The following is a 45,112-nucleotide window of genomic DNA, read 5'->3' as shown; positions in this document are numbered from 1 at the left end:
GTGCTGGAGCGAGCCGAGTCAAGGGTGGGCCGCAGGCCCATCGGCGGAGCCGACGCGACCGCAGGGAGCGCCCTTTACTCGGGTCGTGGAAGCACGACACTGGCCAAGAAGCGGGCGGCCCCACGGCCACCTGGAAGTCGGGGATGCCTGGGGCGACGCCAAGACCTGTGCCTCAGGAGCGGCGGCGTTTCGGGTCGCGGCGCGTGGTGACCACGGCCAGGCCGACAACGCCGTACGCCAGCCACCAGCCGCCGGTCCAGTAGTCGCTCGTCGCTTCTTCGTCCTGGGCCTTCTTCTGCTGGTCGTACGTCCGGGTGCCCGCCGACCTGCTGTCGGTGAAGTCGTACAGGTTGCAGTTCTGCCCCGGCTTCATGGGGCCGGAGCGTTCCGAGTCTCCGTACTCCACGATGATGCCGTCGCACTGCGGCGTGTCGTCGGCGGTCGCCGCCTCGCCGATGAGGTACACGCCGACGACGACCGGCACGACGAACAGGCCCACCAGGGGGCCCCGCATCACGCTCCCACCAACGGCAGCGGCGCGAACTCGTAACCCTCCCAGAGCCGTCGGGAGGTCTCCTCCGGGTACGGCGCGTCGGCCGGGGCGGGCCAGATCAGTTCGTAGACGTGGGCCCGGCCGCCGCCCGTGACATGGGCCTCGGCCAGGTGCAGGGACGGCATGGCGAACAGCCAGTCGGTCTGGACGCGTTCCCGGGCGCCCCCCACCGGGGGTTCGGCGAACGGGATGCCGCGGAAGACGGTCGGGCCGTCCTCGGCGCGGCCGCGCACCGCGCCGCGGGCGGTGCGCACCACGGGTTCCACTGACTCCACGGGTCCAGGGATCGTCATCTCACGGACCCTACGCCGCGGTGCGCACACCGCTCGGCCCAGAGCCTGCCCGCTCAGTTCAGGGTCTTCAGCGATGCCGCGTCGTACGGGGCGAGCGCGTCGAAGCGGCCGGTGAGGACCTTCTCGGCCCACTGCGGGTCGTGGAGCAGCGCGCGGCCGACGGCGACGAGGTCGAACTCGTCGCGCTCCAGGCGGTCCAGGAGGTTGTCGAGGCTGCCCACGGGCGCGCCCTCGCCCCGGGCGGCCGGGTTGAAGACGCCGTCGAGGCCGACCGAGCCGACGGTGATGGCGGGCCTGCCGGTGAGCTTCTTGGTCCAGCCAGCGAGGTTGAGGTCGGAGTCGTCGAACTCGGGGCGCCAGTAGCGGCGGGTGGAGGCGTGGAAGGCGTCGACGCCGGCCGAGGCGAGCGGGGCGAGGATGGCTTCCAGCTCCTCCGGGGTCTCGGCGAGGCGCACGTCGTAGGCCTCCTGCTTCCACTGGGAGTACCGGAAGATCACGGGGAAGTCGGGGGAGACCGTCTCGCGTACGGCGGCCACGATCTCGGCGGCGAACCGGGTGCGGGCCACGGGGTCGCCGCCGTAGGCGTCGGTGCGGCGGTTGGTGCCGGACCACAGGAACTGGTCGACGAGGTAGCCGTGGGCGCCGTGGATCTCCACGCCGTCGAAGCCGATGCGTTCGGCGGCCGCGGCGGCCTCGGCGAAGGCGCCGATGACGTCGTCCAGGTCGCGCTGGGTCATCGCTCGGCCGGTGGGCTCGTCCTCGCCGATGCGCAGGCCGGACGGGCCGACGGCGGGCGCGTCCGGGAAGGGGGCCTCGCCGGCCTTGCGGACCATGCCGACGTGCCAGAGCTGGGGCACGATCGTGCCGCCCGCCGCGTGCACCGCCTCGGCGACCTTCGCCCACCCGGCGAGCTGCTCCTCGCCGTGGAAGCGCGGGACGCGGTCGCTCTGCCCGGCGGAGGCGTGGCCCACGTAGGTGCCCTCGGTGACGATCAGTCCGACCCCGGCGGCGGCGCGGCGCGCGTAGTACGACACCACGTCCTCACCGGGGACGCCGCCCGGGGAGAACATCCTGGTCATCGGCGCCATCGCGATGCGGTTGGGCACGGTGAGGCCGTTGATGGTGGCCGGGCGGGCGAGGAGCTGGGCGGTGCGGGAGGCGGCCTCGTCGGTGGTGACGGTCACGTGGGGGCTCCTTGAGGTGGGTACCGGTCGGTATGTGCGCGCGCATACATCGCACCTCTGCGTGAACCACGTCGCCCGGCCGGACCATTCCGCCCCCTGCCGCCGATCCCGTATGACCCGGGCCACATCCAGGACGCGCGGAAACGCGGAAACGCGAAACGCGGAACGCGGAAACGCCCGAGGGCGGCACCCCCGTTTCGGGGAGTGCCGCCCTCGGTCCGTGCAGGACGGTCGATCAACCGGAACCGGTCGATCAGAAGTCCATGTCACCGCCCGGCATGCCGCCCGGAGCACCGCCGCCGGCGGCGGCCTTCTCCGGCTTGTCGGCGATGACGGCCTCGGTGGTGAGGAACAGCGCGGCGATGGAGGCGGCGTTCTGCAGAGCGGAACGGGTCACCTTCGCCGGGTCGATGATGCCTTCGGCGATCATGTCGACGTACTCACCGGACGCGGCGTTCAGGCCGTGGCCGACGGTCAGGTTGCGGACCTTCTCCACAACCACGCCGCCCTCGAGACCACCGTTGACGGCGATCTGCTTCAGCGGGGCCTCCAGGGCGAGCTTCACGGCGTTGGCGCCGGTCGCCTCGTCACCCGTCAGCTCCAGCTTCTCGAAGACCTGGGAGGCCTGGAGCAGGGCCACGCCACCACCGGCGACGATGCCCTCCTCGACGGCCGCCTTCGCGTTGCGAACGGCGTCCTCGATGCGGTGCTTGCGCTCCTTGAGCTCGACCTCGGTGGCGGCACCGGCCTTGATGACGGCCACGCCGCCGGCCAGCTTCGCCAGGCGCTCCTGGAGCTTCTCGCGGTCGTAGTCCGAGTCGCTGTTCTCGATCTCGGCGCGGATCTGGTTGACCCGGCCCTGGACCTGGTCGGCCGAGCCGGCGCCGTCCACGATCGTGGTCTCGTCCTTGGTGATGACGACCTTGCGGGCGCTGCCCAGGAGGTCCAGGGACGCGTTCTCCAGCTTGAGGCCGACCTCCTCGGAGATGACCTCGCCGCCCGTGAGGATGGCGATGTCGCCGAGCATGGCCTTGCGGCGGTCGCCGAAGCCCGGGGCCTTGACGGCGACGGACTTGAAGGTGCCGCGGATCTTGTTGACGACCAGGGTCGACAGGGCCTCGCCCTCGACGTCCTCGGCGATGATCAGCAGCGGCTTGCCCGACTGCATGACCTTCTCCAGGAGCGGCAGCAGGTCCTTGACGTTGCCGATCTTGGAGTTGGCGATCAGGATGTACGGGTCGTCGAGCGACGCCTCCATACGCTCCATGTCGGTGGCGAAGTACGCCGAGATGTAGCCCTTGTCGAAGCGCATACCCTCGGTGAGCTCGAGCTCCAGACCGAAGGTCTGGGACTCCTCGACGGTGATGACGCCTTCCTTGCCGACCTTGTCCATGGCCTCGGCGATGAGCTCGCCGATCTGGGTGTCGGCGGCGGAGATGGAGGCCGTGGAGGCGATCTGCTCCTTGGTCTCGACGTCCTTCGCCTGCTCGAGCAGGGCGGCGGAGACGGCCTCGGTGGCCTTCTCGATGCCGCGCTTGAGGGCCATGGGGTTGGCGCCGGCCGCGACGTTGCGCAGGCCTTCCTTGACCAGGGCCTGGGCGAGAACGGTCGCGGTGGTCGTACCGTCACCGGCGACGTCGTCCGTCTTCTTGGCGACTTCCTTGACCAGCTCGGCGCCGATCTTCTCGTACGGGTCCTCGAGCTCGATCTCCTTGGCGATGGAGACACCATCGTTGGTGATCGTGGGGGCGCCCCACTTCTTCTCGAGGACGACGTTGCGGCCCTTGGGGCCGAGCGTCACCTTGACGGCGTCCGCGAGCTGGTTCATGCCGCGCTCGAGGCCGCGCCGCGCCTCCTCGTCGAACGCGATGATCTTGGCCATGTGAAGTGGTCCCTCCAGGACTGGGGGTGATTCCTTCGGACCGCGCCCGCGCCCGCGACGGACGGCTCGCCTGCCGTGCGGTTCCTTCCCCACCCGGCCTGCGGGCCTCACCGACCCGGTCCTTCGTTGTCACTCTCACCTTCAGAGTGCTAACGCCAATGATTAGCACTCGGCATGGTCGAGTGCAAGCGCCTCTCGTGGATCGGCGCCTGGTTCCGGGCAGGTCTCGGGCAGACCTCGCGCAAGCCCCGGGCAGACCGAAGGGCCCGCACCGCCCCCTGGAGGGAGGTGCGGGCCCTTCGGAGAAGAACCGTTTACTTGCAGTGGCCGAACGTCTCAGGCGCTGAGGCGAACCATGTCGGCCTGCGGGCCCTTCTGACCCTGCGAGATCTCGAACTCGACCCGCTGGCCTTCTTCGAGGGTGCGGTAGCCGTCCATCTGAATCGCGCTGTAGTGGACGAAAACATCCGCACCACCGTCGACCGCGATGAAGCCGTACCCCTTCTCCGCGTTGAACCACTTGACGGTGCCCTGAGCCATGCCTAACTCCCCTATTACTGGCCCTTGCACAGATCCGCACTTCGCGAACCCGGGTCAGACCTCACCCCCCACGACTGGGGGCGTGCGCCGGAACGCGTCGACCGCCGCTGAATGTATCTGTCCAACTGCCGTCTGCAACAGGTCAATCGGACGAGAAATCTGGACGTACCCGGTCCGGAATGTGGCGAGAGTTCGCCTGAATTCAGGTCAAGTCGTGGCACGCAAAGGGAACAAAAGCCGCAGAATGCACCCACACTTTGGCTACTTCTTGTCGGGCGAGCGGCAGGAATCCAGGGTCCCCGACCTAGCGATCGGGAGCGCGTTCCCCAACTCTACCGCGCTCAACCACATGGAATTGCCCCCTCCGTTTCTCTTACGGAGAGGGCAATACGCGCTACGAGGTGTGTCGGCGGATGTCAGCCGCCGGCGACCGCCGGAATGATGGACACGCCGGCGCCGTCCGGAGTCGCGGTCTGAAGGCCCTGCTCGAAGCGGACGTCGTCGTCGTTGACGTAGACGTTGACGAAGCGGCGCAGCTTGCCCTGGTCGTCCAGGACGCGGGCGGCGATGCCGGTGTGGTTCTTCTCCAGGTCGGAGATGATCTCACCGAGATTGGCGCCGTCGGCGCTGACCTCGGCCTTGCCGCCGGTGTAGGTGCGCAGGATGGTCGGGATGCGAACGGTCACGCTCATGCGAGGCCAGCCTCTCGGAAGGAGTCCAGGTTCGGGCGGATGGTGGCGGTCAGGCCGGTGCCGGCCACCGCGTCGAGGGTCTTCAGGCCGTCGCCGGTGTTGAGGACGACGGTGGTCAGCGACGGGTCGAGGACACCGCTCTCGATCAGCTTCTTCGTCACGCCGACCGTCACACCGCCCGCCGTCTCCGCGAAGATGCCCTCGGTACGGGCGAGCAGCTTGATCGCATCCACGACCTGCTCGTCGGTCACGTCCTCGACGGCACCGCCGGTGCGGCGGGCGATGTCGAGGACGTAGGGGCCGTCGGCCGGGTTGCCGATGGCCAGCGACTTGGCGATGGTGTCCGGCTTCTGCGGGCGGACCACGTCGTGCCCGGCCTTGTACGCCGTGGAGACCGGCGAACAGCCCTCGGCCTGCGCACCGAAGATCTTGTACGGCCTGTCCTCGACGAGGCCGAGACCGATCAGCTCCTTCAGCCCCTTGTCGATCTTCGTGAGCTGGGAGCCGGAGGCGATCGGGACCACGATCTGGTCGGGCAGCCGCCAGCCGAGCTGCTCGCAGATCTCGTAGGCGAGGGTCTTGGAACCCTCGGCGTAGTAGGGGCGCAGGTTGACGTTGACGAAGCCCCAGCCCTCGCCGGCCGGGTCGCCGATCAGTTCGGAGCAGAAGCGGTTCACGTCGTCGTAGTTGCCCTCGATGCCGACCAGCTCACCGCCGTAGACGGCGGCCATGACGACCTTGCCCTGCTCCAGGTCGTGCGGGATGAACACGCAGGAGCGGAAGCCGGCGCGGGCGGCGGCGGCGCCGACGGCACCCGCGAGGTTGCCGGTGGAGGAGCAGGAGAGGGTGGTGAAGCCGAAGGCGCGGGCGGCCTCGATGGCCTGGGCGACGACGCGGTCCTTGAAGGAGTGCGTCGGATTGCCGGAGTCGTCCTTCACGAACAGCTTGCCGGACTCGACGCCCAGCTCGCGCCCCAGGTTGTCGGCCTTGACGAGCTTGGTCCAGCCGGGGTTGATGTTCGGCTTGTCGGCCACGTCGGCGGGGACGGGCAGCAGCGGGGCGTAGCGCCAGATGTTGGCGGGGCCCGCTTCGATCCGCGCCCGCAGTTCCTCGGTGTCGTGGGCCGAGAAGTCGTAGGCGATCTCGAGGGGGCCGAAACACTCCTCGCAGGCGAAGACCGGTCCGAGCGGTACCTTGTGGCCGCATTCCCGGCAGCTCAGCGCGGCGGCGGGGCCGAGGTCGACGGCGGAACCCGAGGCGTTCGCGGAGGTCGCGGTGTTCGAGGGGTTCGCGGAGTTCGTGGTGCTTTCGGCAGTCTGCACAGCCATGGAGGCGAGGCCCTTTCTCCTCATCTTCCCCACGACGCATCTCGCCGTGAGACGGACTTGGCACCTTCCCTAGTCGGGAGCCTCGCCACGTCTGCGTGACAAGAACCGACTGGAGGGTTGCCGGGGCTTCAACGGGCCGTATCCCTCTGCCCCTCTGGATGAGCGGTATGTGGTTGTTTTTCGGTGGTGCCCGCGGCGACCCCGGCATGCGGTGGTCCCACGCGTTGTTCAAGACTGTAACCGAAGGCCAGGGCGGTTGAGATAGTCGTCCGTACCGCGAGATGGATCACAAAGGAGCCCCGGGACGTGCTGGAAGAAGTCGAGCGCTGGCTGAGCGCACGCTCCTGGTCCGTGTCGGACCGGCCGATCCAGCAGCTCGTGTCCGCCAAGAACGCCACCGGGCAGTCGGTCAGCGTGGTGCTGCCCGCCCTGGACGAGGAGGCGACGGTCGGCGACATCGTCACGGTGATCCGGCGGGAGCTGATGCTCCGGACGCCGCTCGTCGACGAGATCGTGGTCGTGGACTCCGGTTCGGCGGACCGTACGGCGGAGGTGGCCGCGGCAGCGGGCGCGCGCGTCGTGCACCGCGACGCGATCCTGCCCCGTCTGCCGGCCGTGCCGGGCAAGGGCGAGGTGCTGTGGCGTTCGCTGCTGGTCACCGGCGGCGACATCGTCTGCTTCGTCGACGCCGACCTGCGCGAGTTCTCGGCCGACTTCGTCTCCGGGATCGTGGGCCCGCTGCTCACCGACCCGGACGTGCACCTCGTCAAGGCCATGTACGACCGTCCGCTCGGCGCGGCCCCCGGGCAGGGCGGCCGGGTCACGGAGCTGATGGCCCGCCCGCTGCTCAACATGCACTGGCCCCTGCTGGCCGGCTTCGTCCAGCCGCTGGGCGGCGAGTACGCGGCCCGGCGCTCCCTGCTGGAGCGGCTCCCCTTCCCCGTCGGCTACGGCGTCGAGCTGGGCATGCTGGTCGACGCCCTGCACCTGGTGGGCCTGGACGCGCTCGCGCAGGTCGACGTCGGGGTCCGCAGACACCGCCACCAGGACGGGCGGGCGCTCGGCCGGATGGCCGCGGCGATCTACCGCACCGCCCAGTTGCGGCTGGCCCGCGGCCACCTGGTCCGACCGGCCCTCACCCAGTTCGAGCGGGGCGTCGACGGCTTCGAGCCGCGCACCTACGCCGTGGACACCGAGGAACGGCCCCCGATGGCGGAGATCGCGGAGTACGCGGCCCGGAGGGTGGCTTGACCCCCGGGTCTCAGCCGGGGACGCCGTCCGACCAGCGCCACCGGCCGCCGGAGTCCGGCTCGCAGGTCAGGTACTCGCCGCCCCGGCCGTGGGTGTGCAGGCCCCGGTGCTTCTTGGCGCAGAACTGGCCGTCGGCGTAGCAGTTGCCGGCCGGGCTCATCAGCTCGCAGACGCCGGAGCCGCCGCCCGTGCCGCCTCCGCTCGTGCCGCCGGTGCCGTCGGCCCGGGTCTTCGAGGGCTCCGGGGTCGGCTCCGGCATGTGCAACAGGCGTCCGGCGCAGTCGCGGCCGTCGCGGGGGACGGTGAAGGTCACGGTGCCGGGGCCGCCGCTCTGCTCGCAGACCTTCTCGCCGCTGCCCCAGGAGGAGGCCCGCTGCCCGGTGCCCTGGAGGCGCACGGTGTAGCCGACGTGCGCCTTCTTGGCCGCTCCGACGGCCGCCCCAATGCTGTCGCCGGTGAGGTCCGGCAGGGTGACGGCGGTCGGGGTGGGCGTGGGCGTCGGGGTCTCGGTGCTGGGGGACGCCTCGGGGGTGGGACTGCTGCTCGGCGCGGCGGTGGCGGTCGGGGTCGTCGTCGTGGCCGCCGCCTTCGCGCTCGCGTCGCCGTCTCCGTCGCCGCAGCCCGCCAGGGCCAGCGCGCAGGCCGCGATCAGTGCCGCCGGGGCGACGAGTCCGCTCCCGCGCGGGTGTCGCGTGTGTATGCGTATGGGCATGGTTCGCCCGCCCCCCAAGAAGTTGAAATGTGCACCGCACATCCTCATCCCGTTCACAGTTCCCACACAAGACGCGTGACCGAATCGCAGCCGAGGTGACACCGGGGAACGTTTGAGGTTCGGGGGGCCGGGCTAGGTTGAGGCGTATGGCTTCAAGCTTCGGTGCTGCTCAGGTGCTGGTCGCCTCCAATCGGGGGCCGGTCTCGTACGAGGTGCGGGAGGACGGGTCGCTGCACGCCAAGCGGGGCGGTGGCGGGCTGGTCTCGGGGCTGTCGGCCATCGGGCCGGACGCGGGCGCGCTGTGGGTGTGCTCGGCGCTGGGCGACGGCGACCGCGAGGCGGTGCGGCGCGGGGTCGGCGAGGACGGCGTACGGATGCTGGACGTACCGGCCGACGTGCACGCGGACGCGTACAACGGGATCGCCAACTCGGTGCTGTGGTTCGTGCACCACATGCTCTACCAGACGCCCCTGGAGCCGGTCTTCGACGCGGAGTTCCGGCGGCAGTGGGCCTCCTACGAGGCGTACAACCGGGCCTTCGCCGAGGCGCTGGCCGAGGAGGCGGCCGAGGGCGCGGCCGCGATCGTGCAGGACTATCACCTGACGCTGGTGCCGGGCATGCTGCGCGAGCTGCGGCCCGACCTCAGGATCGGCCACTTCTCGCACACGCCGTGGGCCCCGGTCGACTACTTCCGGCTGCTGCCGGACGACATCGCCGAGCAGGTGCTGCGCGGCATGCTCGGCGCCGACCGGCTCGGGTTCCTCACCCGGCGCTGGGCCGACGCGTTCACCGCGTGCTGCGACGCGGTCGTGGGCGGGCTCGGGGGCACGGAGATCGGCGTGCACGGGCTCGGCGCCGACGCGGACTTCCTGCGGGCGCGGTCGCACGAGGCCGACGTGGAGGAGCGGATGGCTGTGCTGCGGGAGGAGATCGGCACGGCGCCGGACGGCGGGGCGCGCCGGACGATCGTGCGGGTGGACCGGACCGAGCTGTCCAAGAACATCGTGCGGGGGCTGCTGGCGTACCGGGAGCTGCTGGCGGGGCGGCCCGAGTGGCGCGAGCGGGTCGTGCACGTCGCGTTCGCGTACCCCTCGCGGCAGGACCTCGCCGTGTACCGGGACTACACCGCCGAGGTGGAGCGGGTGGCCCGGTCGGTCAACGACGAGTTCGGGACGGCGGGGTGGACGCCGGTCGTGCTGAATCTGAAGGACGACTTCGCACGGTCGCTGGCGGCGTACCGGCTGGCGGACGTGGCGCTCGTCAACCCCGTGCGGGACGGGATGAACCTCGTCGCGAAGGAGGCGCCGCTCGTCTCCGACGCGGGGTGCGTGCTGGTGCTGTCGCGGGAGGCGGGGGCGTACGAGGAGCTGGGCGAGGACGCGGTGGTGGTGAATCCGTACGACGTGTCGGGGACGGCGGACGCGTTGCACGAGGCGCTCGGCCTGCCGGCGGGGGAACGGGCCGAGCGGTCGAAGCGGCTGGCGGCCGCCGGCACGGCGTTGCCCCCGGCGCGGTGGTTCCTGGAGCAGTTGGAGGCGCTGCGGGGCTGACGGCGACGATTGCCGCTGCCGCTGTCGGGAGCTACTTGGCCTGGACCGGCGGGCAGTAGCCGGTCTGCTCGCCGATCGAGTTGATCTCGGCGTTCGGCCTCGGGTCACCGGCGTAGTTCACCTGATCCGTGCACTTCACCCCGTCGTTCTTCGGGGTACCGGACGGCGTGCCGCCCGACTGCGGCTCGGGGCAGGTGCCGGTCTGCTCGCCGATCGAGTTGATCTCGGCGTTCGGCCTCGGGTCACCGGCGTAGTTCACCTGGTCCGTGCACTTCACCCCGTCGGTCTTGTCCGACTTCGCCGCGTTCGCGGTGTCCTTCGGGGTGTCCGAGGACGTACCGCCGGTGGCGCTGGGGGACTGTGGAGTGCTCGGAGCGGTGGCGGCGGGGGCCGCGTCGTCGCTGGTGCCGGTGGCGGCGCCGCTGTCGTCACTGGCGCCGCAGGCGGTCAGCGCCAGGCCGAGGGCTACGGCGGCGAGGGCGAGCGACGGAGTCTTCCGAGCGAACATGACGCGTTCCTCCACGGTTATGGGACGACCATTGAGCAGGTTGAGCAGGCCTTACGGCACCCAAGAGCGTGCGGGCGGCAGGCCGGGTTGCCCCATCCGTGGTGTCCGGACATTCCTGTGACAGGCCGGGAAACTGTCCGAGACGTTGTCTCAGGCCAGTCGGCGCGCGAGGGCGGCCAGGAGGGCCACCATTCCGGCCGGGCCGTCCACCACCACGTCGGCGCGTTCGCTGAGGGCCGTGACCTCGTCGCTGCCGCTGCAGACCAGGAAACCGGGGGTGCCCTCCTCGCGGAGGGTGTCGACCGCGGCGAAGGCGGGGAGGTCCCCGAGGTCGTCGCCGGCGAAGAGGACGGACGCGGCGCCGAGGGAGTGGGCGTACGACCGCAGGGCGGCGCCCTTGTCCATGCCGGGTGGGCGCAGTTCCAGGACCATGCGGCCCGGCTCGACGACGAGGCCGTGCCGCGAGGCCAGGTCGGCGAGGGGGGCGCGCAGGGTTTCGAAGGCGGCCTGTGGGTCGGGGGCGCGGCGGGTGTGGACGGCGACCGCGTGGCCCTTCTCCTCGATCCACGTGCCCTGCTGAGCCCCGGACCGCTCCAGCAGTGCCGGCAGCTCGGCGCGGACGGCGGCGACGCCGGGGTGCGGGTCGGGAGTGGTGAGGGTGCCGGTGGCGGCGTCCCAGCGCTCGGCGCCGTAGTGGCCGAGGACGACGAGGTGGTCGAGGCCGGAGACGTCCGCGAAGCCTCCGTGGCGCACCGCGACCTCGGCGGGGCGGCCGGTGATGACCGCGATCGAGGCGACCTTCGGGGCCAGGGCCGCGAGCGCCGGTACGGCCTGCGGGTGGGCGCGGGCCCGGTCCGGGTCGGGCACGATCGGGGCCAGCGTGCCGTCGAAGTCGAGCGCGATCACCGCGCGGCCGGGGTCGGCGAGGAGGGCGTCGAGCCCTTCGAGTCCGGCCGCCGTGACGGGCGTCGGCAGGGGGTGTGGGGCGTCGTCTCGAGTGGAGTCCTGGTGGCTGCCCATACGGCGAACCTATCCCGCCCGGACCGGCCCCACGCGTCGCCCGCGAGCCCCGTCACGGCCGGGCCGGGGGGCCACGGGGCCGGGGCCCACGTCTCGGGCACACCGGGACCACTCTCCCCGGGGGCGGCGGCTCTTCCGGCCGCGTCACGGCGGACGGCCGACGCGGGGCTACCCGGTCCGGGGACGACGTCCGGGGCGGGCGGCTCTGCCGGGCGGGTGCCGGGGGTGTCCGGGGCGGTGCCTCGTCCGGGACGGGCGGCTCTGCCGGGTGCGGGTGCCGAGGTCGCCCGGCACAGTGTCCTGTCCGGGGCGAGCGATTCTGCCGCGTGCGAGTGCCGGGGCGGGCGGCTCTGCCGCGTGCGGGTGCCGGGGACGCCCGGCACGGTGTCCCGTCCGGGGCAGGCGACTCTGCCCGGTGCGGTGTCTTGTCCGAGCGGGCGTTCCGCCGGGTACAGGTGCCGAGGTCGACCAGCACGGTGTCCTGTCCGGGGCGAGCGATTCTGCCGCGTGCGAGTGCCGGGGCGGGCGGCTCTGCCGCGTGCGGGTGCCGGGGACGCCCGGCACGGTGTCCCGTCCGGGGCAGGCGACTCTGCCCGGTGCGGTGTCTTGTCCGAGCGGGCGCTCTGCCGGGTACAGGTGCCGAGGTCGACCAGCACGGTGTCCTGTCCGGGGCGAGCGACTCTGCCGCGTGCGAGTACCGGGGACGCCCGGCACGGTGTCTCGTCCGGGGCAGGCGGCTCTCCCGGGTACAGGTGCCGGGGCACCCGGCGCGGTGTCCTGTCCGGGGCGGGCGACCCTGCCGGGCGGGTGCCGAGGGTGTCCGGGGCGGGGTGGGCGGTCTCAGCGTTCTGCGCGGCGTGACTCGCGTATGCGGCGTAGGCGGTTGACCGTCACCGGGTCGGACGCTAGGGCGCGGGGGTCGTCCAGGAGGGCGTTGAGGAGCTGGTAGTAGCGGACGGGGGCCAGGCCCAGTTCCTCGCGGATGGCGCGCTCCTTGGCGCCGGGGCCGGAAAAGCCCCGGCGCTCCAGCGCGAGGATGCCGCGCTCCCGCTCGGCCAGCTCTCCCAGGTCCATGTACGGCACCGTAACGCCCGGCACCGACAGCGGCCGTCGCCCCGTCGCCCCGGCCGTACGGCTACTCGGCGCTGCCCGCCCGCATCGCCGTCACCTGGATCTGGCCGAGCACCTCCTCGGGGCTGCCGCCGGAGGCGACCGCCTGGCCGATGCGCTTCTTGACGTCCGCGCTGACCGCCCCCCAGGACGTCTTGCCGACCGGGTACAGCTCGGAGAGCAGCAGCTCGTCCAGGAACGGCTTGAGGTTCTTGTCCTCCTCGGCGGTGCTCATGACCTCGGACGCGGAGGTGGTCACCGGCAGCAGGTCGTACTCGCGGGAGAAGTCGAGGACGTTCTCGTCGCTGTAGACGAAGTCGAGGAAGTCGCCGACCTCCTCCTGGTGGCCGTTCTTCTTGAAGGCCGTCATCCAGTCGGAGACACCGAGGGTGCTCTTGCTCGCGCCGTCGATGCCGGGGGTGGTCACCATGCCGTACTTCACGCCCTTGTCGGACGCCATCTTCATCAGCGAGGGGTGGCCGTTGAGCATGCCGACGTCGCCGTTCGCGAAGGCGGCGAAGGCGTCGGCGCGGTCGAGTTTGCCGGGGGCGACCGGGCCGGTGAGGCCCTTGCCGACCAGTTCGTCGCGCAGCCAGGTGAAGGTGGTGACGTTCTGCGGGGAGTCGACGGAGTAGGTGCCGACGCCGTCCGTGTAGCCGCCCCCGCCGCTGAGCATCCACTGCATCGTCTCGGCCTGCGCCTCCTCGGGGCCGAGCGGCAGGGCGTAGGGGTACTTCACGCCCTTGTCCTTGAGCGCCTCGGCGGCCTCGGCGAGGTCGTCCCAGGACTTGGGCGGCGTGACGCCGGCCTCGCTGAAGAGGGTCTTGTTGTAGAAGAGCACGCGGGTGGAGGCGGCGAAGGGCAGGCCGTACTGCACCCCGTTGACCTGGCCGGCACCGGCGAGCTGCGAGACGAAGTCGGCCTGGACCGGGATGGAGAGCACGTCGTCGGCGCGGTAGAGCAGATTCTTGTCCGCGTAGTCGGAGTAGGCGCCGATCTGCGCCATGTCGGGCGCCTTGCCGGCCTCGACCATCTCGCGGACCTTGCGGTCGACGTCGCTCCAGGAGTAGACGGTGACGTCCACCTGCACGTCGGGGTGCTTGGCCTCGTAGGACTTGACCAGTTCGTCCCAGTAGTGTTGGGAGCTGTTGTCCTTGCTGTCGCCGTAGTCGGCGGCGACGAGCTTCAGGGTCACCTCGTCGGAGTCGTCGGTGAGGCCGCAGCCGCCGAGAACCGCCGTCATGCCCAGTGCGGACACCACCGCGATCGTTCCTGTCCTACGCCGCTGCACCCTGAATCCCCAACCCTGCGTTGTCCGTTTAACGGATTAAGGTCTACACCACGGCAGTGGACTAGACCTCTCCCGGGTAGACGGGCCACACTGTCCCCGTGAGACATGTCATCGCCCTCGATGTGGGCGGCACCGGGATGAAGGCCGCCCTGGCGGGGCCTGGGGGCGAACTGCTGCACCAGGCGCGCCGGGCCACCGGCCGCGAGCGCGGCCCCGAGGCGGTCGTCGAGGGCATCCTCGACTTCGCCGCCGAGCTGCGGGCCTACGGCGCCGACCGGTTCGGCGAGCCGGCCGGTGCCGCCGGTGTGGTCGTCCCCGGCATCGTCGACGACGAGCACGGCACCGCCGTGTACTCGGCCAACCTCGGCTGGCGCGACGTACCGCTGCGGGCGCTGCTCGGCGACCGGCTGGGCGGCATCCCGGTCGCCCTCGGCCACGACGTGCGCACCGGCGGGCTCGCCGAGGGCCGCATCGGCGCCGGGAAGGGCGCCGACCGGTTCCTGTTCGTGCCGCTGGGCACCGGGATCGCGGGCGCCATCGGCATCGACGGCCGGGTCGAGTCGGGCGCCCACGGCTTCGCGGGCGAGATCGGCCACGTCGTCGTACGCCCCGGCGGCATCCCCTGCCCGTGCGGGCAGCGCGGCTGCCTGGAGCGGTTCGCGTCCGCGTCGGCGGTCAGCCAGGCGTGGGCCGAGGCCTGCGGCGACCCGGACGCGGACGCCGCGGACTGCGCCAAGGCCGTCGAGTCGGGCGACGCCCGCGCGCTCGCGGTCTGGCAGGACGCCGTGGACGCGCTCGCCGACGGGCTGGTCACCGCGCTCACTCTGCTGGACCCGCGCGTCCTGATCATCGGTGGCGGCCTCGCCGAGGCGGGGGAAACCTTGTTCACACCACTTCGGGACGCCGTCCGGCGGCGCGTCACCTTCCAGAAGCTGCCGGAAATCGTCCCTGCGGCACTGGGGGACACCGCCGGCTGCCTGGGTGCCGGGCTGATGGCCTGGGACCTGCTCGGCACCGAACCGATCGGCACCGCAGCGATCGGGACCGCAGCGATCGGGACCGAAGCCGTCGGCTCCGAAGCCATCGGGACCGAAGCCATAGGGACCGAACCAACCGGCACCACCCCCACGACCGTGACTCCCCCGGAGGTAACCACCTGATGGCCCCAAGCAAGGTTCTCGCCGGTGCCCGGGTGGTACTGCCCACCGGGACCGTGGACGACGGCCGCGTGATCGTCGACGGCACGCGGATCGCGGACACGGCTCCCCCCGGGGCGGACGTCCTCGACGTGTCGGGCCATTGGGTGGTCCCCGGCTTCGTCGACATCCACAACCACGGCGGCGGCGGAGCCTCCTTCACCGGCGGCACGCCCGAGGACATCCTCAAGGGCGTCGAGACCCACCGCCGGCACGGCACGACCACGGTGGTCGCCTCCGCCGTCACCGGCGAGCTGGACTTCCTCGCCCGGCGCGCCGGGGTGCTCGCCGAGCTGGCCCAGCAGGGCGACGTCGCCGGCATCCACTTCGAGGGGCCGTTCATCTCCCCGTGCCGCAAGGGCGCGCACGACGAGCAGTTGCTGCGCGACCCCGACCCGGCCGAGGTGCGCAAGCTGGTCGACGCGGCGCACGGGCACGCGAAGATGGTGACGCTGGCCACCGAGCTGCCGGGCGGCCTGGACTCCGTACGGCTGCTCGCCGAGCACGGCGTGATCGCGGCGGTCGGGCACACCGACGCGACGTACGAGCAGACGCTCCAGGCCATCGACGCGGGCGCGACGGTCGCCACGCACCTCTTCAACGCGATGCCGCCGCTCGGCCACCGCTCCCCCGGTCCGATCGCGGCGCTCCTCGAGGACGAGCGGATCACCGTCGAGCTGATCAACGACGGCACGCATCTGCACCCGGCCTCGCTCCAGCTCGCCTTCCACCACGCGGGGGCCGCCCGGGTCGCCTTCATCACCGACGCGATGGACGCGGCCGGTTTCGGCGACGGCCGCTACCTGCTGGGCCCGATGGAGGTCGAGGTCGCGGACGGCGTGGCCCGGCTGGTGGAGGGCGGCTCGATCGCGGGCTCCACGCTCACCCTGGACCGCGCCTTCAAGCGGGCGGTGACGGTGGACGGGCTGCCCGTCGAGGACGTCGTCGCGGCGATCTCCGCCAACCCGGCCCGGCTGCTTGGCCTGGCCGACCGGGTCGGCTCCCTGGAGCCCGGCCGGGACGCCGACCTGGTGGTCCTGGACGACGCCTTCGACCTGGTGGGCGTGATGCGCCGGGGCGAATGGGTGGTCGATCCCCAACTGGGCTGATCCGTCTCGGGTCCATCCCCACTGTGGCCGACCGGGGGCTGGGCCCGCCGTCGGGCGTTTGGCATGATCGTGTCCACACGACAGCCGCAGGCGATCGGGGGAGGTCGGACCAGGTGATCCTCACCGTCACACTCAACACCGCGCTCGACATCACCTATCGCGTCCCGGCCCTCAGACCGCACGCCTCCCACCGGGTCACCGGAGTGACGGAGCGGCCCGGCGGCAAGGGGCTGAACGTGGCCCGGGTGCTGGCGGCCCTCGGGCACGAGGTGACCGTCACCGGCTTCGCGGGCGGCACCACCGGAAACGTCGTGCGCGAGGGACTGGCCGGCGTCCACGGGGTGACCGACGCGCTGGTGCCGGTCACGGGGGCGACGCGGCGCACCATCGCCGTCGTCGACGAGCGCACCGGCGACACCACCCAGCTCAACGAGCCGGGACCGGCCGTCGCCCCCGCCGAGTGGAACGCCTTCCAGGAGGCGTACGAGGGTCTGCTCGCCGGCGCCGCCGCGGTGGCCCTGTGCGGCAGCCTGCCGCCGGGCGTCCCGGTGGGTGCCTACGCCGGGCTGGTGCGCGCCGCGCGCGCCGCGGGCGTGCCGGTGCTGCTCGACACGAGCGGGGAGCCGCTGCGGCGGGGCCTGGCCGCCCGCCCGGACCTGATCAAGCCGAACGCCGACGAACTGGCCGAGCTGACCGGCTCGCACGAGCCGCTGCGGGCCACGCAGGCCGCCCGGCGCCGCGGTGCCCGCTCGGTGGTCGCCTCGCTGGGCTCGCAGGGGCTGCTCGCCGTGACCCCGGAGGGTCGCTGGCGCGCCGCGCCGCCCGCCCACGTCCACGGCAACCCGACCGGCGCGGGTGACTCGGCGGTCGCGGGGCTGCTCTCCGGCCTGGTGGAGCACCTGCCCTGGCCGGACCGGCTGGCCCGCGCGGTGGCACTGTCGGCGGCGACGGTGCTGGCACCGGTGGCGGGCGAGTTCGACCGGGCGGCGTACGAGGAGCTGCTCGGACGCGGCGTCGCGGTGACGGCGGAGGCGGGCGCAGCGTCGCGGTGACCGCGGAGGCGGGCGCGGCGTGAGCGCCGCCGGTCCTAGTCCTCGACCTTGCCCTTCTTCAGGGAGAACTGGTCCAGCAGGACGTTGCACTTGTCGCCGTCGGCGCAGGACAGCGAGATGGTGTTGGTGCCCTTGTTGAGCGTGGGCCAGGCAAAGGTCTCGGTCCAGCCCTTGGCGAAGTCGCCGTCCTTGGCCCCGGTGAAGTTGCCCAGGTTGAGCTTGCTGCCGAACTCCTTGCCGTTGACCGTCAGGGTCATCGACTGGTCCTCGCCGGCCGCGCTGTACCCGGCGAAGAGGGTGTAGAGGCCGTCCTCGGGGATGCCGTCGACGGTCCAGGTGACCGAGGCGCCGGGCTGGTTGAGGTTGGTCACGTAGACGCCGCCGTCGGACTCGGCGCCCTCGATGTCCGAGGCGAGGGACGCCGTACCGCCCAGCCGCATCGCCTTCGCGTCGATGGCCGGCAGCTCGACCTCCTCCTCGGCGCCGTCGCTGGCCGACGGGCTCGGCTCGGTGGTCTCCTCGGACTGGGTGGGGGTGGTGTCGCCCCCGGCCTCGTTGCCGCCCTTGTCGTCCTCGGAGCCGTTGCTCGTCATGGCCACGGCGATGCCGATGACCACGGCGGCGACGACCGCCACCGCGCCGATCAGCAGACCCCTGGTGTTGGGGCCGCGGCGTCCGCCGCCCCCGCCGTGCCCCGGCTGCTGCTGCGGGCCCCCGGGACCGCCGCCACCGCCGGGAAACGTCTCCGGCGCTGCGTAGTTCGCGTTCGGCTGGCCGTACGCCCCCTGCGGCTGCCCGTAGGCGCCCTGCTGCTGCGGGGCGGCCTGGCCGTAGGCGGCGGTCGGGGCCGCCTGGCCCTGCGGTGCCCCGTACTGCCGCGTGCCGACGGGACGCACCCGGTTGACGGAGTTCGGGTAGCCGTAGCCACCGGACGGCGGCTGGGCCCCGTTGGCCTGCCCGTCGGCGTAGAGGTAGCCGAAGGGGTCGTCGTCCTCGGGCGTGCTCGCGCCGTTGTTGCCGGGCGTCATCCCTAGGTCTCCTAACCAAATGCGGTGCGTGGTGCGGTACGGGTCGTGAGAGAGCGAGCCTACCCGCTCCCACTGACCCGAAAGGGTGACTCAGACCGCATCAGCGCCCTGACCTCGTGATCATCCGGCCCGGCGATGCTGTTTGGGACGAGATCGTTTCTCGACGTACATCCGTTCGTCAGCCGACTTCAGGACTTCGTCCGCCGTCATGCCGCAGTGGGCCCAGCCGATGCCGAAGCTGGCGCCCACCCGGACGGCCCGGCCCTCGGCCCGGATGGGCTGGATGATCTCGCCTCGCAGCCGTACGGCGAGGTCCTGGGCGTCGGCCCGGCCGAGCCCGTTGGCGAGGATCACGAACTCGTCGCCGCCGAGCCGGGCCACGGTGTCGCCGTCGCGCACCCCGCCGCTGAGCCGGCGGGCGACCTCGATGAGTACGGCGTCGCCCGCGTTGTGCCCGAACCGGTCGTTGATCGACTTGAAGCCGTCCAGGTCGCAGAAGAGGACCGCGAGCCCCTTGGTGCCGTCGTCACGGCCGTCCTCGGGGGCGATGGCGTGCACATGGTGATCGAAGGCGCCGTACGGCTCGACGGCGGCGCCGAAGTCGAAGGTGTGGCCGCCGGAGTCGAACACGGCGGGATGCCCGTAGGCGGCGTCCATGGCGTCGGCGACGGCCGCGTGCGCCGACTGGGGGCGCTGGCACAGCCGGGCGGCGAGGCGGGAGCGCAGCTCGGCGGAGTTCGGCAGGCCGGTGAGGGAGTCGTGGGAGGCGCGGTGGGCGAGCTGGACCTCGTGGCGCTTGCGCTCCTCTATGTCCTCGACGTGGGTGAGCAGGAAGCGCGGCCCGTCGGCGGCGTCGGCGACGACGCTGTTGCGCAGCGAGACCCAGACGTAGGTGCCGTCGCGGCGGCCCAGGCGCAGCTCGGCCCGGCCGCCCTCGGCGGAGGTGCGCAGCAGGGTGCCGATGTCCTCGGGGTGCACGAGGTCGGAGAAGGCGTAGCGGCGCATCGAAGAGGCGGGGCGGCCCAGCAGGCGGCACAGCGCGTCGTTGGTGCGCAGGATCCGGCCGTGCTGGTCGCCGCCCATCTCGGCGATGGCCATGCCGGAGGGGGCGTACTCGAAGGCCTGCCGGAAGCTCTCCTCGCTGGCCCGCAGCGCCTGCTGGTCGCGCTCCAGGCGGACCAGGGCGCGCTGCATGTTGGAGCGGAGCCGGGCGTTGCTGATCGCGATGGCGGCCTGGAACGCGTACATCTGCAAAGCCTCGCGGCCCCAGGCGCCGGGGCGGCGGCCGTTGCGCGGCCGGTCCACGGACAGGACGCCGACCAGCTCGCCGCTGTTGCCGCCGCCCTGCGGGCCGGGCGCGTACATCGGGGCGAAGAGCCGGTCCGAGGGGTGCCACTCGTCCTCGAAGCGGGGCGCGGGCCCGTCGGTGTACCACTGCGGGACGTCGTCGTCGTCGAGGATCCAGCCCTCGGTGTGGGGTATGAAGATCAGGTCGCCCCACTGCTCGCCCATGCTCAGGCGCCGGTCCCAGGAGTCGCGGGAGCCCGCCCGGCCGGTGATCAGCGCCTCGGCGGCCTGGTTGCCCGCGAAGGCGGCGACGACGAGATCGCCGTCGGGGCGGACCAGGTTGACGCACGCCAGCTCGTACCCGAGGGCCTGGACGACGCCGTCGGCCACGGTCTGCAGGGTGTCGGCCAGGCTGCGGGCGGTGTTCATGTCGGCCATGGCCTGGTGCAATTGCCGCAGGGACGCAAGGCGGACATAGGGCTCCGACTCGGTCTCCATGCTCGCCCTCCCCCCGAGACCTCGCAGTGAATCAAGGGTTCTCTTCGGCGCCTTTACCGCCGGCGCCATTGCAGGTTCCCCGCCACTGAATCACAGCGCGCTCCTCACTCGGTACACAGGGTCAACAATAACCGCCCCTTGTGACTCAAGTCACAGCTAAAGATGAACAATTGGACGGGGTTCCTGCGTTTTCCCTGTGCGTTTCCTGAACGCAAAGTTTGTAGGTATGCGCACGCCTCGTTCTGTGGGCCTAGGTCCCGGTTCCGCCCGAGGTCCGATGCCCGGCCGGCCGCCCGCAGATTAGCGTGGCGGGGTGCCGAATACTCCGTCCCTCACGCCCCTCACGTCCCCCGCGTCCCCTGCGTCCCCCGCATCTACCGCGTCGCAGTTCCCGTCGCCCGCCTCCGGGCATGCTGAGGGGGTGAGCAACGAGGAGTTCCGTGCTGCCATGTCCCGGCTGGCCTCGGGCGTGGTCCTGGTGACCGCCCAGGAGCCGTCGCTCGACCCCGACGACCCGCTGGCACCGCGCGGCGAGGACGTCGGAATGACGGCCACCGCCTTCATGTCGGTGTCCCTGGACCCGCCGCTGGTCCTGGTCAGCCTGCGCGAGGGCTCCCGCATGGACGACCTGCTCGACGAGCAGCCCCTGTGGGCGGTCTCCGTCCTCTCCGAGAGCCAGCGGCACATCGCGGGCCGCTTCTCGATGAAGGGCCGCGTCAGCGACCGGCTCCTGTTCGCGGACATCCCCTACGTGCGGGGCGAGACGACCGGTGCGCCCCTGGCCGGCGGGGCCCTGGCGACCCTGGAGTGCCGTACCGAGCAGCGGATTCCGGCCGGGGACCACACCCTGGTGATCGGCCGCGTGCTGACCGCCTCGCTGCCCAGCGCGGACGGGGGGCCGCTGGCGTACTTCAAGGGGCGGTACCGGCAACTGGGCTGAGCGGTAATCCGCTCGTCCGGCGTACGGGCGCCTGCATAGGGTGCGCCCATGACGACCGGCACCACGCTCCGCGTACAGGAGATCACCCCCGCGAACATCGAGGCCGCCCTCGCCATCCGGGTGCGCCCCGATCAGGAGTTCGCCGTCGACCCGGTGGTGAAGTCCCTCGCCGAGGCCTACGTCCACCCCGGAAAGGCCTGGCCACGGCTGATCCTCGACGGCGACCGTCCCGTCGGCTTCCTCATGGGCTTCTTCGGTGTCGACTGGTACGACGACGGCAGCGCACTGCGCTCCGGCCTGTGGCGCCTCAACATCGCCGCCGAGGAGCAGGGCCGGGGATACGGCCGCTTCGCCGTGGAGTCGGTGGCCGCCGAGGTCCGCCGCCGCGGCGGCAAGGAGTGCTTCGTCACCTGGCACCCCGGCGAGAACGGCCCCGAAAACTTCTACCTGGGCCTCGGCTTCCGTCCGAACGGCGAGAAGGCCGAGGAGGAGACGGTCGGCGTACTGGAACTGGAGCTGGGGACGGATACGGAAACGTCGACGGCGACGGACTGAAAACGCGTGGTCGACGCCCCCCGGGGAGGGGGGCGGGAGGGGCCCTGCCGGTCAGTCCCAGTCCCGCGCGGAGCGCCCCCGCTTGGTCTGCGAGCGCTGCTTCTTCTCCCGCAGCCGCCGTTCATTGATGCCGCGCGGTATGCGGGTCGGCCTGCGGGGCCTGGGCGGGGGCGCGGTGGCCTCCGCGAGGAGGGCGGCGAGACGTACGGCGGCGGTCTCGCGGTTGCGCCACTGGGAGCGGTGCTCGGAGGCGCGGACGGTGACGATCCCGTCGGCGAGGCGCCCGGCCAGCCGCTCGAGCGCCCGCCTCTTCCAGACCTCGGGCAGGGCCTCGGTCCGCGCCAGGTCGAAGCGCAGCTCCACCGCCGTGTCCGTGGTGTTGACGTGCTGTCCGCCGGGCCCCGAGGAGCGCGAGAAACGCCAGACCAGCTCGGCCTCGGGCAGGGAGACGGAGCCGCGGATGACATGGGGACCGGACATGCCTCCATGTTCCCGTCCCCGCATGGTCCGCGTCACCCGAATATCCTGATCCCGGCATCGGTAAAGAAAGTAAAGAGAGGCGGAACCTTGGGGACCCCTCTCGTCGTTCATGGTGATAGCTGTAGCTTTCTTGCCGTACGTAAACGAGGGAAGGGACTCCCAACAATGGCTGTAAGCCTGTCCAAGGGTGGCAACGTCTCGCTCACCAAGGAGGCTCCGGGCCTGACCGAAGTCACCGTGGGGCTCGGCTGGGACGTCCGTACCACCACCGGCACCGACTTCGACCTCGACGCCTCCGCGATCGCGGTCAACCCCGAGGGCAAGGTCTACTCCGAAGCCCACTTCATCTTCTTCAACAACAAGCAGACGCCGGACAACACGATCGTCCACACCGGTGACAACCGCTCCGGCGAGGGCGCGGGCGACGACGAGGCGATCAACGTCAACCTGGCCGGTCTGCCGGCCGACGTCGAGAAGATCGTCTTCCCGGTCTCGATCTACGACGCGGAGAACCGCTCGCAGAACTTCGGCCAGGTGCGCAACGCCTACATCCGCATCCTGAACCAGACCGGCGGCACCGAGATCGCCCGCTACGACCTGTCCGAGGACGCGGCCACCGAGACCGCCATGGTCTTCGGCGAGCTGTACCGCAACGGCGCCGAGTGGAAGTTCCGCGCCGTCGGCCAGGGCTACGCCTCGGGCCTCGTGGGCATCGCCCAGGACTTCGGCGTGAACGTCTGACGTTCTTCACCGGCCCGTAGCCCGTTCGCTGCGCACGAAGGCCTCCCGGTCGTCCGTCGGGAGGCCTTCGGCGTCCCCGGAGCAGACGCCAAAAGGTGCTCTGAACGGGCGTTTCACGTGAAACGCCCCATAGGATCACGAGGTGCGCACCCCCACCCCCCGTCTGCTCCTGGCCGCCGTCACCGTCACCGCCCTCGCGGCGTGCAGTGGCGGCGGCGCGGTCGACGGCACCCCCGGCGGATCGGGCGTGCGCGACCCGTACTTTCCCAAGGCGGGCAACGGCGGCTACGACGTCGGCCACTACGACCTGACCCTGGACTACGACCCCGGTGCGGACACTGACACCGACGCCGACGCCGGGGCCGGGGCCGGGGCCGGGCACCTCACCGGCACCGCGACGATCACCGCGCGCGCCACCCGGGACCTGTCCGCCTTCAACCTGGACCTCAAGGGCCTGGACGTCGAGAAGGTCGCGGTCGAGGGCCGGGACGCCCGCTTCAACCGGGCCGGACAGGAGCTGACCGTCCGCCCGGCCGACGAACTGGACGACGGCGAGACGTTCCGCGTCAGCGTGCGCTACTCCGGCGAGCCGGAGACGATCACCGACCCCGACGACTCCGAGGAGGGCTGGCTGCCCACCGCCGACGGCGCGGTGGGGCTCGGCGAGCCGACGGGCTCGATGGCCTGGTTCCCCGGCAGCCACCACCCTTCCGACAAAGCGACGTACGACCTCGCGGTGACCGTGCCGGAGGGCCTCGGCGCGGTCTCCAACGGCGAGTTGACGCAGCAGCGGACCCGTGACGGCCGTACGACGTTCACCTGGCACACCGCCGAGCCGATGTCGAGCCACGTCGTCACGGTCGCCGTCGGCGAGTGGGAGACCGACCGCTCCACCACGGACGACGGTCTGCCGGTGTACACGGCCGTCGACCCGCGGCAGGCCGACGCGAGCCGCGAGGTCCTGAAGCGGATTCCCGACATCATGGAATGGGCGGAGGGGAACTTCGGCCCCTACCCCTTCTCCTCCACCGGCGCGATCGTCGACCGCGCCGAGGACGCCGGCTACGCCCTGGAGACCCAGAACCGGCCCTACTTCCCCGGCGCCCCCGACACCGTCCTGCTCGTCCACGAACTCGCCCACCAGTGGTACGGAAACTCCGTCAGCCCGAAGACCTGGCAGGACATGTGGCTGAACGAGGGCTTCGCCACCTACGCGGAGTGGCTGTGGGCGGAGGACGAGGGCGGCGACACCGCCCAGGAGACGTTCGACGCCCTCTACGACGGGACGTACTACGCCGACGAGGCCGCGAACGAGTCGATCTGGGCCTTTCCGCCCGCGGACCCGCCCGACGCGGCGCACATCTCCGCGAGCCCCGTCTACCAGCGGGGCGCGATGGTCCTGCACAAGATCCGCGAGACGGTCGGCGACGACGCCTTCCGGGACCTGCTGCGGGGCTGGGCCGCCACCCACCGCCACGGCAACGCCGGCACCGAGGACTTCACCGCGTACGTGGAGAGGTCGGCGCCGGACGAGGACTTCACGGAGATCTGGGAGGACTGGCTGCACGGAGACGGCCGGCCCGAGTCCCGGTGAGGCACCGCCCCGCCGGGTGCCTCACCCCTCGTAGGCGTCGAGCAGCCGGGCCAGGTCCGGCGGCCAGAGCGGCTCGGGGGCCTCGGCGAGTTCGGCCCGGCTCCACCACCGCCAGGTGAGGATGCCGTCGGCGGCGTGCGCGGCGGCGAGGTGGGGGCCGGTGGGCTCACGGCGGGGGCCGTGGGCGACGTAGATGTGCTCGTACTGGCGGACGGGGCCGACGCTCAGGTGGGTGAAGTCGTGTTCCCAGGTGCAGAGCAGGGGACCCGGCTCCAGGTCGGTCCAGCCGGTCTCCTCTCGCACCTCACGCAGGGCGCCCTCGCGGGGGCTCTCGTCCGCCTCCAGTCCGCCGCCGGGCATCGCCCAGTGCACGCCGACCTCGACGTTGTCGTAGCGCAGGAGGAAGACCGCGCCCTCGGGGTCGAGCACGGCGACGCGGGCGGCGCGGCGCGGGGTGCGCGGCTTCCCGCTCTCCAACTCCCTGCGCAGCACCGTGCAGGGGCGGTCGGCTCGGAGGTCACGGCGTTGGTCGACGGCCGTGTAGCCGAGGGCGTTCCAGAAGGCGAGCGCGTCGGTGTTGCCGTCGAGGACGGCGAGCCGTACGGCGGTGCGGCCCTCTGCCCGGAAGCGCTCCTCGAGGAGGGCCGCGAGCCGCCTGCCGTGCCCCTGCCGCCGCAGGGCCGCGTCCACCATCAGCAGCCCGATCCAAGGGTCCGGGTCGGCCGGGTCGGGATGCCGGGCGAGGGTGACCGCGACCCCGGCCAGCCGGCCCGCGTCCCTGGCGAGCAGCACCTCGGCGCCCGGTCGAGCCAGTTCGTCGGCGAGCGAGGCCGCCACCTGCTCCGGGCGGATGTCCTGCGGGTCGGGGAAGTCTCCGCCGAGCGCGTGGAAGGCGTGGTGGGAGGTGTAGAGGGCGGTGAGTTCGGTGAGGAGGGGACCCGGGATGTCGTGGTCGGGGGTGAGTGGGAGCGGGGTGAGGATCACGGGGGCAACCTATCCGGCGGTCGGTCCCGCTGCCCGGGTCAGTCCAGGTCGGACAGGTCGAGTACGAAGCGGTGGTGGACGTCGCCCCGCTCCAGGCGGTCGAGGGCCTCGTTCACGTGGGCGGAGGGGAGGAGTTCGATGTCGGCGGTGATGTCGTGTTCGGCGCAGAAGGCCAGCATCTCCGCGGTCGTCCTGCTGCCGCCGCTGCCCGCGGAGCTGAGCTTCTTGCGGCCGATGAGCAGGGCGAGGGTCTCCACGGTGACCGGTCCGAGGTACCCGAGCTGGCTGAGCGTGCCGTCCATGGCGACCAGGCCGAGGTAGGGGCCGAGGTCGTGCGGGACGGAGATGGTGTCGATGACGATGTCGAACCGGTCGCGGGCGGCGGCCAGCTGCTCCGGGTCGGTGGAGACGACGAGTCCGTGGGCGCCCAGGCGGCGGGCGTCGTCGGCCTTGTCCGGCGACCGGCTGATCACCGAGGTGTCGGCGCCGAGCGCGACGGCGAACTTCACGGCGAGGTGGCCAAGGCCGCCGAGACCGGCCACGGCGACGCGGGTGCCGGGTCCGGCGCCGAGGGCGCGCAGGGGCTCCCAGACGGTGATCCCGGCGCACAGCAGCGGTGCCGCGGCCGCCGGGTCCAGACCGGCGGGGAGCGCGTACGCGAACCGCTCGCGGAGTACGTACTCGCGGGAGTAGGCCCCGAGGGTGGTCGATCCGTCGACGCGGTCGGTGCCGCCGTAGGTCAGGGTCGGGAAGGTGTGGCAGAAGTTCTCCTGGCCGGCCCGGCACATGGCGCACTCGCCGCAGGAGTCGACGATGTTGCCGACCGCGACCGGGTCGCCGACGCGGAAGCCGGTGACCTCGGCCCCGGTCCCGGTCACCACGCCCGTGAACTCGTGGCCCGGGACGAGCGGGTCCGGGCCGCCGTCGGTGTCGTGGGCGCGGATGGCGTGCAGGTCCGTGTGACAGACGCCGCAGTAGTCCACCCGGACGGCGAGGTCGTCGGGGCGCAGGTCGCGCCGTTTCAGCGGCGTCCGCCGCAGCGTCGTCGCCGCGGCCGCGGTGTCCGTGTGCTCTTCCGTGCGCTGCGCCTGCCAGCCCGCAGTGGTCCTCATGGCTCTCCCCGCTCTTTCAGACAGACTGTTCGGTCTATTCCTGTTCCGAGCGTAGCGCGGATGCCGTGAAAGGCAAACCAACTGTTCTGTTCGGTACCCTGCGGGCATGCCCGACCAGCCCCTGACCTCACGCGGAGCCGCCACACACCGGCGCATACTCGACGTCGCGACCCGGGAGTTCGCCGAACACGGGATCGCCGGGGCGCGGATCGAGCGGATCGTGGCCGCCGCGCGCACCAACAAGGCGCAGCTCTACGCCTACTTCGGCAACAAGGAGGGGCTGTTCGACGCGATCTTCTTCGCGTCGCTGGACCGCATCGTCAACGTCGTGCCAATTGACGCCGACGACCTCGCGGACTGGGCCGTGCGCCTCTACGACGAGTATCTGCGCCGCCCCGACCTCATCCGGCTGGCCACCTGGGCGCGACTGGAGCGGCGTCCGGCGGGGCACCTGGTCGACGACGCCGACCGCCGCGACGACGCAAAGCTGCGCGCCATCGCCGAGGCCCAGGCGGCGGGGCGGGTGCGGCCGGGGGATCCGTTCGACGTGCTGGCCGTCGTCATCGCCATGTCGATGGCCTGGTCACCGGTCAGCAACGTCTACGCGGCGACCGCCGACGAGCCCGCGCAGGTGCACGAGCGCCGTCGCGCCCTGCTCCGCGACGCGGTCCGCCGCGCCACCTCGCCCGGCTGACCGCGTCCGCGTCCGCGTCCCCGCCCGCGTCCGCGTGGCGCTCAGGCGGTTTCGGTGACGCGCTTGCGCTGGAGCGAGGTGAGCCGGGAGACGAAGAGCACGGCGAACACGGTGCTCGCGACGGCGACAACGTTGGCGGACTGGGCGTTGAGGAGGATCTCCTTGGCGCCCGCGACGGTCTTCGCCTCGTCCCAGCTCTTGTAGGAGCTCAGGTCCGTCGCGAGCTGGGCGAGCCAGAGCCACCACCAGGTGTGCACCAGCCACCGTCCGGCACCCGCCGGACGGCCGGTCGAGGCCGTCCAGATGTCGTTGGCGATCTGCTTCGGCATGAACAGGTTGACGACCGGGATGAACCAGGACCCGGCCGCCAGGCCGGGGCTGTAGCGGATGCCGCCCGGCGCGAAGGGCTCGGCGTTCTGCCGTATGCGGCGGAACCAGCACGCCCACAGGACCGCCAGCACGATGTTCATCAGCACCCCCAGGACCTCGACCACGAGAGCCAGGCTCCGCAGCGAATCGAAGTCGTCGATGCCGCTGGTGGGCGACGCACCGGGGCGGCCGTCGAGCTGGGTGTAGACCTCCATGAGGATGTTGAACTGGCCCAGTACCAGCACCGCGAACAGAACGAGGAAGACGTTCAGCGCCGTGGCGAGCGACTTCACCGGGCGCGCGGGCTCCGGGGCGTATGGCGAGGGGGTGGCGGGGCCCGGTCCAGGGGGCGGGGTGGAGTACGGCGACGGCTGGGCGACGCCCGGCCCCGCCGCGAACGGAGAGGCGCTCTGCCACGCAGGCGTCGACGGACTGTACGGGGCGGGCGGCGGGCCGAAGCCCGCGACGGGCGCCCCGACCGGAACCCGGTCCTCCGGGTCCTCGCTGTCCAGGAGCTGTACGGCGTGCCGGCCCAGCTCCGCCAGCACCTCGCCGGGCAGCCACGCGCCGCCCGGCGCGGCGTCCGCGTCTGCCGTCTCCTCGATCGACGTCAGCAGCTCGTCGGGGGCGGGTCGTTTCTCGGCATCCTTCACCAGGCAGGCCGCGACGACGCCCTGCCAGGAGTCCGGCACCCCGGTCAGATCCGCCTCCTCGGTCGCGATGCGGAAGAGCAGCGAGTGCATCCCGCCCTCGTCGGTACCGAAGGGCATCCGGCCCGTCGCGGCGTAGGCCAGCACCGCGCCGAGGCAGAAGACGTCACTCGCGTACGACACCTTCTCGCCGCGCACCTGCTCGGGGGACATGAAGCCGGGCGACCCCACGACGGCGCCGGCCTTGGTGAGCCCCTCGGCGGACTGCGTGGACGCGTCCAGGGCGCGGGCGATGCCGAAGTCGATGACGCGGGGGCCGTCGATCGTCACCAGGACGTTGGAGGGCTTGAGGTCGCGGTGCACGAGACCGGCGCCGTGGATGGTCTGCAGCGCCCGCACGAGACCCGCCGCCAGCACCCGCAGAGTGGCGGGGGGCAGCGGCCCGTACTGCCGATCGACGACCTCGGCGAGCGAGGGCCCGGCGACGTAGCCGGTGGCGACCCAGGGAGTCGACGCCGCGGTGTCGGCGTCCAGCACGGGCGCGGTCCACTCACCGCCGACCCGCTGCGCGGCCTTCACCTCCTGCGCGAAGCGCCGCCGGAAGTCCGGCATCCGGGCCAGTTCCTCCCGGACGGTCTTGACAGCCACCGTCCGGCCCCGGTCGGAGCGCGCCAGGTACACCCGGCCCATGCCGCCCTCACCGAGTCTGCCGAGCAACCGGTACCTGCCGATCCGTTCGGGATCGCCCGGCTCCAACCCGTTCATGCGTGTGCTCCCTCGTTCCTGGCGACCCCGTGCGCACGAGGATAGGGACCCGGGGTGTCCCGGGGAAAACGCAGTGCCTGAAAGGCAGTTGCTCCGTCTGCTTCGTCCGCCACCGTGACGCACGAGTGGTGGGCGAGTGGTGGGCGAGTGGTGGGCGAGTTGTGGACGAGTGGCGGACGACGGGCGATTCCACGGCCGTGACACCATCACCTGCGTGCTCGACATCGGCTACGCCCTCTCCACCCGCTTCCCGGACCCGCCGCAGACGGACTACCGCCGCGCGGACGTCCGCGCCCTGCGGCACGACCTGTTCTGCGGGGACGTGTACCTGGCCGACACCAAGACGGACCGAGAGCTGTCCACAGGCTGGGGATGGGTGCCGGTGCTCGACTTCGCCTGGGCACTGTGCGACATCGTGGAGCAGGTCGACCGGGACCCGGCGGGCTCCCGGGCCGCCCGGCCGCAGCGGGCCGAGCTGGACTTCACCGAGTCCACGGACCGCCTGCTCTTCGAGCGCCGCTTCGGCTGGGTCGACATCGAGGCGGAGTGGCTGCCGGCGGACGAACCCCCGCTGTCCTTCTCCCACACCGAACTGCGCCGAGAGGCCCGGGACTTCCTGCACGACCTGCTCGCCGACCTCACCGACCTGCACGACGACCTGGCGGACAACCCGGCGATCTGGTCCCTCCAGGCCCGCTTCCCTCGGGTGCCGTGAGCGTCCCGGCGACTCCGCCCAGCGTGATCAGCGGCCGCCCAGGGATCGCCTGGGACGGCCGCTCCGTTGAAGCGTCAGCGTGCCGAGGCGTACGCCACGAAGTCCGCCCACGCAGCAGTCGTGAGCGCCAGCCGAGGGCTCTCGACGATCTTGGAGTCGCGGACGTGGATGGTGCCAGGGGTGACGGCGCACTCAACGCAGGACTCGCCGTTGGTACCGCCGCTGTAGCTGCTCTTGAACCACGCCAGTTCGGAGGCATCCCCGGCGGAGGCCTTGCGCATCATGTCTCTCCCCGCAATCTCTCGATGAAGGCCAGCGACTCCCGAGGTGGGAGTGCCTGCGCCCGGATGGTTCCGTACTGCAACTCCAGAATGCGGAGTTGCTTCAGGTCAGCGACGGGCCGTCCGCTGAACAGGCCGTCGGCGCGCCCCACAGCCGTACCGTCCGGGAACTTCAGCAACTCGATCCTGCCGTCCAAGCCTGGGTGAGCTTCCGTGTTGGTCGGCATGACCTGAAGCGTGACGCTGCTCAATCGCCCCACCTTCAGCAAGTGTTCGAGCTGCTGTTGCCACCCCATTGTGCCCCCAACCCGTCGACGCAGTGGCGCCTCTTCCACCACGAAGTGGATGGACGGGGCGGGGTTGCGTTCGAACACCGACTGCCGGGCCAGTCGAGCGGCAACCATGCGGTCGACGTCGTCCGGTGAGTACGGCGGCTGGGCCGCCTCGATCAGGATCCGCACATGCTCCGACGTCTGCAACAAACCGGGGATGATGTTGCACTCGTACAGGCCGATCTCGACCGCCTTGCCCTCCAACTTCCCCAGCTCCCGCACCCTCTTCGGGTACCGGACCTTTTTCACGTCCTCCCAGGCCGCCGCGATGAGGCCACCCGCGTTGAGTACCTCGTCGGCCCTGTCCAGGTACTCCTGGCGGGGGATCCGCCTGCCGCCCTCGACCTTGTAGACGAGGTCCTCCCCGTAACCCACCGCCGCCCCGAACTCGCCGGCCCGCATGCCCGCGGCCTCGCGCCGCAGCTTCAACTGCCGCCCCACCGTGGTGATGACCGCGACGCCCCATTCGTCGTCCGGATCCACCTCCCACCCCGGCTCGTCCGCCTCACTCGCGGCCTCCACAGGCCGTACCGCCTCGCCGTCCACCGCTGTCATGCCGCACCCCTCCGTCGTCCCGTGTCGTACCGCGACGCCCTACCCGTGCCAACCAGCCCGACCGTCCGGACAACACCGGACAACTGACAGACAGTCACGCCACGCGTTCGTTCGATCCGTCACGACTCACGCTAGATCGCGACCGTGGGACCCGGTGACCCAAGGGAGCAATTCATATTTTTAAGGACCACTTGTACCCCCACCGCCCCACCACACCCCCGGAAACCGTGAACACTCCCCCAGCAAGTGCTCACGCCCCGCCCATATGAGCGCCACACGAACAGAATCGGCCGAAGTGTTGACCTCTACCAACCCTTACGGCACCGCAACCCACGTTCTGAGGTCGCGGTGCCGTCGGTGCCTTACCAAGAAATGAACTCGGGGAGAAAGAACCCCACCAAGCCCCGCCCCAGTACGGCGGGGACTGACCACCGACCTCCCGGAGGAGCCGCTAGGGCGTGGCGTACGGACGCGGCGGCGGAGCTGTGACCGCAGGCGCCCGGGGAGACCTACTCCGCCACCACCCGTACCCCCAGCTCCGCCGCCAGCACCGGTGCCAGGTCGAGGAGCTGGGCCGGGCTGATCACCGCACCCGAGAGGCGGTCCACGCCCCGGGCCAGTTCCAGCGGGGCGGCGCCGCGCAGGTCGACGTCGGTGAGGGTGGCGGCGCTGAGGTCCGCCTCCTTCAGGGCGCAGTCCACGAACTCGACCCGCTCCAGGCGGGCGCCCCCGAAGTCCGGCTCGACCAGGACGCAGCTCTCGAAGACGACGTCCTTGAGCCGGGACCGGCGCAGGTTGAGGTAGTCGATCTTGCCGCCGCGGATCAGGACCCGTTCCAGAACGGCGCCGTGCAGCTGGGTGCCGCCGAGCCTGGCGTCGAGCAGCTCGACGTCGCGCAGGGTCGCCCCCGCGAGGTTCGTGCCGACGCCCCGGACGCCGGTGAGGCGCGTGTCGAGCAGCCGGGCAGCGCGCAGCGACGTCTCGTCCAGTGCGCAGCCCGTCAGCGCGCAGTCCATGAAGCGGGCGCCCGCGCCGTCCTGGCCGGTGAGGTCCGCCTCCCGGAAGTCCAGCGCGTCGTAGTCCCCGTCCGGCTCCAGTCCGTCGTCGTCCTCGTACGGCGTGAGGTGCGGCAGCCGCAGCTCCGGGCGTCGTGCCGCCCGCACCTTCGCCGCACCCGCAGCCGCACCCGTGCCCCTGCCCGTACCCGTGCCGCCGCCGCCCGCCGCTCTCCTCGCCATGCCCCCATGCTGCACCCCGCCACTGACAACCTCGCCGACCTGCGCGAACCTCTCTACTTCCGGCCGGATGTCACACACGGCACCCCCTCGGTCGTCGTACGGGCAGACAGGCGCCGCGCAGGCGACCCCCGACCCGAGGGAGAACCCGAGCCATGCATCGCATCACCGTCATCGGCGGCGGCTTCGCCGGACTGACCGCGGCCATCACCGCCGCCGAGGCAGGCGCCAGGGTCACCGTCCACGAGTCCCATCACACGCTCGGCGGACGCGCCCGGACGGCCGAAGGCCCCTACCGGACCAACGACGGCCCGCACGCCCTCTACAACGGCGGCCCGCACTGGGCTTGGCTGCGGCAGCGGGACCTGATCGGCCCGCTCGCGCCCATCCCGCCGCTGGAAGCGGCCCGGCTGCGGCTGCGCCACAAGGGAGCGCTGCGCCGCACCCCGCCCTTCGCCATGCTGAAACTGCTGCGCCGGGGCGTCGGACCGGCGCCCGTCGACATCGACTTCCTGACCTGGGCGACCGGGATCGCCGGTGAGGAGGGGGCTCGGGCCGCCGCCCACTACTGCGCCGTCGCCCTGTTCCACCACGACCCGGAGTCGTTGTCCGCCGCCTTCGTGCAGGAGCGGCTGCGCCGGGCCGCCAAGCTGCCACCCGAGGCGCACTATCCGCGCGGCGGCTGGGCCGGGGTCGTGGACCGGATGGCCGCGCTGGCCTGGAATCTCGGGGTCCGGGTGGAGACGCTCTCCCGCGTCGACGCGCTGCCCACCGAGACGCCCGTCGTCGTCGCCACGTCCCTCGGCGCGGCGCGCCGTCTGCTGGACGACTCCTCGCTGACCTGGCCGAGCGGTCGCACCGCCCTCGTCGACCTGGCGGTGCGGACCCGGCGCGGTGACGCCTTCGCGGTCTCGGACCTGGACGCGCCCGGCTGGATCGAACGGTTCACCGCGCAGGACCGCACCCTGGCTCCGGCGGGCGAGCAGCTGATCCAGGGGCAGATCCCCCTCGCGCCCGACGAGTCGAAGGCCGACGGCACCGCCCGGGCCGAGGAGCTGCTCGACCTCGGCTTCCCCGGCTGGCGCGAGCGGCTGACCTGGCGGCGCGAGGCGGTGGCGAACGGCCGGACCGGCGCCGTCGACCTGCCCGGCACCACCTGGCGCGACCGGCCCGCCGTCGACCGCGGCGACGGTGTCTACCTCGCCGGTGACCAGGTCGCCGCACCCGGTCTGCTCTCCGAGGTCTCCTTCAACAGCGCCCTGACGGCGGTCTCGCTCGCTCTCGGCCGACGGGAACTTGACCTCAAGCATGCTTGAGGTCGTTGGGTGAAGGGGTACCGGGCGACCACACCCGTGGTCATGCCTTCGACTCTTCCCCTGGGGGACCGTCATGCACGCCATCCGTCTGCACGCCTTCGGCCCGGCCGAGAACCTCGTCCTGGACGAGGTGGAGGACCCGGCGCCCGGCCCGGGCCAGGTCCGGATCGCCGTCCGCGCGGCGGGCGTCCACCTCCTGGACACCGCCCTGCGCGAGGGCGTCCAGGGCCCGACGCCCGCCCTCCCCGACCTGCCCACGATCCCCGGCCGCGAGGTCGCCGGCGTCGTCGACGCCCTCGGGGAGGGCACGCCCGAGAGCCTGCTGGGCCGTCGCGTCGTCGCCCACCTCGGCTTCGCGCCCGGGGGCTACGCCGAACTCGCCGTCGCCGACCTCGCCCGCCTGCACGAGATCCCCGCCCGGCTGGACTTCGCCGAGGCCGTCGCCATGGTCGGCACGGGGCGTACGACGATGGGGATCGTGCAGTTCGCCGACCTCGGCCCCGGCTCCGTGGCCGTGATCCCGGCCGCGGCCGGCGGCATCGGCACGCTGCTGGTGCAGTACGCCAAGAACGCCGGAGCCAGGGTGGTCGGCCTCGCCGGCGGCCCGGAGAAGGTCGCCCGCGTCGCCGCGAACGGCGCCGACCTCGCCGTCGACTACACGGACCCCGAGTGGCCGGCGAAGGTCCGCGCCCACCTGGGCGGCGAGGCCGCCGACGTCGTCTTCGACGGCGTCGGCGGGGACGTGGCACGCGAGGCCGTCGCCCTGCTCGGGCCGGGCGGCCGGCACCTGGTCTTCGGCTGGTCGGCCAAGGGCCTGCACGACGGCACCCCCTACCTCGTCGAGGGGGTCTCCCAACGGGTGCTGGGCCCGGTGATGATGGAGCGGGCCGGCGGCGCCAACCCCGCGCGCGCCCTCGAACTGCGCGCCCTCGGGGAGGCCGCCGAGGGCCGGCTCGTCCCGGCCGTGCAACGCTTCCCGCTGGCCGGGGCCGCCGCCGCGCACCGCGCGCTGGAGAACCGGGAGACGACCGGAAAGGTGGTCCTGGAGCCCTGACCGCCGGCAGGCGGCGCCGGCGTGCGGGGCGGGATGCGATACGTCCCTATTCATGGTCTTCTGGCCAGATGAGTGGCTCCCGGACAGGTCGGACAGGTGGACCCGCCGCGCCCGCGGAGGCCGATCCCCGCCGCTGGTGGGGGCTGGTCGTGATCGCCCTCGCCCAGCTGATGGTCGTCCTCGACGCGACGATCGTGAACATCGCGCTGCCCTCCGCGCAGCGCGACCTGGACATCTCCGACGCCAACCGCCAGTGGGTGATCACCGCGTACACCCTCGCGTTCGGCGGTCTGCTGCTGCTCGGCGGCCGGGTCGCGGACCTGGCGGGACGCAAACGCACCTTCGTCATCGGGCTGATCGGCTTCGCCGCCGCCTCCGCGATCGGCGGCGCCGCCACCACGTCGGCGATGCTGTTCGGCGCCCGCGCCCTCCAGGGCGTCTTCGCCGCCGTCCTCGCACCGTCCGCGCTGTCGCTGCTGACGACCACCTTCACCGACCCGAAGGAACGCGGGAAGGCCTTCGGCATCTACGGCGCGCTGGCCGGCAGCGGGGCCGCGGTCGGTTTCATCGTCGGCGGCGTGCTCACCGAGTACCTGAACTGGCGCTGGTGCCTGTACGTCAACATCCCCATCGCGATCGTCGCCGTGGTCGGCGCGTTCGTCCTGCTGCACGACCGCCCCGGCCACACCGGTGCCCGCCTCGACGTGCCCGGCGTGATCCTCGGCTGCGGCGGTCTCGTCGCCCTCGTCTACGGCTTCAGCGAGGCGCAGCCCCGAGGCTGGACCGACCCGCTGGTGCTGGCCCTGTTCGTCCTGGCCGTGGTCCTCCTGGCCACCTTCGTGTGGTGGCAGACCCGCGCGCCGACGCCGCTGCTGCCGCTACACGTCATCCGGGAGCGCAACCGCGCCGGCTGCTTCCTGACGATGATGCTGGCGGTCATCGGCATGTTCGGGCTGTTCCTGTTCATGACCTACTACCTCCAGGTCATCCTGGGCTACTCCCCCGTGCGGACCGGTCTGGCGTTCCTGCCGCTGACCGCCGCGATCGTCATCGGCTCGACGCAGATCTCGGCCCGGCTGCTGCCGCACGTGGGCCCGCGCATGCTGATGGTGCCCGGCATGCTCCTCGCCTCCGGCGGCATGGTGCTCCTGACCCGGATGACCGTGCACTCGGACTACACCGCCGAGATCCTGCCCGCGCTGCTCCTGATGGGCCTCGGCATGGGCCTGACCTTCATGCCGGTGTTCTCCACAGCCACCGCCGGGGTCGCCCCCAAGGACTCCGGCGTGACCTCCGCGACGGTCAACACCTCGCAGCAGGTGGGCGGCTCGATCGGCACGGCGCTGCTCAACACCATCGCGACCAGCACCAGCGCCTCCTGGATCACCGCCCACCTCACCGACCCCTCCCAGCGGGAGCTGATCGTCCGGGAGGGCATCGTCCACGGCTACACGGTCGCCATCTGGGTGGCCGCCGGCATCATGCTGCTGGCGGCCCTGGTCGCGGGCCTGATGGTGACGGCCAAGGCCCCCAAGCACGGCACCCCGGCCGACCGCCCGGCGTCGGAACTGTCGCCCGAGGGGGCAGCGGCCCCGCCGCCCGCCGAGTCCCGAAACCCGCGTGACCACCGCAGCCCGGGCCGGTAGCGTCGGGCGGCGTGATCGACGTTCCGGACGCACTCGCCGCCGCGCAGGCGAAGTACAACGGGGAGGCGGGGCGCGTCTTCGTCGACGGGCTGCCCGCGCTGGCGGCCGGCTTCCTTCAGCGGTGGGAGCTGCGGCTCGACGGGCCGTCGATGCACGGGTGGGCGGCGCTGGTGCTGCCGGTCGTGCGCCGCGACGGCAGCGGGGCCGTGCTGAAGCTCCAGATCCTCGACCGGGAGACCGAGGGCGAGCCCCTCGCGCTGCGGGTGTGGGACGGGGACGGCGCGGTGCGGCTGCTCGATCACGACGCGGCCACCGGCACCATGCTCCTGGAGCGCCTGGACGCCGGCCGCATGCTCAGCGACGTGGCGGACTCCCGCGAGGCCGTCCTCGTCATCGCCCGGCTGCTGGCCCACCTCACCGCGACCCCTGCGCCGCCCGGCGTGCGCCGGCTCGGGGACATCGCGCGGGGCATGCTGGAGCGGACGCCCGCGACGCTGGAGCGCATCGCGGACCCGGCGGACCGGCGGCTGGTCGCGGACTGCGCCGCCGCCGTGCGCGAGGTCGCCGGCGAGCCGGGTGACCGGCTGCTGCACTGGGACCTGCACTACGACAACGTCCTCGCCTCCGACCGCGCCCCCTGGCTCGCCATCGACCCCAAGCCGCTGGCCGGTGACCCCGGGTTCGACCTGCTGCCCGCGCTCGACAACCGCTACGACCCGGCCGAGACGCGGTGGCGCTTCGACGCCATGACCGAGGTCCTCGGACTGGACCGGGAGCGGGCCCGCGCCTGGTCCCTCGGCCGCGTGCTGCAGAACTGCCTGTGGAACGCCGAGGACGGCGACCCGCTGGAGACCGGGCAGCTGGAGATCGGACGGCTGCTGCGCGCCCTGTGAGAAGGCGCGCCCTGTGAGCGGGCGTCGGGCAGTGAGCGGGCGTCGGGCAGTGAGAAGGCGTCGGGCAGTCGTCGCCGGACGTCAGCTCTGCGGGTTGGGGTGCGCGTCCCGGGGCCGGTCCCGGGGCCTGTCCTGGTCCCGGTCCCGCTCGCGTTCCCGGCGGCCACCGCCGTCCAGCGCGCCCGGCAGTTCCGTTCTGCGCCGAATCCGCAACTTGCGGTAGGTGCTGGTCAGGTGGGTCTCCACGGTGCGCCGGGCGAGGTGCAGCAGATCGGCGATCTCGGTGTTCGTGCGGCCGTCGGCGGCCAGTTCGGCGATCCGGCGCTCGCTGCCGGTCAGCGCCCCGGCGCCGGTCCGGGACGCCGCCGAGCCGCGCGCGCCGCCCTCGCGCAGGGCCTGCCCGGCCAGGGCGAGCCAGCGCAGGGCGCCCTTGCGTTCGGCGAGTTCGGCGGCCTCGCGCAGCCGGCCGCGGGCGCGTCCGCGTTCACCGGCGGCCAGCAGCTGGCGGCCCTGGGCGAGCAGCGCCGGTATCAGCTCCATGTCGGTGTCGGCGGGCGCGTCCCGCAGGGTCCGTACGGCCTCCTCGGCCAGCTCGAGACCGCGTCGCCCGCCGGTCGCGGTGCCCAGCACGCGCAGGGCGCGGCCCACGGTGCGCGGGGTGTTCCACACCCTGGCCAGCCGCAGTTCCTCCGTCGCCAGGGCCAGCGCCTCCGGACCGCCGCCCAGCGCCAGCCGGCACTCCGCGACCGCCGTCCGCCACGGGGTGACGACCGGGCTGACCACCTCGCGGGCCGCCTGGCGCCGCCCGCACTCCAGGAAGTCGTGGAGCGCTCCCGCCAGGTCGCCGGTGGCGGCACGCGACACGCCCCGCGCGTACAGGTAGCGGTTCAGCTCCCAGTTCTCCGGCACCTCGCGCAGGTCGAACCGGTCGGCGAAGCGCTGTGCCTCGTCGGTGCGGCCGGTGTGGACGAGGGCCATCAGGGCGTGGGCGTCCCGGTTGGAGGGGCCGGTGCCGGGACCGGGGACGGGGGAGAGCAGCAGGGCGTGGTCGCCGCGGGCGGCGGCGATGTCGGCGCGGGTGTTGAGCAGCGCGTGCTGCATCGGGTGCAGCAGGGAGGGGTGCTGTCCGGCCAGGCCGCGTTCCACGAGCCGGTCCGCCTCGTCGAGTTCGTCGGCCCACTGGGCGACCGCGGCGGCCGTGCCCAGCAGGAAGGGCTCGGCGAGCGGGTCGGTGGGCTGCGCGAGCAGCTTCCGTACCCGGGTCATGGCCTCCTCGGCGGAGACCAGCGCCGCCGTCGCCGCGTACCGCACGAGCAGGGCCTGTCCGGCGGTGCCCACCATGTCGGGGGAGTTCTCGCCGGTCTCGGCCAGCCACCGGTACACCTCCTGCCGGGTCGCCAGGTCCTGGTCGGACAGCAGCGCGGTGGCGGTCTGCACGGTGCGGGCCAGGCCCGGGTGGCCGGACAGCCGGCCCTCCGTGCGGCGCAGCACCTCCATCGCCGTACGGATCTCGCCGCGCCCGGCCAGGGCGGTGCCGAGGGCGACGGCCGTACGCACCCGGTTGCGGGGCTCGGCCGGCAGGTGCTGGGCCTCGGCCAGCCGCGCGATGGCCGCCGGGGTGTCGGCCGACGCGTACTCCAGGGAGCCCAGTTCGGTCAGCAGCCGCTGGCGGAGGTCGTCGGGCAGCGGCTCGTCCAGCGCCCGGCGCAGGTAGCCGACCGCGTCGGCGGGCCTGGCGTCGTGCACGGCCACCGTCACGGCGTCCCGCAGGACGCGCAGCGCCCAGGTCCGGCGGACGGCCGGGGTGTGCAGCAGATGCCGGGCGACCGCCTCGACCCGGTCGCCGCGGCGCAGCATCGCCTCCGCCGCCGCCCGGTGCACGGCGTCCCGGCGCGACCGGGGCCAGCCGCTCAGCACGGCGTCGCGCAGCAGCGGGTGGGCGTAGCGGGGGCGGCCGCCCGCGTCGGTGCGCAGCAGACCGAGCCGCGTCATGGCGGCGAGCCAGCCGGCGACCCGCGCGGGATCGGCCCCGGCCGCCTCGGCGAGCACGTCGACCGGGTCGGTGGCCCCGGAGGGAGGGAAGGGAGGGGAGGGGGAGGATGACGGAGGGGAGGGGGTACGCCACTGCGTCGTCCGGTCGGGCGCGTGCGCGGGCGGATCGGTACGGCCATGGGCGGCGGCGCCGTGCACGGGCTCCTGCGGGCCGTCGTACGGGAAGGGGTCCGGGTACGACGGGTACCGCGCCTCGTCGGCGAATCCGGCGAGGTGCGGGTATGCGGCGGGATCCGGGTATCCGGCGGGGTGCAGGGATTCGGCGGGGTGCGGGTAGGGGCCGTACTCGCCGTACTGGCCGTACTGCCCGTGCTCGCCGTGCTCGCCGTACTCCGGAGACTCCGCGCGGAAATCCGGCCCGCCCCCGTACGCCGGGAAGCCCGCCATGCGCGCGTACGGCGGCGGAGCCTGCGGGTCCCGCCCGCCGTCTCCGCGCTCCCCGACCCCGTCCCCGAACTCCCCCTCGTGCCCAGGATCGAAGGCCTCGCGCCCCGTGTCCGCGCTCCACACGTCCCGGCAGCCCGGGGCGATGTTCACCGGGCGGCGGGTCCGCGCCGCCGGTGTCTCGTGGGTCTGCCGGCGCGGGATCGGGATGCCGAACTGCGGTGTCCGAGGGTGCGGGAGGGCATGCCGAGGCTCGCCCCGGCGCGGCGGCGGGGCCGCGGGCCAGGCCTGCTCCAGGGCCGCGAGGCAGCGGGCGACGTCGGCCGTCGCGGGACCGACGCTGTTCAGCCACCAGGAGACGGCGGCCGGATAGGACCCGGGGTACAGCGCGGCGCAGGTCTCGGGCACCGGGGGGATGCCGTCGGGGTGCGGGGTGCCGCCGAGGTCGTCCAGCAGGGCGTGCAGCAGCAACGGGCTGCCCGCACCGGCCCGCACGCACTGGGCCGTCCACCGCGCACTCGCGCCGGGGAAGGCGGCGAGGACCAGCCCGGCCGCCGCCGTGTCGCTGAGCGGGGCCAGGGTGTGGGTGCGCACGAGGGAGGGCGACAGCGCCTGGGTGAGTCCGGCGGGCCGCGGGTCGATGTCGTACTGGCTGCGTTCGGTGGCGACCAGCAGGAGCGGTAATCGGTCGACGCGCCGGGCCGCCTCCACCAGCCAGCGGCGCGAGGAGTCGTCGGCGAGGTGCACGTCGTCGACGGCCACCAGCAGCGGGCCCTCGTCCGCGTACGAGCGCAGCAGCCGCCACAGCCGGGCCGCGCTGCCCCGGTCGTCGCCGCCGGGCGCCGTGTCCGTGAACTCCGGTACCGGACCCAGGAGCTGGAGGACCGTGGCGAAGGGCACCCCGGTGTCCTCGGGCGAGCAGCGTGCGCGCAGCACCCGCAGCCCGCGGTCCGCGGCGTGCCGGGCGGCGGTCTCCAGCACGGCGGTGCGTCCGGTGCCGCTGGCGCCGCGCAGCAGGACGAGGCGGCCGGTGCCGGCCCGTGCGCGCTCGATCTCGGCGGCGAGCAGCGCGTGGGCCTCGTCGCGTTCACGGAGCGGTCCGGTCATCGGTGCCTCCTGTGGTGGATGGTGCTCCCCCGGTGTGTGAGACGAACGAGTGCGCTGAAGGGTGGTGCGAAGTGGCGCGGGTCACGGTGACGCACGGCCGCGTGGACCGGCTCGCCGGTCTCGTGGTGTGCCTCGTGGTGCTCCACGATTGCGAAGTCCCAGCAGTCACATAAGTGTGGAACATGCACATCCGCTACCGGCCTGTGCTGGGCGGCGGGCTCGTGAACAGGGGGGAAACGGTTGCTCAACTCACCCCGGAACACCACCACGAACACCACCACATCCACCCGCGGCTCCGGCGGAGTCGCCGGCGTCGCCGACCGGCGTGTCCCGGTGGCGGTGACCGCTCCGGACCCGATCAGCCGCGAGGGCGCGGTCAGCCAGTTGCGCCGGCACCCGGAGATCGACCTGCGTGAGGAGTCGGGCCCCGGCACGGTGGCCCTCCTCATCGAGGACGCGCTCGACGACGCGGCGCTCACCCGGCTGCGCCGGATCGTGCGCAGCGAGGGCTCGCGTGCCGTGCTCGTGATCGGCGCGATCCGGGAGAGTGAACTGCTCGACGTCGTCGAGTGCGGCGTCGGCGCCATCGTCTGGCGGCAGGAGGCCACCGCCCACCGTCTTGTGCAGGCGGTACTGGCCGCCTCCCGCGGCGACGGCGACCTGCCCGCGGACCTGTTGGGCCGGCTCATCAGCCAGGTGGGCACCCTGCACCGGGGCGCGGCGGGCCGCCCCGGCGCGCCTTCGCTGGGCCTCGCACCCCGAGAGGTGGACGTCCTGCGGCTGGTCGCCGAGGGTCTCGACACCGGAGAGATCGCCGGCAAGTTGTCCTACTCCGAACGCACCGTCAAGAACGTGATGCACGGACTCACCACGCGGCTGCATCTGCGCAACCGCGCCCACGCCGTGGCCTATGCCCTCAGGGAAGGCTACATCTGACCGAACGGGCAATCGAAAGCGGACCCTTTGGACCGGCCGGGCAGGGTGTTCTGCCCGGCCGTCGTCCCCGGTGCGCGTGCGCGCGGGACGACCCCCGGGGCACGATCGGTATCAGATGTGGCAGACGACGGCAGTTGACGGGCCGTACGGACTCGAGTGCGGGCAGGGCGGGAGCGCGAGCGTGATCCACGAGGTGGACGAAGTCCTCAAATCCCTTCTCAAGAGCGGGGCGCTGACGGGCTCGGGCATCGACGTGGCCTTCGAGGCACCCACCCGTGACTGGGCGGCCCGGCGCAACGCCCCCGTGGTCAACAGCTACCTGTACGACATCCGTGAGGACGTGGGCCGTCGCCAGCGCGGCCAGATGCCGGTGCGCGACCAGGACGACGTCGTCGTCAAGCGCCGCCGGCCGCCCCGCTGGTTCCGGCTGTCGTACCTGGTGACGGCCTGGACGAAGACCCCGCAGGACGAACACCGGCTGCTGTCGGCCGTACTGGCGACGCTGCTGCCCCACGAGGCGCTGGCGCCCTCCGAACTCCCCGAGTCGCTGGGCGCGCTGGGCCTGTCGGTGCCGCTGACCGTCGCCGGCGTCCACACCGAGTCCCGTTCCCTCGCCGAGATCTGGTCCGCCCTGGGCGGCGAGCTGAAGCCGTCCCTCGACCTGGTGGTCACCGTGCCCTTCCCGGCCTTCCCCGACTACGAGGCCGGACCCCCGGTCACCGAGGGCGCGACGGTCCTGGTGGGCGGCCTGGAGGGCGACCCGCCGATGTCCACCGGACGTTCCCACCGGCCGCACCAGGTGGCGGCGGCCCGCGCCGCCCGCAGGAAGGCGCTGGGCCGCAAGGACGCGACCGACCGCCGTACGGGCCGACAGTGAACGCCTTCTACGCCGAGACGCCGCCGGCCGCCGCCCCCGACGCACCCGGCGCCCCCGTGTCCGGCACGCCCGGCCCGTACGACGATCCCGCCCGGGTGCTGCTCGCGCGACTCACCGTCCTGCGGGAACGGGTGACCGCGCTGGTCGAGCACCGCAGCACCGACGACCCCACGGCCGACGACCCGCTGCGCGGCCTGTACCTGTCCGACGAGGCCGTCCAGCACCTGCTGCGCACCTGGCAGTCGGGCGACGACCCCGGGGCCGCCCTGCCGGTCTCCGTCGACGGCCCGGCAGGACCCGGGGACCGGCTGGCGCGGCTGGCCGGACGGACGGGGCAGTTGACGGAGCTGGACCGCGCCGTCCTGCTCATGGCCCTCGCCCCCGACGTCGACCGCACCTTCGAGCCGCTCTACGGCTACCTCAACAACGACGTGAGCCGCCGTCGCGCCACCGTGGACCTCGCCCTCGAACTGTGCGGGGTGCCCGCGCACCTGGCGGCGGCCCGCTCCCGGTTCCACGCCTCCGCGCCGCTGCGCGCCCTCGGCCTGCTGGAGGTGGAGGAGCCCGAGCGCCCCTTCCTCACCCGTTCCCTGCGGGTCCCGGACCGGCTGATCGGCCACCTGCTCGGCGACGACACCCCGGACGCCGCACTCCTCGGCCTGCTGGTCCCGATGCCGGACCCGCTGCCCGCCTCCGGGGCCGGCGACGCCGACGGGTTCGTACGCCGGCTGGCCGCCCGGCTGCACGACGGTCCGCTCACCGCCTACCTGCGCGAACCGCGCGAGGGCGACGGCCTCGCCGTCCTGGCCTCCGTGCTGGACGCCGCGAAGACCGACGCGCTGCGCTGCACCGGGCCCGAGGACCACGTCCCCGAGCTGCTGCGCGAGGCCCGGCTCAGCGGCCGGGCGGTCGTGGTGTCGGGCCTGCCCGAGAAGCCGGGGCCCCTGGTGCGGCAACTGACCGCGGCGACGGACGTCACCGTGCTGATGACCGACCCCCGCCCCTACGACCCGCAGTGGTCCCCGGCCGACCCGCTGGTCCTGGACGCACCGGGTCGCCTGGCCGGCGGCGCGGCCGCCTGGCGGGCCGCGCTGGGTGCCGAGGCCGACGGGTTCGACCTGGCCAGCGCCGTCGCCCCGTACCGGCTCGGCGGCGACCGCATCCAGCGGGCCGCGCACGGCGCCCGATCCCTCGCCGCCTTCGAAGGCACCCCGCTCACCGCCGACCACGTCCGGCTCGCCGCCCGCCGGCAGTCCGCCTCCGGCCTGGAGAGCCACGCCCGGCGGATCCGGCCCGACGTGGACTGGACGGACCTGGTCCTGCCCGACAAGCCCCTCACCCAACTGCGCGAACTCGCCCTGCGCGCCCGCCACCGCGACCAGGTCCTCGGCGAATGGCGGCTCAGCGCGGGCGGCGGGCGCGGCCGGGGCGTCCTCGGCCTGTTCGCGGGCGAGTCCGGCACCGGCAAGACCCTGTCGGCGGAGGTCGTCGCCGCCGACCTGGGCCTCGACCTGTACGTGGTCCAGTTGTCGTCGGTCGTGGACAAGTACGTCGGCGAGACCGAGAAGAACCTGGAGCGGATCTTCACGGAGGCCGACCGCACCGACGCCGTGCTCCTCTTCGACGAGGCCGACGCCGTCTTCGGCAAGCGCTCCGAGGTCAAGGACGCGCACGACAAGTACGCCAACATGGAGAGCGCCTACCTGCTCCAGCGGCTGGAGTCCTTCAACGGCATCGCCCTGCTCACCACCAACCTGCGGGCCAACATCGACGAGGCGTTCACCCGGCGCCTCGACCTGGTGGTGGACTTCCCCTTCCCGGACGCCGGGCAGCGGCTGGCGCTGTGGCGGCACGGACTGTCGCACGTCCCCTCCGTCGAGGGCATCGACCCGGAGCCGCTGGCCCGGAACTTCGAGCTGGCCGGCGGTTCGATCCGCAGCGCGGTGGTCACCGCCGCCTATCTCGCCGCCGGACGCGGGGGAACGGTGACGGCGGACGACCTCCTCGAGGGCGCCCGCCGTGAGTACCGCAAGGCCGGGAGACTGGTCCCGGGGGAAGGCGGCTGGTGACCGCCGGGACCGCCGGGACCGCCTGAGCCGTCAGCCCTTCTTCGGGTGGATGATCTTCCACTCCTGGTCGCCGACGTTGCTGCAGTTGTCGAGCACCATCTTGGAGAAGAGGGCGCCGCCGTTCGCGCCCTCCACGCCGAGGCACTTCTGGTTGCTGGAGAAGTTGCGGATCCAGTAGTCCCCGCTCTCCTGCTTGTCGACCCACCAGAGCTGGTTGTCGCTCGCGGTGGTGCTGTCGCAGGTGAACTCGGTGACGGGCGTCCCCACGGCAGCGGCACCGTGGTAGGGCAGGTCCATGCAGAACTTGTCCTTGATGTTGCGGATCTGGAAGAGCGGCGCCCCGCCGGGCCCGCCCTTCTCGTACTTCACCTCAAGGTCCCAGATCTGGTTGTCGCCGTCGGTGTCGTCGCAGACGGCCTGCTGGACGGGTCCGTCGGCAACGCCCTTCTCCCGCCCGGGGAGTTCGGCGCACATGTCACTGGTGGTGTTCCGCAGCAGGATGTTCTGGGCGGGGACCACCGGCTTCACGGCCGGCTTGGCGGGTTTCTTGGACTCCCCGCCGCCCTTGTCCCCGCCGCCTCCGTCGTCCTTCTCCGGCTCCTGGGTGGCCGACGGCTGCGCCTGCGGCTGCTCGGCGGGCGCGGACTCGGCACTGCTGGGCAACGTCTCCGGACTCGCACTCGGACTGGGCG

Annotated in this window: 40 protein-coding genes, 1 pseudogene and 1 riboswitch; of the genes and pseudogenes, 18 read left to right on the top strand and 23 right to left on the bottom strand. The window is 72.6% G+C overall.

Translation table 11 applies throughout. The features are described 5' to 3' along the window. Window positions 1–172 precede the first annotated feature (172 nt). From KUM40_RS39840 to thrC, 7 genes and pseudogenes are all read right to left on the bottom strand, one after another. On the bottom strand, window positions 173–514 hold the full coding sequence (locus KUM40_RS39840) for a hypothetical protein (RefSeq protein ID WP_217171280.1): 342 nt from the start codon (window positions 512–514) through the stop codon (window positions 173–175). Further along, window positions 514–711, bottom strand: a pseudogene (locus KUM40_RS39835) (hypothetical protein); the annotation flags it as partial. The pseudogene KUM40_RS39835 and the gene KUM40_RS39840, both read right to left, overlap by 1 nt. A 188-nt stretch (window positions 712–899) precedes the next feature. Then, window positions 900–2,030, bottom strand: coding sequence for an NADH:flavin oxidoreductase (locus KUM40_RS39830; RefSeq protein WP_217171279.1), 1,131 nt, complete (start codon window positions 2,028–2,030; stop codon window positions 900–902). 253 nt (window positions 2,031–2,283) lie between these two features. After that, complete coding sequence (groL, locus tag KUM40_RS39825) at window positions 2,284–3,912, bottom strand: chaperonin GroEL (protein ID WP_217171278.1); 1,629 nt, start codon at window positions 3,910–3,912, stop codon at window positions 2,284–2,286. 336 nt (window positions 3,913–4,248) lie between these two features. Beyond that, window positions 4,249–4,452 (bottom strand): cold-shock protein, encoded by a 204-nt coding sequence (locus KUM40_RS39820; protein ID WP_004929928.1) that lies wholly within the window; start codon window positions 4,450–4,452, stop codon window positions 4,249–4,251. Between the two features lie 416 nt (window positions 4,453–4,868). Then, a complete protein-coding gene (locus KUM40_RS39815; RefSeq protein ID WP_217171277.1) occupies window positions 4,869–5,144 on the bottom strand; it encodes a MoaD/ThiS family protein in 276 nt (91 codons plus the stop codon). Beyond that, window positions 5,141–6,472, bottom strand: coding sequence for a threonine synthase (gene thrC / locus KUM40_RS39810; RefSeq protein WP_254396399.1), 1,332 nt, complete (start codon window positions 6,470–6,472; stop codon window positions 5,141–5,143). The genes KUM40_RS39815 and thrC overlap by 4 nt, the downstream gene beginning before the upstream one ends. A gap of 17 nt (window positions 6,473–6,489) precedes the next feature. After that, window positions 6,490–6,637: riboswitch (SAM riboswitch) on the bottom strand. A 141-nt stretch (window positions 6,638–6,778) separates the two neighbouring features. Between thrC and KUM40_RS39805 the strand changes: the two genes are divergently transcribed. Beyond that, complete coding sequence (locus tag KUM40_RS39805; protein ID WP_217171275.1) at window positions 6,779–7,723, top strand: glucosyl-3-phosphoglycerate synthase; 945 nt, start codon at window positions 6,779–6,781, stop codon at window positions 7,721–7,723. A gap of 10 nt (window positions 7,724–7,733) precedes the next feature. On the opposite strand, the gene KUM40_RS39800 is transcribed toward KUM40_RS39805, so the two are convergent. Beyond that, window positions 7,734–8,435 (bottom strand): hypothetical protein, encoded by a 702-nt coding sequence (locus tag KUM40_RS39800; protein WP_217171274.1) that lies wholly within the window; start codon window positions 8,433–8,435, stop codon window positions 7,734–7,736. Between the two features lie 146 nt (window positions 8,436–8,581). Between KUM40_RS39800 and KUM40_RS39795 the strand changes: the two genes are divergently transcribed. Beyond that, a complete protein-coding gene (locus KUM40_RS39795; RefSeq protein WP_217171273.1) occupies window positions 8,582–9,985 on the top strand; it encodes a trehalose-6-phosphate synthase in 1,404 nt (467 codons plus the stop codon). A gap of 31 nt (window positions 9,986–10,016) precedes the next feature. Here the strand turns inward: KUM40_RS39795 and KUM40_RS39790 are convergent, their stop codons facing one another. The 4 genes from KUM40_RS39790 to KUM40_RS39775 all read right to left on the bottom strand — a co-directional run bounded on the left by KUM40_RS39790 (window position 10,017) and on the right by KUM40_RS39775 (window position 13,866). Then, the gene (locus KUM40_RS39790; protein WP_217171272.1) at window positions 10,017–10,493 is read right to left on the bottom strand and encodes a hypothetical protein; all 477 of its coding nucleotides are present in this window, start codon (window positions 10,491–10,493) and stop codon (window positions 10,017–10,019) included. A gap of 150 nt (window positions 10,494–10,643) precedes the next feature. After that, entirely contained in the window at window positions 10,644–11,513 is an 870-nt protein-coding gene (gene otsB / locus KUM40_RS39785) for a trehalose-phosphatase (protein WP_217171271.1), read from the bottom strand. 840 nt (window positions 11,514–12,353) lie between these two features. Next, window positions 12,354–12,587 carry a DUF3263 domain-containing protein gene (locus KUM40_RS39780; protein ID WP_217171270.1) on the bottom strand — a complete coding sequence of 78 codons (234 nt, stop codon included), beginning with the start codon at window positions 12,585–12,587 and terminating at the stop codon, window positions 12,354–12,356. Between the two features lie 61 nt (window positions 12,588–12,648). Then, entirely contained in the window at window positions 12,649–13,866 is a 1,218-nt protein-coding gene (locus KUM40_RS39775) for an extracellular solute-binding protein (RefSeq protein ID WP_217171432.1), read from the bottom strand. A gap of 146 nt (window positions 13,867–14,012) precedes the next feature. Between KUM40_RS39775 and KUM40_RS39770 the strand changes: the two genes are divergently transcribed. The 3 genes from KUM40_RS39770 (at window position 14,013) to KUM40_RS39760 (ending at window position 17,271) form a co-directional block, all read left to right on the top strand. Then, window positions 14,013–15,074 (top strand): ROK family protein, encoded by a 1,062-nt coding sequence (locus tag KUM40_RS39770; protein WP_308401339.1) that lies wholly within the window; start codon window positions 14,013–14,015, stop codon window positions 15,072–15,074. Beyond that, the gene (nagA, locus tag KUM40_RS39765) at window positions 15,074–16,219 is read left to right on the top strand and encodes an N-acetylglucosamine-6-phosphate deacetylase (protein ID WP_217171269.1); all 1,146 of its coding nucleotides are present in this window, start codon (window positions 15,074–15,076) and stop codon (window positions 16,217–16,219) included. The genes KUM40_RS39770 and nagA overlap by 1 nt, the downstream gene beginning before the upstream one ends. Window positions 16,220–16,332: 113 nt before the next feature. Continuing rightward, on the top strand, window positions 16,333–17,271 hold the full coding sequence (locus KUM40_RS39760; RefSeq protein ID WP_217171268.1) for a 1-phosphofructokinase family hexose kinase: 939 nt from the start codon (window positions 16,333–16,335) through the stop codon (window positions 17,269–17,271). Window positions 17,272–17,306: 35 nt separating this feature from the next. Here KUM40_RS39760 and KUM40_RS39755 read toward each other — a convergent pair whose 3' ends face one another. Together KUM40_RS39755 and cdgB are read right to left on the bottom strand one after the other, a co-directional pair. After that, window positions 17,307–18,299: a carbohydrate-binding protein gene (locus KUM40_RS39755; protein ID WP_217171267.1), complete on the bottom strand. Its 993-nt coding sequence runs from the start codon at window positions 18,297–18,299 to the stop codon at window positions 17,307–17,309. 120 nt (window positions 18,300–18,419) lie between these two features. Further along, a complete protein-coding gene (cdgB, locus tag KUM40_RS39750) occupies window positions 18,420–20,084 on the bottom strand; it encodes a diguanylate cyclase CdgB (RefSeq protein ID WP_217171266.1) in 1,665 nt (554 codons plus the stop codon). A 313-nt stretch (window positions 20,085–20,397) separates the two neighbouring features. Between cdgB and KUM40_RS39745 the strand changes: the two genes are divergently transcribed. Together KUM40_RS39745 and KUM40_RS39740 are read left to right on the top strand one after the other, a co-directional pair. Further along, a complete protein-coding gene (locus tag KUM40_RS39745; protein WP_217171265.1) occupies window positions 20,398–21,024 on the top strand; it encodes a flavin reductase family protein in 627 nt (208 codons plus the stop codon). Window positions 21,025–21,072: 48 nt separating this feature from the next. Next, window positions 21,073–21,579 (top strand): GNAT family N-acetyltransferase, encoded by a 507-nt coding sequence (locus KUM40_RS39740; protein WP_217171264.1) that lies wholly within the window; start codon window positions 21,073–21,075, stop codon window positions 21,577–21,579. A 51-nt stretch (window positions 21,580–21,630) separates the two neighbouring features. Here the strand turns inward: KUM40_RS39740 and arfB are convergent, their stop codons facing one another. After that, window positions 21,631–22,059, bottom strand: coding sequence for an alternative ribosome rescue aminoacyl-tRNA hydrolase ArfB (gene arfB / locus KUM40_RS39735; RefSeq protein WP_254396398.1), 429 nt, complete (start codon window positions 22,057–22,059; stop codon window positions 21,631–21,633). Between the two features lie 165 nt (window positions 22,060–22,224). Here arfB and KUM40_RS39730 point away from each other — a divergent pair, with 165 nt between their 5' ends. Continuing rightward, a complete protein-coding gene (locus tag KUM40_RS39730; RefSeq protein WP_217171263.1) occupies window positions 22,225–22,800 on the top strand; it encodes a TerD family protein in 576 nt (191 codons plus the stop codon). Window positions 22,801–22,942: 142 nt separating this feature from the next. Beyond that, on the top strand, window positions 22,943–24,394 hold the full coding sequence (locus KUM40_RS39725) for a M1 family metallopeptidase (protein WP_217171262.1): 1,452 nt from the start codon (window positions 22,943–22,945) through the stop codon (window positions 24,392–24,394). A gap of 21 nt (window positions 24,395–24,415) precedes the next feature. Here KUM40_RS39725 and KUM40_RS39720 read toward each other — a convergent pair whose 3' ends face one another. Continuing rightward, complete coding sequence (locus KUM40_RS39720; RefSeq protein WP_217171261.1) at window positions 24,416–25,378, bottom strand: bifunctional GNAT family N-acetyltransferase/NUDIX hydrolase; 963 nt, start codon at window positions 25,376–25,378, stop codon at window positions 24,416–24,418. Window positions 25,379–25,416: 38 nt separating this feature from the next. Further along, window positions 25,417–26,490, bottom strand: a complete 1,074-nt coding sequence (locus KUM40_RS39715; protein ID WP_217171260.1) for an NAD(P)-dependent alcohol dehydrogenase — start codon at window positions 26,488–26,490, stop codon at window positions 25,417–25,419. Between the two features lie 106 nt (window positions 26,491–26,596). On the opposite strand from KUM40_RS39715, the gene KUM40_RS39710 reads away from it, so the two are divergent. Next, the gene (locus tag KUM40_RS39710) at window positions 26,597–27,184 is read left to right on the top strand and encodes a TetR family transcriptional regulator (protein ID WP_217171259.1); all 588 of its coding nucleotides are present in this window, start codon (window positions 26,597–26,599) and stop codon (window positions 27,182–27,184) included. Between the two features lie 41 nt (window positions 27,185–27,225). On the opposite strand, the gene KUM40_RS39705 is transcribed toward KUM40_RS39710, so the two are convergent. Next, window positions 27,226–28,968: a DUF4328 domain-containing protein gene (locus KUM40_RS39705; protein ID WP_217171258.1), complete on the bottom strand. Its 1,743-nt coding sequence runs from the start codon at window positions 28,966–28,968 to the stop codon at window positions 27,226–27,228. A 214-nt stretch (window positions 28,969–29,182) separates the two neighbouring features. Between KUM40_RS39705 and KUM40_RS39700 the strand changes: the two genes are divergently transcribed. Then, the gene (locus KUM40_RS39700; RefSeq protein ID WP_217171257.1) at window positions 29,183–29,683 is read left to right on the top strand and encodes a hypothetical protein; all 501 of its coding nucleotides are present in this window, start codon (window positions 29,183–29,185) and stop codon (window positions 29,681–29,683) included. Window positions 29,684–29,757: 74 nt separating this feature from the next. Here the strand turns inward: KUM40_RS39700 and KUM40_RS39695 are convergent, their stop codons facing one another. The 3 genes from KUM40_RS39695 to KUM40_RS39685 form a co-directional block, all read right to left on the bottom strand. Continuing rightward, window positions 29,758–29,967 (bottom strand): DUF397 domain-containing protein, encoded by a 210-nt coding sequence (locus tag KUM40_RS39695; RefSeq protein WP_217171256.1) that lies wholly within the window; start codon window positions 29,965–29,967, stop codon window positions 29,758–29,760. Beyond that, window positions 29,964–30,851, bottom strand: coding sequence for a helix-turn-helix transcriptional regulator (locus KUM40_RS39690; protein WP_217171255.1), 888 nt, complete (start codon window positions 30,849–30,851; stop codon window positions 29,964–29,966). Before KUM40_RS39690 ends, KUM40_RS39695 begins: the two co-directional genes overlap by 4 nt. 509 nt (window positions 30,852–31,360) lie before the next feature. Then, window positions 31,361–32,089, bottom strand: coding sequence for a pentapeptide repeat-containing protein (locus KUM40_RS39685; protein WP_217171254.1), 729 nt, complete (start codon window positions 32,087–32,089; stop codon window positions 31,361–31,363). Between the two features lie 152 nt (window positions 32,090–32,241). Here KUM40_RS39685 and KUM40_RS39680 point away from each other — a divergent pair, with 152 nt between their 5' ends. The 4 genes from KUM40_RS39680 (at window position 32,242) to KUM40_RS39665 (ending at window position 36,995) form a co-directional block, all read left to right on the top strand. Further along, window positions 32,242–33,402, top strand: coding sequence for an NAD(P)-binding protein (locus KUM40_RS39680; RefSeq protein ID WP_217171253.1), 1,161 nt, complete (start codon window positions 32,242–32,244; stop codon window positions 33,400–33,402). A gap of 73 nt (window positions 33,403–33,475) precedes the next feature. Then, window positions 33,476–34,456, top strand: coding sequence for a zinc-binding dehydrogenase (locus tag KUM40_RS39675; RefSeq protein WP_217171252.1), 981 nt, complete (start codon window positions 33,476–33,478; stop codon window positions 34,454–34,456). Window positions 34,457–34,524: 68 nt separating this feature from the next. Then, complete coding sequence (locus tag KUM40_RS39670; protein WP_254396397.1) at window positions 34,525–36,102, top strand: MFS transporter; 1,578 nt, start codon at window positions 34,525–34,527, stop codon at window positions 36,100–36,102. Window positions 36,103–36,113: 11 nt separating this feature from the next. Further along, window positions 36,114–36,995 carry an aminoglycoside phosphotransferase family protein gene (locus KUM40_RS39665; RefSeq protein ID WP_217171251.1) on the top strand — a complete coding sequence of 294 codons (882 nt, stop codon included), beginning with the start codon at window positions 36,114–36,116 and terminating at the stop codon, window positions 36,993–36,995. A gap of 81 nt (window positions 36,996–37,076) precedes the next feature. Here the strand turns inward: KUM40_RS39665 and KUM40_RS39660 are convergent, their stop codons facing one another. Next, entirely contained in the window at window positions 37,077–40,538 is a 3,462-nt protein-coding gene (locus KUM40_RS39660) for a LuxR family transcriptional regulator (protein WP_217171250.1), read from the bottom strand. A gap of 240 nt (window positions 40,539–40,778) precedes the next feature. Between KUM40_RS39660 and KUM40_RS39655 the strand changes: the two genes are divergently transcribed. From KUM40_RS39655 to KUM40_RS39645, 3 genes are all read left to right on the top strand, one after another. Beyond that, on the top strand, window positions 40,779–41,474 hold the full coding sequence (locus KUM40_RS39655; protein WP_217171249.1) for a response regulator transcription factor: 696 nt from the start codon (window positions 40,779–40,781) through the stop codon (window positions 41,472–41,474). Window positions 41,475–41,655: 181 nt separating this feature from the next. Continuing rightward, window positions 41,656–42,351, top strand: a complete 696-nt coding sequence (locus KUM40_RS39650) for a DUF4255 domain-containing protein (protein ID WP_217171248.1) — start codon at window positions 41,656–41,658, stop codon at window positions 42,349–42,351. Window positions 42,352–42,407: 56 nt separating this feature from the next. Next, window positions 42,408–44,420, top strand: coding sequence for an ATP-binding protein (locus tag KUM40_RS39645; RefSeq protein WP_217171430.1), 2,013 nt, complete (start codon window positions 42,408–42,410; stop codon window positions 44,418–44,420). Window positions 44,421–44,450: 30 nt separating this feature from the next. Here the strand turns inward: KUM40_RS39645 and KUM40_RS39640 are convergent. After that, window positions 44,451–45,112, bottom strand: a 662-nt coding sequence (locus KUM40_RS39640) for an RICIN domain-containing protein (RefSeq protein WP_217171247.1), incomplete at its 5' end; no start/stop codon positions are given.

The sequence above is a fragment of the Streptomyces sp. AC512_CC834 genome (assembly GCF_019049325.1).
In the GTDB taxonomy this organism is placed as follows: Bacteria; Actinomycetota; Actinomycetes; order Streptomycetales; family Streptomycetaceae; genus Streptomyces.
The sequence above is the reverse complement of the archived record's forward strand: the minus strand, read 5'-3'. Positions and strand labels throughout refer to the sequence as shown.

Coding starts and splice junctions, on each gene's coding strand:
- KUM40_RS39840 (WP_217171280.1), bottom strand. CDS start 514: ATGCGGGGCCCCCTGGTGGGCCTGTTCGTCGTGCCGGTCGTCGTCGGC.
- groL (WP_217171278.1), bottom strand. CDS start 3,912: ATGGCCAAGATCATCGCGTTCGACGAGGAGGCGCGGCGCGGCCTCGAG.
- KUM40_RS39820 (WP_004929928.1), bottom strand. CDS start 4,452: ATGGCTCAGGGCACCGTCAAGTGGTTCAACGCGGAGAAGGGGTACGGC.
- KUM40_RS39815 (WP_217171277.1), bottom strand. CDS start 5,144: ATGAGCGTGACCGTTCGCATCCCGACCATCCTGCGCACCTACACCGGC.
- thrC (WP_254396399.1), bottom strand. CDS start 6,472: ATGGCTGTGCAGACTGCCGAAAGCACCACGAACTCCGCGAACCCCTCG.
- KUM40_RS39800 (WP_217171274.1), bottom strand. CDS start 8,435: ATGCCCATACGCATACACACGCGACACCCGCGCGGGAGCGGACTCGTC.
- KUM40_RS39795 (WP_217171273.1), top strand. CDS start 8,582: ATGGCTTCAAGCTTCGGTGCTGCTCAGGTGCTGGTCGCCTCCAATCGG.
- KUM40_RS39790 (WP_217171272.1), bottom strand. CDS start 10,493: ATGTTCGCTCGGAAGACTCCGTCGCTCGCCCTCGCCGCCGTAGCCCTC.
- otsB (WP_217171271.1), bottom strand. CDS start 11,513: ATGGGCAGCCACCAGGACTCCACTCGAGACGACGCCCCACACCCCCTG.
- KUM40_RS39780 (WP_217171270.1), bottom strand. CDS start 12,587: ATGGACCTGGGAGAGCTGGCCGAGCGGGAGCGCGGCATCCTCGCGCTG.
- KUM40_RS39775 (WP_217171432.1), bottom strand. CDS start 13,866: ATGACGGCGGTTCTCGGCGGCTGCGGCCTCACCGACGACTCCGACGAG.
- nagA (WP_217171269.1), top strand. CDS start 15,074: ATGGCCCCAAGCAAGGTTCTCGCCGGTGCCCGGGTGGTACTGCCCACC.
- KUM40_RS39755 (WP_217171267.1), bottom strand. CDS start 18,299: ATGACGCCCGGCAACAACGGCGCGAGCACGCCCGAGGACGACGACCCC.
- cdgB (WP_217171266.1), bottom strand. CDS start 20,084: ATGGAGACCGAGTCGGAGCCCTATGTCCGCCTTGCGTCCCTGCGGCAA.
- KUM40_RS39740 (WP_217171264.1), top strand. CDS start 21,073: ATGACGACCGGCACCACGCTCCGCGTACAGGAGATCACCCCCGCGAAC.
- arfB (WP_254396398.1), bottom strand. CDS start 22,059: ATGTCCGGTCCCCATGTCATCCGCGGCTCCGTCTCCCTGCCCGAGGCC.
- KUM40_RS39730 (WP_217171263.1), top strand. CDS start 22,225: ATGGCTGTAAGCCTGTCCAAGGGTGGCAACGTCTCGCTCACCAAGGAG.
- KUM40_RS39715 (WP_217171260.1), bottom strand. CDS start 26,490: ATGAGGACCACTGCGGGCTGGCAGGCGCAGCGCACGGAAGAGCACACG.
- KUM40_RS39710 (WP_217171259.1), top strand. CDS start 26,597: ATGCCCGACCAGCCCCTGACCTCACGCGGAGCCGCCACACACCGGCGC.
- KUM40_RS39705 (WP_217171258.1), bottom strand. CDS start 28,968: ATGAACGGGTTGGAGCCGGGCGATCCCGAACGGATCGGCAGGTACCGG.
- KUM40_RS39695 (WP_217171256.1), bottom strand. CDS start 29,967: ATGATGCGCAAGGCCTCCGCCGGGGATGCCTCCGAACTGGCGTGGTTC.
- KUM40_RS39690 (WP_217171255.1), bottom strand. CDS start 30,851: ATGACAGCGGTGGACGGCGAGGCGGTACGGCCTGTGGAGGCCGCGAGT.
- KUM40_RS39685 (WP_217171254.1), bottom strand. CDS start 32,089: ATGGCGAGGAGAGCGGCGGGCGGCGGCGGCACGGGTACGGGCAGGGGC.
- KUM40_RS39680 (WP_217171253.1), top strand. CDS start 32,242: ATGCATCGCATCACCGTCATCGGCGGCGGCTTCGCCGGACTGACCGCG.
- KUM40_RS39675 (WP_217171252.1), top strand. CDS start 33,476: ATGCACGCCATCCGTCTGCACGCCTTCGGCCCGGCCGAGAACCTCGTC.
- KUM40_RS39670 (WP_254396397.1), top strand. CDS start 34,525: ATGAGTGGCTCCCGGACAGGTCGGACAGGTGGACCCGCCGCGCCCGCG.
- KUM40_RS39660 (WP_217171250.1), bottom strand. CDS start 40,538: ATGACCGGACCGCTCCGTGAACGCGACGAGGCCCACGCGCTGCTCGCC.